This is a genomic window from Corynebacterium otitidis ATCC 51513, assembly GCF_000296405.1.
GTDB lineage: Bacteria > Actinomycetota > Actinomycetes > Mycobacteriales > Mycobacteriaceae > Corynebacterium > Corynebacterium otitidis.
On the sequence record NZ_JH815193.1, the window covers coordinates 505,090 to 547,360 of the forward strand.

Below are 42,271 nucleotides of genomic sequence, written 5' to 3' on the forward strand. Positions count from 1 at the left end.
CCGCAACGCGCCGCCGCCGCGCCGGGGCGTGCCGGCGGGCGTGGCCTCGGGGTTTCCGCGGCGGGCGCGCCGCATAATTATCCTGGGTTCCACCAGGCGGGCGCCCGACAACGGGCGCGCGGTGCCCCGGGCGCCCGCGAGCAGACGCGCGAAAGGATGGGACGAGACACCTATGGCGGATAATCCCGCGAGCCTCTTCATCGACGGGAGCTGGGTCCCGGCGGCCTCCGGGGCGACGCGCACGATCACCTGCCCGGCCGACGGCACGACCGTCGACGTCGTCTCCGAGGGCGGCGAGGAGGACACCCGGGCCGCGATCAAGGCAGCACGCGCCGCCTTCGAGCGCGGCGAGTGGCGCCGCACCCCCGCGGCCCAGCGCGGCGACCTCCTCTTGGAGGTCTCCAAGCAGCTCAAGGAGCGCAAGGACGAGTTCGCCCGCGCCGAGGCCCTCGACACGGGCAAGCGCCTCGTCGAGGCCGAGGGCGACATGGACGACATCGCCAACTGCTTCAGCTACTTCGGCAAGATCGCCGACCAGAACCCCGGCCGCCTCGTCGACGCCGGCGACGACACGGTCATCAGCCGCGTCGTCCACGAGCCGGTCGGCGTGTGCGGGCTCATCACCCCGTGGAACTTCCCGCTTCTGCAGGCCTCGTGGAAGATCGCTCCCGCGCTCGCGGCGGGCAACACGTTCGTCCTCAAGCCCGCGGAGCTCACCCCGCACACCGCGATCCTCATCGTCGACGTGCTTGACAAGCTCGGCCTGCCCAAGGGCGTGGCGAACCTCGTGCTCGGCGCGGGCGCGACCGCCGGGGCGCCGCTGTCCTCCGACCCGGACGTCGACCTGGTGAGCTTCACCGGGGGATTGAAGACCGGCCGGGCGATCGCCACCGCCGCCGCGCCCGGCATCAAGCGCGTCGCCTTGGAGCTCGGGGGCAAGAACCCCAACGTCGTGTTCGCGGACGCGGACCTTGACGCGGCGCTCGACAACGCGCTCAACGCGGGCTTCATGGACTCCGGGCTCGTGTGCTCCGCGGGCACCCGCCTCATCGTCGAGGAGTCCATCGCCGAGGACTTCGTCGACCGCCTCGTCGAGCGCGCCCGCGGCATCGTCATGGGCGGGCCCTTCGACAAGGACGCCGAGACCGGCCCGCTCATCTCCAAGGAGCACCGCGAGAAGGTCACCGACTACGTCAAGCGCGGCATCGAGGCCGGCGCCCGGCTGCGCTGCGGCGGCGACTGGGGCGGCCCGGAGCACCGCGACGGCCACTTCTACTCCCCCACGGTCCTCGACCGCTGCGAGCGGGACAACCCCGCGGTCGTCGAGGAGGGCTTCGGCCCCGTCATCACCGTCGAGACCTTCGCCACCGAAAACGAGGCCGTCGAGATCGCGAACCACACCGACTACGGGCTCGCCGGGGCGGTGTGGACCTCGAACTCGGGCACCGCGAACCGGGTGTCGCGGGCGCTGCGCCACGGCACGGTGTGGATCAACGACTACCACCCCTACGTGCCGCAGGCCGAGTGGGGCGGCTTCGGGAACTCCGGGATCGGCCGGGAGCTCGGCCCCACGGGCCTGGAAGAGTACCAGGAGGCCAAGCACATCTACGAGAACACCGAGCCCGCGGTCACCGGCTGGTTCCCCGACAAGACCCAAAGCTAGCCGGCCCCACCCGCCTGCCCTGGCCGGGGCATGCTCCCCCGGCCAGGCCCAGGAATCCACCTCCACCACCACAGCGAAGAAAGGCGCGACCGAAAAAAGCTATGCCGTATTCCACCGACCCGAAGGCCAACAAGTCCACCCTGCCCGACCCGCCGCGCGAGGATTACGACTACATCATCGTCGGCGGCGGCTCGTCCGGCGCGGCGCTCGCCGCGCGCCTCAGCGAGAACCCTGAGACCACCGTCGCGCTGGTCGAGGCCGGCCCGCACGACAAGGACCTCGACGAGGTCCTCGACCTCGAGCGCTGGCCGGAGCTCCTCGAGTCCGGCCTCGACTGGGACTACCCCGTCGAGCCGCAGGAAAACGGCAACTCGTTCATGCGCCACGCCCGCGCCAAGGTGCTCGGCGGGTGCTCCTCGCACAACTCGTGCATCGCCTTCCACACGCCCGCCGGCGACCTGCGCGAGTGGGTCGAGATGGGCGCTAAGGGCTGGGAGCCCGAGAACGTCCTGCCGCTCCTTAAGCGCCTCGAGACGAACTCCCGGCCCGGCGACAACCACGGCCACGACGGCCCCGTCGAGCTCATGGACGTGCCCGAGGACGACCCCGTCGGCGTCGCGATCCTCGACGCCGCCGAACAGGCCGGCCTGCCGCGCTCAAAGTTCAACGAGGGCGAGGCCGTCGTCAACGGCGCCGGCTTCTTCCAGGTCAACCGCAAGGCCGACGGGACGCGCGCCTCGTCGTCGGTGTCCTACCTCCACCCCATCTCCGACCGGGGGAACCTCGACGTGCTCACCGACCGGCAGGTCTCCCGGGTGCTCTTCGACGGCACCCGCGCAGTCGGCATCGAATACGTGGACAACCCCTTCAACCGCAAGAAACAGCTCCGCGCGAACCGCGAGGTGATCCTCTCCGCGGGCGCGATCGACTCCCCGAAGCTGTTGTTGCTCTCCGGGATCGGGCCGAAGGAACAGCTCGAGGAGGTCGGCATCGACGTCCTCGTCGACGCCCCCAGCGTGGGCGAGAACCTCCAGGACCACCCGGAGGCCGTCATCTCCTGGGAAGCGGCGAAGCCGATGACGCGTCGCTCGACGCAGTGGTGGGAGATCGGCATCTTCGCGCGCCTCGACGGCGATAAGGACGCCGACCTGCCCGACGTGATGATGCACTACGGCTCCGTGCCCTTCGACATGCACACCGTGCGCCAGGGCTACCCCACCGCCGACGACGCGATCTCGCTCACCCCGAACATCCCGCACGCGAAGTCGCGCGGCACGGTCAAGCTGCGCAGCGCCGACTACCGCGACAAGCCCAAGGTCGATCCGCGCTACTTCACCGACGAGGAGGGCTACGACCTCCGTATCGCGGTCGAGGGCATCAAGCTCGCGCGCACGATCATGAACCAGCCCGCCATCGCCGAGTACAAGGGCCGCGAGCTCTTCCCCGGCGAGGACACCACCACCGACGAGGAGATCGGCGAGTACGTCAAGAAGACCCACAACACCGTCTACCACCCGGTCGGCACGGTGAAGATGGGCGCGCCCGACGACGAGTCCGCGCCGCTCGACCCGCAGCTGCGAGTCAAGGGCACCGAGGGCCTGCGCGTGGTGGACGCCTCGATCATGCCGCAGATCGTCGCGGTCAACCCGAACATCACCTGCATGCTCATCGGCGAGAAGGCCGCGGACCTCATCACCCGCGGGTAGCTCACCGCCACCGGCGCAGACTCGCGCTGATCCACGCCCGACGTCCCGCTTTCTATGCCGGGCGCCGGGGCGGTCGCACCCTCTGTCCCGGTGAACCGCCACCAGCCACCCGTACCCCCGGCGGCATCAGGCCTTTGGGTAGTGGCCATGTCACCGCCGGTGGAACGGTGCGCAAGCCGCCAGGTAAAGAAGGGAATTCCCCCGCGCCACCATCGAGGTTCTCATGCTTGTTCGCGGGAACGGTGATCTCCCGACCGGCAGGAATGAGGCCGATCAATCGTGTGGCACGGAGTTCCCTCCTCAACCGGGCACGACGCACCTGCTCTGCGCCGTGCCATATCCCCTAAAACACGACTGTACCGATCACTATCACTATCGTGTCCTACGAAGCGCGGCTTCCCGGGCTATAGTCCACATCCGCCCACGAGAAGAGCCAGCGTGGGAGCATACCGGCGATTCGGCACGATGCGCGAAAAACTCTCCCGGCGAGACCATCGTGTGCGGGAGCTGCCCCTGCGATGAGACGTGATTTAGTCCCCGCAGCTCCGAAGAGGCACGAACGACGCTTCACTAATGACCCCTTCGCTCAGGTTCACGCCACACAACCACCACGACTCACATGCCACGCGCTTCGGTAAGAAAACGGTCGGGAAACCCTCAGTAAGCTGAAACAGTTCTCCATCACGAACATACGAAGCCGGTCCGCCAGATAACCGCGGCACACTTGTAAGGCACCATGATGCGCGGGATAGGGCTGACTCTGCCACGTCGCGCCGTGAGCCATGCGTTGTTGACCGTCCCGCAATGAGGCCACCCCATCGGGCAAACGGAAACGCCCCGTCGGAACAGCTTGCTGTCCCGACGGGGCGTCAACTACACCGACTTACTCGAGGGGCAATAGGTCTAGTGCGAACACCGATTAGGCGTTGCGGCGGCGAAGGGCCAGCACACCCAGACCGATCATCAGAGCCACGCCACCGAGGGCAGCAACACCAGCAACGGAGGCGCCGGTGTTAGCAAGGACACCCTGCTGGTTGCTCGCGGTCCGGGCCGGGGCCGGCGCAGGCTGACCCGACGAGACCTGCTGCACCGGGGCCGAAGCCGAATTCGTGGAAGGCTGCTCGGCCTCCGGGACCTGCTGCTGGTTCGACTCCTCCGTGGGAGCCTCGGTCTCACCCTTCGGGGAGTTGTCCTCACCCTCGGGAGCCTCGGCCTCACCTTCCGGGGCGTACTGACCGCGCAGACTGGGCTCCTCCAGCCCAAGGATCGCGCGATCCAGCTCACCGAGCTCCACCGGCGCGCGGCCCAACAGGTTTTCATCGGAGGACTCGCCCGGCCCGATCCACGCGATGATGTCAATGTCGTGGGCACCCACGACATCGTTGGGCTTGACACCCCAGTTGATATCGCCGACGATCGCGCCTCCGTTCGCCCCAAACGACCCGTCACCCCGAGGCCTCAGGTCGTTGATGTCGGCCACGATAGAGCGATGCTCCTTCGCCCTGATCCCCGAGCTGGGTGCGTCCGCGGGGATAATAGCGAAGGTGACGTTGTCGGAATCAGAAAGCGCCCCCGTGTCCAGACCGCTCCAGGTGAAGCGAATACCCACCTGGCGGTGGTCCACACGCTTCTCGTCAGGGCCGCTGTTGTTGAGGGCCTCCGCGGCGAGCTTGAAATCGCTGTGCGGGGCCTGCGAGTTGTCTGCGACCGCGTTGTTGTTCTCCTGCGCGATAGCCTGCGGCGCCGCGACAGCCAGGCCCGCGAGCGCCACGGCAGAGGCAGCCGCACCCGCGAGCGTCTTCTTGGACAGAGATGCCATGTATCCTCCCAATACGTTTGGCCGCACCTGAACGCCGGCCGAAAAACATGTGTGGACACTGGGCACGCTACGGTGCCCGTTACCGTGGTTCGCGTCCCGGCCAGCCCAGCTAGGCTCGGGACCGGTCGCTGGCCTCGGCATGGCTGTCCTGCCCTGTCTGAACAATGATCCGGGGGGGTGTTGCCACCGAGGTAGCAAGACGCGCTCGACGGCCAATAGGGACATGACTCCCGACGAAGATTCGGTGAAGTCTCAACGTAACGTGGATGTCTGCCTGCCGCGTCATGACCAGCGATCTTTCCCCATATTCCGCTATCGCACCCGAAGAGTGAACCATGACCGCGGCCACCTCATTCAAGGTGATCATCGGCCTCGACGTCGGCAAAACAAGCCACCACGCGTGCGCCCTGTCCGCCGACGGCAGCCGCCGATACTTCGATAAACCCCTACCCCAAGACGAGAGCAAACTCCGAGACCTATTCACCAGCCTCCAAGCCCACGGGCCAGTGCTTCTCGTCGTCGACCAGCCCAACACCATCGGCGCTCTTCCCGTTGCCGTCGCCCGCGACTGCAGTGTTGCCGTCGCGTACCTTCCCGGCTTAGCGATGCGCAAAGCCGCCGCCCTGCACCCAGGCACGGCGAAAACCGACAAGCGCGACGCGTTCATCATCGCCGAGACCGCCCGCACCATCCCAGCCACTTTGAGAAAGGTCGACCACAACGACGAAGCGCTCTCTACCCTCAAAGCGCTCGCCGGGTTCGACGAGGACATCACCCGCGATTGTTCGCGCACCATCAACCGGCTACGCAGCGCCCTGCTCCAGATCCACCCAGCCTTAGAACGTGTCTTCGCGGGCGGGACGATCACCCGTAGTGCCGTTCTTGACCTGCTGGAACACTACGGCGGACCCACCAAGCTGCGGGCGGCAGGCAAGAGTCGTGTCACCGCTTGGATCAACCGGCGCTGCCGAGGCGACCACACCGATCTCGTCGCGGCTATCTTCCACGCATTAGACCAACAGACCGTCGTAGTGCCCGGAACCAGCGCCATCGAACGCACGATCCCGCTGCTCGCCTCCAACATCAAAATGTTCAAAAAACAGCGCGACCTGATCGCCGCCGAGGTCAACGAGGTGGTCGATGCCCTCCCTCTTTATGAAATCTTGACATCCATCCCCGGGGTGGGTGTGGGGATCGCTACCTCGATCCTGATGGCCGTAGGCGACTGCTCTGACTTCCCCGATGCGGCACATCTAGCCTCCTATGCCGGCATCGCGCCCACGACTCGAAGATCGGGAACATCGATCAGAGGAGAGCACCCGTCCCGGGCCGGGAATAAGCGCTTGAAGAACGCGCTGTTTCGATCGGCCTGGATATCCACTAACTGCCACGAAGCCTCACGCGACTACTACCAGCGGAAACGACGCGAGGGTAAACGCCACAACGCGGCGGTGATGTGCCTGGCACGTCGTCGGTGCAACATGATCTACGCGATGCTGACCAGGAAAGAGTTCTTCCGAGACGAACCACGAACACCCATCCTGGCGGCCGCCTAGCACAACAGACCTGGCACGACGCTTGCACACACAGCCATGCAGGCGCCGCGATCAAGTGCGCCCGGATCCGGGGCTACGCCCGGTAGCCCATCCGTAGCCGGGCGTCTGCTACAGCTTGACACCAGACATAGGGACACCCCCCACCGAAGCCGTGCCCGAGAGTTTTCTGGGCTTCATCGCGAGACTGGATGCTCGCCCTGTTATCGCTCCGAGCCACCGGCGCGCGGCAGAAACACGCGAAATCGTCGGTAGGCACAGCGGGCAATACTCGGCTGCAAAGCACGCCTCACAGCCAGCCTGGATGCGGGGACGCAATGCTTGGCTAGTTTCAGTCCTCCACATCGGGACACCCGTGCCGCTTCTTTTGTGCTCGTCAGAGGCTCCGCTCCGCCGCATCATATCTTCGAGGCTCGCGAGCGACTGCCGGCTCGGGTTGTTCGCGACCCGCCGCTGTGGCTACCAGCCCGATGCCCCGTATCCCTCTGGGACTATCCTACAATCCGATCAGGCTCATGCACGGCCGTCGTCGCGCGAACCGCCATCTGCGCAAGAGCCTGACAAACTCCGTCACGTCGAAGCACCGCCCTAGACCTGAGCGGCGGACCCCATCGAAAACGCCACCGACGGGCATGCCCGTCGCCCCGCCGGCTGGAATCGACGTCGGTGGTCTCATGCGCTCATGACCAACCGCATCCCGGCGTGCTCGGCCAACCGGACCCGCGCGAGGCGACGGCCCACACATGAGCGCGCCCGTGGCACTTCGGCCCCGAACGCACACGTCGCCCGCGTGCGACGAGGGAAACGTGGATACGATGCGAGCGCTCGTAGTATCGTCGCTGGCCCGTGGTTCCCGAGCACTGACGGCTCAACCTCGCTACCCGCGCGGGCTGGCTGCTAAAGGCGTGCTAGGCCGGCTCGGCGACACCTCGGCGCAGCGGGGAGGTCTCCATCGCCGCGGGCAGCATCCACCCCTTCCAGAACGCCGCGATCGCGATCGCGGCGCCCACCGTCGGGGCGATGAGCATCCCGGTGTACTCGTAGCCGAGACCGTAGAAGACGACCATGATCGCCGCAGAGATGATCCCCGGTACCGCGTAGAGCGGGCTCTTGCCGAAGATGAACGGGGTGCGCCCGGCCACCGCGTCGCGGGCCATGCCCCCGCCGCAGGCGGTGAGCAGCCCGAGGAAGATGCACGACAGCGGCGGCATCCCGAACTGGAGCGCGCGCCGCGCGCCGATGGTGGCCCACAGCCCGAGGATCACGCAGTCGGAGTGCGACTTGAAGAGCTGAAACTTGTGGCCCTGCGGGTGAAAGAAGTAGACGAACAGCACCCCGACCAGCGAGGCGACGAAGTAGCGCCAGTCGTGGATCGCGACAGCCGTGCCCCGGTCGAGGAGCATGTCGCGCATCATCCCGCCGCCCAGGCCGGAGAGCATCCCGAGGATGATGTAGCCGATGATGTCGAAGCCGCGGCGCCTGGCGATCTCCCCGCCGAGGAGCCCGTTGAGGGCGACCCCGAAGAGGTCGAGGACGAGATAGACGAACTCGATGCCCGACGTGACGTCGTGCAGGTCGATCATGGCCCGACGCACTCCTTATCGCTCACCGCGGACGAGTATTCCCCGTTATCCGGCCTTAGGCTACCAGCCGGCGGGTTTTTCACCGCGCTGAACGATTCGTTTGCGATCACATTCACTCTATTAGCGCTGTGGATCTCCACTCACAGAAGAGCGGAACGCTCAACATATCACTTGGCGGGGCTAATATCCCCGCGCCACCGAGAGGTCTGAGCTTCCCCGGCGCACCGACGCAAACGTCCTGACCAGGAGCAACAACGATATCCACGGTGGTTGGGTGCCGACGACCGAGCCCGAGCCTGGCCTCCCCCTCGGCCGCGGCCGTCGGCCCAAATTCACTTTTTGTTTACTAATCTCGCCTCACGCCACTGAAATCCGGGAGGGATCTACCCGCCGCGCCATTTCTCCTTCAATTTCCCGAAATACGGTCAATAAATGCCCGCCTGTTGGGACGAGAACCACGACCGGCGAGCCGCCGCGCGACGCGCCAGCGCCGGCGGTCGCGGCCGCGCGCCATGCCGGCGCTACTGCCCCGGCTGGGCGCGCCCGCGGCGGCGCGGGTTGCGGTTGGCCGCCCAGCGACGGACCTCGTCGGCGTCCCACACCGGGCTGTCGTAGAACCGCCCCGCGGGGCCCGGCGCCTGCCTGCGGGAGACGTACGCCATCCACGTGTAGCGCTTGATCTCTGCGTGCTCGGCGCACTGGCGCGCGGTCCACAGCTCCGCGCCGGTGTCGTCGTCGATGAGTTTCGGAGTCACCTCGGATACCTCCCCTTCAACGCGAGCGAGGCTGTCCCCCCGGGGCCCGCGCGCCGCGATTCGGGACACGGGCCGTCTATTTTTGACATTGTAACTAACGGCTTCAGGACGGAATGCGGCCCCGGGAGCGCCCTCCGAGGTAAACCCCGCCTCCCACGCCCCGGGTGGCTCAGCAACCGGGTCGCGGGCGGCGGGGTCGCCCGGCCGGCTATCGCCGGCTCCGGCGCACCACCCAGGCGCGCAGCGCCCGGGAGGCGAACACCGCGGCGAGTGCCGCCGCGGCGAGCATCGGCCCGGCGGCACCGCACAGGACCGCGACGGCGAGGAGCACGACGGGGAGATTCTCGCCGAGGATCCGCGCCGTCTCCCGCGCGTTGTCGGGGACTCCCACTGGTCTTCCTCCTTTCCTGCACCGGCTTCGGTGTGCCCGGCGGGCGGGGCGGCCGCGCGGCCGCCCCGCCCGCCGTTCCCACGGGGGCGCAAAGCACGCCCGCGGGAACGACAGATGATGCTACGAACGCCCGCGGACGCGAGGCACGAGGCCGACGGACGCCCGCTCGACGACGGCGCGCCGCGCGCAAGAAATCCCGCGGTCTAGCCGGACTCAGGCAGCCCGGCGCGGGCCGAGCGACCTAGTCCTCGTCGCGCTGCCGCCACAGCCGGTGGAGGTGCCGAACCAGCCGGCCGCGGATCTCCTCGACGCTGTTGCCCCTGCCGGGCAGGAAGGGGTTCTTCGTGCGGCGGTGGCGCAGCGCGTCGCGCCCGCGGTTGACTCGCCGGCGCCCGGCGCCCACCGCGCGGCGCGCGAAGCTGCCCATGTGCGCGGCGCTGTAGTTGACCGGTGCCCACTCCGTGGTGACCGGCATGACCCAGCCCTTCCAGAACGCGAGGATCGCCAAGCCCATGCCGAGTAGCGGGGCGACGATCATGCCGGTCTGGGTGAGCCCCGCGGAGCTGAAGATCACCATCGACACCGAGGAGAGCACCGCGGGGATGGCATAGAGGGGGCTGCCGCCGAAGATGCTGGGGATCTGCCCGGAGACGACGTCGCGCACCATCCCGCCACCCACGGCGGTGACCACGCCGAGCGCCGCGCACGACACCGGAGGCAGGCCGAAGGCGAGCGCCTTGCTCGCCCCGGTGACGGCCCACGCGCCGAGCACCACGGCGTCAAGGTGGGACTTGACGATGTCCCAGGTGCGGCCCTTGAAGTTCGTCACGAGCGCGACGAGCGCCCCGGTGAACGCGAGCACGAGGTACCAGGGGTCGGCGAACGCCGCGGCGGTGCCCTTGTCGAGGAGCATGTCGCGGATCATCCCGCCGCCCAGCGCGGAGAGCAGCGCGAGCACGAGGAAGCCCATGATGTCGAAGCCGCGCTTGCGGGCGATGGTTCCCCCGAGGATGCCGTTAAGGAGCACCCCGAGGAGATCGAGAGCGTCGTAGATTGCCCCGACTGTCGGGCTGGCATCGTTCATGCCGCAATACTAAGACGCGCTTTGGCTCCGTAAGAGACCGCCCGTACCGCGCGGGGCGAACCCAGCGCGCCGCACGCCGGGCCCCGGGGCCGCCAATGTTTAGGCGTAGGCCGAGTCGAAGAACTCCCCCTCGAGAACTACGGCGCGGCGGAAGAACTCGCGGGCCGACTCTTCGTCGCCGGGGCCGACGCGGTCGAGCTCGGAGCGGAGGTAGTCGACGCGGGCGGCGAAGTCCTCGCCGGAGTGGAGCTCGATCCACTCGCGGTGCACGAAGCTTGCCGGGGCGGGCTTGCCCTCGGCGCGGCTCGCCCAGTCGGCGTAGAGCCACTCGGCGACGACGAGCACGGCGAGCACCGCGGGGTAGCTGCCGGACTCGGCGGCCTCCCGCATGAGGGACCTAAACCCGGTGGCGGCCCTGGAGTCGGGGGTCTCCTCGCGCTCGGCGTCCGTCACCCCGAGGGCCGCGAAGGAACGCTGGAAGTAGTCGTCCTCGTCGCCGGCGACCTCCCCGGCGTAGCGGGCGAAGCTTAAGCGCGCCTCGAGCCGGTCGGCGGCGACGATCGCGCCGCCGAGCAGCGTGAGGAACTCGTCTAAGAATCGGTAGTCCTGGATGAGGTAGAGGGCAATGCGCCGGTCGGCGATGGTGCCGTCGATGAGCTCGTCGACGAAGCGGTGACCCACTGCCCGGTCCCAGCCGGCGCGGTTCTCCTCGCGGAGGGTCTCGCTGAAGCTCTGTGACATGTCTCAACCTCCCCTGGTGTTTCCGGCAGCCTAACAAACCCCGGGGCGGCGCGGAAGGGCCCGACCAAGGCAACTTCTCCGTGGGGCTGGCGCGGCGAGAAGCTGTTAGCCCTCGAGGTCCTTGAGGCTCGCGCCCGAGCCATCGCGCCACAGTGTCAGCCCGTTCGTGGAGCTCCCGGTGAGGAACGACGAGGCCGCCGACGGGGAGCCAAACAGCGTGTCACGGGTGAGCACCCCGGCCGCGTCGATGCGCTCGGCAAGCAGCTCCCGGGACCGGGCCACCGACGCCGGCGCCGAGGGCCTCACCTCCCCACGCAACCGGGCCCCGCGGTAGACGACGAAGCCCTCCGGGGTGCGCCGGCCCCGCCCCGCGGCGCCGGCCGCGTCGAGGAAGAGTTCCGGCTCGCCGGACCCCGGCCGCCCGCCGTCGTCCCCACCCGCCGGGGCCGCCGCGGGGCGCCCAGGGTCGGCGGGCTCGGTGAGCGGGTAGCCGAGCGAGCCGATCGCCAGCCGCGTGAACTCCAAAAACTGGTCGAGCTCCGCGCGCTTCTCCTCAGTGACGGTGCCCGGCGCGGGCACGACGTCGTTGTCGACGCGCGCCCGCCCCGCGTCCTTCAGCAGCCCGTGGAGGGCGTTCTCCAGGTAGGTGATCTCGGTCTGGCCGAGGGAATCGTCCGCGGCGACCACGGCAATCGCCCGGGTGAAGTAGTCCTTCGCGGGGTCGGCCTTGTGCTCGAGGATCCGGCCGAGCACTCCCCTGCCGTTGGCGCGCCTGGCCGCCTGCCCGACGTACATGGTGGGCTCGCCGGTCGCGGGGTCCTCGCCGATCAAGAGGTAGACCCCGCTTCGGGTGAGCTCCTCGCGGCGCGTGCTGGCGCTCAGGCTCGTGCGGGGCAGCACGTAGACCGGCCCGATCCAGTTACTCAGCGTGCACTTGATCCGCCCGGTGGGCGTGCCATCCATGAGAAACAGCGTCACGGTCTGCGCGGCCGGCATGGGACTCTCCTCTCGGGCGTGTCTCGTCTTCGCTCGTCGTTGGTGGGAACAGCCCGTGGACTGGGCCTGGCCCCTAATAGGTACGCGGTCAACGCAGGACCCCAGCACCTTCGTGAGCCTAGTGACGCCAAATCCGTTCTTCGTGCCAGCTGCAGACCGGGGCACAGCGATCGCCGGGTGGAATCCAACAAGCGGTCGTCGTCTTCAGGCCCGAGCTCATCGGTAGCTTCCCCGGCGACCAACTCTCCGGCGCGAGGATACCGACCGGACCCCTCGACGAGTCTGGGCGCTCAACCACGCCCACGATCTGTCTGTATCGAGGCGGCGGGTGACCCGACTGCTCTGGTGCGCGCGCGTGCGCAGCGCCGTCGTTCCTCGCACAAGTACGACGGCCGAATCCTACGATGCAAGGTGGCGCCCGAGGAGTAACACGGGATCAGGCTTAGCTGCTGGCTTCGCACACGTGGCTTGCTGAGGCTCGGATCACGGCTGGAGTCTGCTGCGCGCGCGAGAGCGGGCCCGCTGTCGTAACCCTGCTCGTACCTCGTCGTGAATCGTGGTCGACGTCTGTTCTGCCGTTTCGATGGACGTAACGAGGGCGTACCTCACGTGCGCGTCAGCTCCGAGGCGTTGGGCGTCGTTCATGCAGTCGACGTGGATCGGAAACGACTCTCCGTCGCCAAACACCATGGCGCTGTTGCCCTCGATGATCTCGTGCTGGAGGCTTCCCCGTCGCACTGCGTTGTGCTCAGCGCCGATGCGCTTCCCGCCGGCAAGGCCCTTGTCTGGGGTGTCGAAATACACCTTCGTGCCGCGGTAGCGGTTGAGGTGACTCACCGTAGGGGCCATGTAGGCCAGCGTGATGGTCACGCGGTGCCACTCTGCACGCGCCCGAAGCGACGGCGGAAGGGGCAGCTCGTGCGTGTGGCGTTCGTCGGGGGCTATCGTGCCTCCTCCTACGAGGACGGCCCTATTCGCGGCTCCGGCGCCGAGCCGCTCGGTGTCGAGACGTCCGTATCCGAGCAGCGCGGTCAGGGTCCTGCGGGCCTGCCGCGACTCCAGCTGGAGTTCCCGGCGGAAGCTCTCCTCCCAGACTCCCCAGCTGCTCGCGTGGGCGAGCAAGGCTCGCACGAGCAGCGGGCGGTATTGCTTTCCCGGCAACGGCGTGTCCTCGAGATCGTCGGTGCCGGCTTCCAAGACGTCGAAGAGTCTGCTGGCCTCCCGGGTAACCAGCGCCGTCGCATGGCTCGTGCCGCTCCCATAAATCGCGTTGTCGGTTGCTCCCGCTCTCCCGGGGGCGGCGACCTTCACCCCGGGGCCGGCCGCCATCGTCGGAGCGACGTTGACTGTAACGGTCCCTCGCGAATCAGGTATCTCGATGGGTCGGCTGTAGAACGCCCGACCGCCGGTGTGATGCACGTCAGGCTTCACGGAGCGGCCAACCCCAGGCCCGGTCGCGCTGTAGTAGGCGGGCCCGTCCTTGTGGGTAATATCCCAAACGGTGTCCGGCACCTCGTACTCGCCGCCGCCATCGGTGTGGGTCGCCCCCACTGTCAGCGCATTCAAAGCGTCGCCCGGCGGGTAGATACCGCGAGGCCGCGCTCGACCGTGAACAGCCCGCATCGCAGCGGACCGCACAGACTCGGGGTCGCTCGATTCTTTAGCGGGGATAGTGATCGGGCCGTGGTGGTTGCCGGCGCTCACGATGAACAGCAGATTGTAGGTGCGTGCGAGCCAGTCGAGCAGCCGTCCCGCGGGGCTCATCCTGCTCACGAGCGCTCGCGTGGATGCGCCGATGGAGAGGCTGACGATGCGCACGCTCGGGGCCGCTGCGCCGCGGCCGTCATCGCCCTCGACGATGCGCCTGATCGCGCGGTGCAGAAGGTCGGGGAAGAGGCGGTCCGGGAGAGCCTGCTCCTCGCCCTGTCCGAAATCCGGCGGACGCATAATCGGCCGCACGTAGAGGGGCCGATCGATCGGTTCGTCGACGACGGAGAGGTCACCGTGAATGATCAACGAGGCCATAGCCGTGCCGTGGTGACGCGCGGACGCCGGATAATGCTCGCCGACCGCGTCCGGATCGTCGATGATCAGCCACTTCGCCAGGCGGTCGTGGTTTTCGAATGGCAAACCGTCCAGCAGTGCAATCCTGGGAGCGTCGGAGGAAGGCCCCGCTGACGTTGTCTGCTCGAGAGCGACGCCGATGTCTTGTGAGGGCGCCGCGACGCTCATTGGGGCGAACGGGCTGACCAACATGACCTGGTCCGTGGCCAGGAGCTGGACCGATCCGGCGCCATTGGTCAGGAGCGAGTGGACCTGCTGTTCCGGCAATTCCGCGAGCACTGCGTGGTAGTTAATCGCCGCGATCTGGGAACGATCGATGACCCGGCCTCCGCTGTCCGCGATGACCCGCTCGACGTGGGCCTCGGCCGCGGCCCGCTCGTCGGCGTCGGACCGGTACCACAACTCGACCTCAACGATCACGGAGCTCTGCATGCCGCCGAGCTCTTCGACCCACTTTTCCCACTCATCGCGGAGGCCGGTCTCCCGGATGCGATCCTCCGGGCCCCAGCGCCTGATGGCGGTGAGCTGCCCGAAAGCCGCCTTGAGTTTGCCGAGCCCGCGGGCGAATCTCGCCTTCGGATCCCGCCGCCAGGCCTCGAACAGTTTGATGATCTGATCGATCGCCGTGACGTTCGACATGACCAGGTAGAGGGAGTGGTCGACGGGCTTGTCCTTGCTGCCGCCGTCGAGCTCGACCATGTGAAAGTCGTCGTCGGGATCAGATTGCTCCCCGATCAGCTCGGAGAGAAACTCCAGCCCGTCGATGTTGTCGATCGCTTTGCGGAAATCGCTGACGCTTCCGGCGAGGTCGAAAACGACCACCAGGGCCGGATCCACCTCGTCGGGCGAGTCGGCGGTGAGGCGGGCACGCTCCGCGTCGAAGGCCGCGCGAAGCTCTGCGAACTGTGGGGCCAGCCGCTCACCCTGACGTCTGGCTCCCGGCGTGGACACCTGCGGCATGACGCGATTCTTCGATTTCGGCCGAGCGACGATCGCCGGCGGGCCGAACGCGAGGAGCGGCCGCGGCTCGGCGGTCATCCCACAACCTCGGTTCGCCGGTGCTCGAGGCGCTCCTGGGCGATCCTCCGGGAATCACCGTCGGGAAGCTCGAGGATCATCCTGCGCCGCACGTCGAGGGCAAACTCCTCCAGCTCGGAGAAGCTGGCGCCCGCGAGCTTGTCCGCCAGGGTCCGCGGCGAATAGCCGAGATCGCCGCCGAGCCTGGCAGAAAGCCGCTCGAGGAAACGCGTCGCCTGGGCACGGCTCGGCGGCGAAAGCTCGGCACGAATCTGGAACCGCCGCCACGCGGCGCGATCGAGCAGCTCACTGTGGTTCGAGGCCCCCACAAGGAGGACGTGCGGCGGAAGACGATCGATCTGTAGCAGCAGCGTCGAGACCACGCGCTTAATCTCTCCCGTCTCGTGGGCGTCCGACCGCTCCTTGGCAATCGAATCCAGCTCGTCGAAAAACAACACGCACCGGCGGGTGCGGGCGAACTCGAAGACACTGTCGAGGCGAGCCGCGGTCTCACCGAGGAAGCTCGACACGACGCCCTCGTAGCGGACGACGTAGAGGGGCAGCATGAGCTCCGCGGCGATGGCCTCGGCGACACTCGTCTTACCGTTGCCGGGCGGTCCGGACAGAAGAATCCGATTGCGCGGCTCGATCCCATAGCTGCGCAGCAGGTCCGAGCGCTTGTGTTCCTCGACCAGCTCGGCGAGGAGGCGGCGAGGCACGGCAGCTAGCTCGAGGTCCTCCAAGCGCCTTTGGGGGACAATCTGCTGGACCAGGTCGCCGACGGTTTCTGTATGAGCATCACGAGGCGCGTTCTGCCCCGTGGCGGTGATCAGTTCTGATAGGCGATCGGCGACGAGGTGGTGCTGTTTGGCTCGCTCCTCGGCGATCAAGGCTTCGACGAGGACGCGAAAGCGATCCCGGTCGCCACGCCGTTCGGCATCGACGAGGTCGACCAGCAGGTCGGCGCGCGCCATGTCTGCCCCCTTGAACCGTTAGCCGCCACTACCCCGACATCCTAGTGGGGAGGCGGGACTGTCGAGGTGAGCAGCCAGAGCGACCGCCGCATCAGATTTCGGCGGTGTCCATCCATGTTCCCCCCGGCGGTGCGGCTGACGAAGACGCGTCCTTGCCACATGGGCTCCCGCTACCGTTTCCTCAGGACCCGTTTGTTGGCCCACAATCCGAGGTGCGGGTGGATCCTTTCCGAGCGAGTCCGGCGCCGCGGGGAAAGCAGACCGAGCCCGCTGTTGGCGATTAGCAAGTGACGCCGCGCTTGCTTCTCGAGTAGCCGCTGCGCGGCGCTGCCCGTGGCCTATCTGTGTCCTTGCGTGGGCTAATCGTGGGCTGCGGCGGCCGGATTCCGGCCTCGGACCGAGGCCTTCGGACGACCACGCGCCGCGGAAAAACGCAGGCAGACACGAGAAAACCCCAGGCCTGAGGCCTGGGGTTGATGGTCGTTGTGGAGCTAAGGGGAATCGAACCCCTGACCTTCGCATTGCGAACGCGACGCTCTACCAACTGAGCTATAGCCCCATGTCCGACGTAGCGGGAGTGGTTATCCTCCCTGTCGGGCACGAATAGGAAGTGTACACCCCGCCCCGGCGAGCGGAAAAACCGCTGCTCGGAGGCGGGTTGTCGCTAGCTTGCCGCCCGCTCGAGGGTGCCGGTCTGGCGCTCCCGCGGGGCCTCCTCGGGGAAGTCCCGCTTCGCGCCGGCGGGCGCGACCGGCAGCAGGTCAAAATCCGGGCTGGAGTCCTCCCAGTCGACGATGACCGCACCCGGGCGGCGCATCCGCTCCGGGATGCCGAGGCGCTCGTCGTCGCGGTGGCGCACGCCGAGGCGCGCGCGGCGCAGCTGGCGGATGCGGCGGCGGCGCAGCGCCTGCTCCTGGCGCACCTGGCCGCGCAGCGCGACGAGGTACGCGGCGAGTAGCGCGCCCGCGGCGACGGGCAGCGCCCACCACCAGCCGCCGAGCAGCGCCGCGGCGACGACCGCGACGACCACGACGCCGCCGAGCACGAGCAGCGCGCGGGCGCGCCGCTGGTAGCGCGACGAGCTCTCCTGGGCGTCGGTCTCGGGGTCCCAGCCGCCGCGGCCGCTGCGGCGGCGTGCGAACGCGATCTCCTCCTCGGTGAGCTCCTCCGAGGAGTCGTCGTCCTCGGCCGGGCTCTCGGCGTCGTCGGCGGTCTCGCCGCGCCGCGGGGCGTCCTCGGCCGCGGCGGCCGCGGGCTCGGCGTCGTCGTCCTCGCGCTCTGCGGAAGCGTCTGCCTCGTCGGGCTCGTCGGTGGCCTCGGCCTCGGCGCGGCGCGCGGCCGCTCGGCCGCGGGGCCGCCCGGCGGTGGGGTCGACGTCGCCCGGGTCGAGGTACGCGTCGCTCGCGGCGAACGAATCCTCGTCGCCCGCCTCCTCGTCGAGGGCATCGTCGGCCTCGTCGCTCGCGTCCCCGGGGAACCCGGCGGCGTTCTCGCCGCCGGAGGCCGCGTCCGCCTCGTCGTCGACGAGCTCGGCGTCCTCGATGTCCTCGGCCTCGGTTCCGGCCGGGGCCTCGGGCTCCTCGCCGGGGATGACCTCCGCGTCGACGACGTCGCCGGTCGCGGCGAGCGCCCGCTCCCCGCGGGCCGCGTCCGCCTCGGCCCCGGCTTCTGCGGGCTCCTCGTCGCGAACTGTTCGGCCGGCCCGGCGCGCCCGCCCGGCCGCGGCGTCGCGGGGCGCGGGGTCCTCGCCCGCGTCGTAGGCGCCGGCGGCGCGCTCCTCGTCCTCGAGCCCGGCGTAGAGGTCGTCGTCCTCGCGCTGGTTTTCGTAGGCCTCGACCGCGCGCCGGTCGAGGTCGCCGAGCCCCTCGCCGTCGCGGCGGCGGGCGCGCCTGCCGGGGATGTCCTCGCCGCCCTGGTGGAGCAGCCGGGTGTCCTCGAGGCCGCGGCCGGCCTTGCGGATGCCCTTCCAGTTCTTTCCGACGAGCGGGGCCAGCAGGAAGAGCCAGCCCACGACGAGCGCGACGATGAGGAGGCCACCGGTCATGGTTTGTGAGTCATCCTCCTAGGTGGGTGGGACGGCGGACCACGCGGCCGGCGCCTGCCCCGGAAGGCCGGGCTGCGCGGCGGCGTTGAGGGGCCCAATTCTAGCCGCGGGGTCGGCCGCGGTGGCCCGTCCCACGCCGCGGCTATGGACGGCGCAGCCGGCCCGCGCGGCGCAGCCGCTCGACGGCGGGCACGGCGAAGTCCTCCCGGTTGAGCCCGGCGAGGTAGTGGTCGCGCCACACGCCGTCGATGTGGATGTTGCGCCGCAAGAGCCCCTCGACGCGGAAGCCGTTGCCGGTGAGCACGCGCCCGGAGGCGGGGTTTTCGGGGAGGAAGGTGGCGGTGAGCCGGTGGAGGCCGGCGGCGCCGAACGCGAGGTCGACGCCGAGGGCGGTCGCGGCGGTCGCGACGCCGCGCCCGGTGGCCGGGGAGAAGACCCAGTAGCCGAGCCACGCCTCGCACACGGTGCCGCGCTGGATGGAGCCGATGGTGAGCTGGCCTAGGAACCGCCCGTCGACCTCGACGGCGAGCGGGATGAGCTCCCCGGCGAACGCGAGGCGGCGCAGCGAGAGGAAGTAGCTCCACCACGCCGAGGCGGTGTGGCTGGCTGCCCAGCCGCCGGGCACGGTCGGCTCGACGGGGCGGAGCTTCGGCTCGTCAGCGAGGCGCTGGCGGCGCCACTCCCCGCCGTCTCTGGCGCGCACGGGCCTAAGCCGCACGCGCGCGCCGTCGGGCAGGCGCACGGCCTCGGTGGGCATCGGCCAGCCGGGGTGCGGCTCGCGCGCGGAGCGGCGGCCCGGCCCGCGCTGCTGTCCGAAGAGGTCGAATACCACCTGTCGGCCGTGCCCTGCCCTTGTTAGGAGCGCTGCCCGAGGAAGCGCACGGAGACGACCTCGCCGGGGGCGACGTGGGTGGTCTCTGCGGGGAGGTGGACCATGGCGTTGGCCTCCGCGAGGCCGGCGAGCAGGTGGGCGGGCGCGCCGCCGGCGCCGCCGCGGGCCTCGACGAGGTAGTCGCCGGTCTCGGCGTCGCGCATGAGCTGGGCGCGCACGAAGCCCTCCCGGCCGGGCTGGGAGTCGAGGTGGTTGAGGATGCGGGCGTTGACCTCGCGGCGCAGCGCGGCGCGCCGCCCGAGCGAGCGCCTGATGACGGGGCGGACGAACACCTCGAAGATGACGAGCGCGGAGACGGGGTTGCTCGGCAGGAGGAACACGGGCGCGCGGTTCTCGCCGAGCAGCCCGAAGCCCTGCACGGAGCCGGGGTGCATGGCGACGCGCTCGGTGTCGATGTCGCCGAGCCGGCTAAGCACCTGGCGGACCGTGTAGCTGGCGCGGCCGCCGACGGCGCCGGCGATGACGAGGATCTCGCTGCGCATGAGCTGCGACTCGATGATCTCGCGCAGCCGCCTGGGCTCGCCGGCGGCGATGCCCACGCGGTGCGGCTCGGCGCCGGCCTCCTTCGCGGCGGCGGCGAGCGCGTAGGAGTTGACGTCGACGACCTGGCCGAGGCCGGGCTGGCGGGTGATGTCGACGAGCTCCGAGCCGACGGAGATGATCGAGACCCTCGGCCTGGGGTAGACGAGCACCTTGCCGCGGCCCACCGCGGCGAGCAGCCCCACCTGCGCGGGGCCCAAGATGCTGCCGGCGGAGACCGCGACGTCGCCGGGACGGATGTCGTCGCCGGCGCGGCGCACGAAGTCCCCGGAGCGTACCGGGCGGCGCGCGACGACGCGGCGCCGGCCCCGGTCGCTCCACGCGAGCGGCAGCACAGCGTCCGCGAGCGAGGGCAGGGGAGCGCCGGTCTGCACGCCCATCGCCTGCTTCGGCTGGAGGCGCAGCGGCTGCTGGGAGCCGGCCTGGATCTCCCCGACGACGGGGAGGCTGGGCGCGCTCGCGGGGGCGGGGCGGCCCTCCCCGTCGGCGAGCGCGTGGCGGCCAGAGAGCCCGGCCTCGCCGCCGACGTCGACGGCGCGCACCGCATATCCGTCGATCGCGGCCTGCGCGAATCCCGGGAGCGCCCGGTCGGCCTCGACCTCCTCGGCGCACATCATGCCGAGCGCGTCGACGATGGAGATCCGCACCGGCTTCGGCGCGACGGCGGCGTCGGTGACCAGGGCGAGCTGGTCGTCTACGGAACGCATCGGTGTCGTCTAGCTCCCTTCCTCACAGGCGCGGCCCCGGCCTCGGCCCGGGGCGGCTCGTCATCTAGGGCCGCCCGCCGCCCGAGCGACCGGAGCGGTGCTCGTCGAGGAGCGCCTGGATCTCCTCCTCGAGGTGCTCGCCGTAGTCGGGGTCGCCGAGCCCGAAGTCGACGCAGGCCTTGATGAACCCGGCGGGGTTGCCGAGGTCGTGGCGCTTGCCCTCGTGGACGACGACGTGGACGGGGTGGCCCTCGTCGATGAGCAGCTCGACGGCGTCGGTGAGCTGCAGCTCGCCGCCCTTGCCGGGGGTGATGCGCTTCAGCGCGTCGAAGATGTCCCGGTCGAGGAGGTAGCGGCCCGCGGCCGCGAGCTTCGAGGGCGCGTCCTTTAAGGCGGGCTTCTCGACCATGCCGGTGACCTTCTTCACCTCGGCGCCGGCGGCCTTAGAGACGGACTTGTCGCAGTCGTCGACGGCGAACACCCCGTAGCTGGAGACCGCCTCGTCGGGCACGGGGAAAGCGCACAGCACGCTGCCGCCGAGGCGCTCGCGCACGGCGGCCATCTTCTCTAGCACCCCGTAGGGAAGCACGAGGTCGTCGGGCAGCATGACGCCCACACAGTCCTCGTCGTCGTCGAGGACCTGCTCGGCCACGCCGACGGCGTGGCCGAGGCCGAGCGGCTCCTCCTGGACGACGGCGACGGCGTCGATGAGCTCGGGCGCGCGGGTGATCTTCCTGAGCTGCTCCTCCTTGCCGCGGCCCTTGAGGGTCTCCTCGAGGCCCTCGGCGCGCTCGAAATACTGCTCGACGGAGTGCTTCGTCGGGGAGGTGACGATCGCCAGGCGCTCCGCGCCGAGCTGCGCGGCCTCCTGCGCGATGAGCTCGATGCCCGGGGTGTCGACGACGGGCAGGAGCTCCTTGGGCACCATCTTGGTCACCGGAAGGAAACGGGTTCCCAGCCCCGCGGCGGGCACCACGACGGTGCGCACGGCGCGCGAATGCTGCCGTTGTGCTGAATCCATAGCCCGTCATGCTACCCGCCCCGCCGGGGGAAAAGCCCAGCGGCAGGCCGCGCTGGCGTGCCCGAATACCCGTTTCCCGCGCGGATCGCCCAGCCCGGCGGGCCGGCGCGGCGGCCGACGCTCCCCGCCCGGGCTAGGTTGGGGCTCATGGCTACTTCGGCTTCCAACACATCCCCCGCAGAGCGCAAGGACGAGATCCGCCGCGAGCTGCGCGCCCGGCGCGAGGACCTCCCCGCCGAGGAGCGCGGCCGCCTAGACAACGCGATCGTCTCCTTCCTCGCGGCGAGGCTGCGCGCCCTGCCCGGCACCCCACGGCTGATCGCCGCGTACTCGCCGCTGGCCACAGAGCCCGGCGGGCCGGCGCTGCTCGACGTCCTCCAGGGGGAGACCGCGCAGGTGCTGCTGCCCATCACGGGCGCGAACGGGAAGCTCTCGTGGGCGCCGTACCGGGGCGCGGGCCGGATGCGCTCTGGCCGCTTCGACATCGCCGAGCCGGACCCTAAGGAGGCGCGCGGCAACGAGGCGCTCGCCGAGTGCGAGCTCATCGTCGTGCCGACCCTGGGGCTCACGCCGGACGGCTACCGGCTGGGCAAGGGCGGCGGCTTCTATGACCGGGCGCTCGCCGAGCTCGACGCGCTCGACGGGCCGCGCCCGGAGGTCGTGGCTCTCGCCTACGACTGGGAGGTGCGCTCGGACATCCCCACCGAGGACCACGACCTGCCCGTCGACGCGTACGCCACCCAGAGCGGCTTCACGCTCCTCGACGAGGAGTAGCGACCGGCTCTCACCTCTTTTCCCCGGCCCCCGCCGCGCGCTTATGGAACCGCGCCGGCGGGCGGGCGCGTCGAAGCGCTCCATGGGGCTGGACCTTAAGGGCCTTCTCGACTCCGCGCGCCGCCCGGGATACCGGCGCTCCCTTTATCTGCGCCGCGCCGCCGCCGGCGCGCTCGTCGCGGCCGCGGGCCTCGGCGTGCTCGCCGAGCGCGGCGGGGAGGTCCCCGTCCTCGCCCTCGCCGAGCCGGTCGAGGCGGGCTCCCCCATCGGTGCCGCCGCGCTCACCGAGCAGCGCGTCCCGCCCGCCCTCGCGCCGCAGGGCCACCTCTCGGGCCCGGAGGGCATAGAGCGCGCCGCGGGCGCGGTGGCGACCGCGCCGCTCGCCGCGGGAGAGATCCTCACCGAGCACAAGCTCCTCGGCCACGACTCCGCGGCGCGCCTCCTCGGCGAGACCCCGCCCGAGCTCGGCCCCGCGACGCTCGTGCCGCTCGCGGTCGCCGCCCCGGAGATCCTCCCCCTTTTGCGCCACGGCGACGTCGTCAGCGTGATTAGCCACGACGGGGACCGGCCCCGGGTCGTCGCCGGCGGGGCGCGCGTCGTGCTCGCCGGCGAGCCCGGCGAGGAGTCCTCGGACCGGGTGCTCCTCGCCCTGCCCGAGGTGCCCGCCGAGGAGGTCGCGGCCGCCTCTCTCGTCGCGCCGCTCACCCTGGTCGTTACCGGGCCGCGCGCCCGCGTGGCCTGACCGGGGCGGGAGCCCTTCCGGCTACGGTGGACCCGCGCGGCCGCGGCCCGACGCGGCCGGCTTAGGGGCCACCCGCCCCCGACCTTCGCGTCCTACCCGACTGACTGATTTTATTAAGGAGCTGGCCGTGCTCAAGGGATTCCGCGACTTCATCCTCCGCGGGAACGTCATCGAACTCTCCGTCGCCGTGGTCATCGGCGCGGCGTTCACCTCGATCGTCGAGGCGTCCACCGACAACATCGTCAACCCGCTCGTCGCCGCACTCGGCGGGGACGGCAGCGAGGTCGAGGGCTTAAGCGTCCAGCTCATCTCGGGCAACTCGGCGACGATCATCGACTTCGGGAAGGTCATCTCCGCGGCGATCAACTTCCTGCTCGTCGCGACGGTCGTCTACTTCATCCTCATCGCCCCGATGAACAAGCTCGCGGAGCTGAAGAAGAAGCGCCTCGGCGTCGAGGCCGAGGAGGCCGAGGAGCTGCCCGACGACCAGCACCTCCTCGCCGAGATCCGCGATCTCTTGAAGGAGCGCGCCGGCGAGCTCGAGGAGCCGAGCGGCCGCCACAGCGTCCCCGAGACCGCGCCGCAGGCCGGCACCGCCGACGGGCCCGGCGCCGAGGACGGGAAGAACAGCTAGCCCGCGCGCGCAACAACGCCGCCGGCCGCTCCCGGATCGCCCGGGCCGCGGCCGGCGGCGTTCTCGTGTCTCTGGGTGTTAGTAGTGCGGCGGGCGCTCCTCGCGCAGCTCCTCCTCGCGGCTGCGCTCGGGCTCGGCGGGAGCGTCCTCGTCGAGCGCGACGACGCGCTGCGCGTCGGCGTCCGCGCTGCCTGCGAAGCCGTGGTGCGGCGTGTCGGCGAGCCGGTCGATGTTGGCGGCGTCGCTCGGCCGCCGCGCCCGGCGGCGCTTGCGGATGGTCATGGGCTTTGGCTCGCCCCTCCCCTCTCGGCTCGTGGCTCGACTGCTCGGCGCCGCCTTCAACGGCGGCGGGTCGTCATCCCTCGCTAGTGGCGGCGCGACTGGCGCACGGCCGCCTCGACGAGCGGGAGGACGACCTCGAGGCCGGACCGGATCCCGGCCCGCCCCGCGGGCAGGTTGATGACCACCGTCGACCCGGAGATCCCCGCCACCCCGCGGGAGAGCGCCCCGTCGGCGTCGCCCGCCTTCAGCGCGGCGGCGCGCAGCGCCTCGGAGAGGCCGGGGAGCTCCCGGTCGAGGAGCGCGGCGGTGGCCTCCGGGGCGCGGTGGCGCCCGGCGACCCCCACCCCGCCGACGGTGAGGACGAGGTCCACTCCCCCGACGACGGCGTGCTCGAGGGCGGCGGTGATCTCCTCGTCGGCCGCGCCGACGCTCACCAGCCCGGTGACGACGTGGCCGCCCTCGGCGGCGAGCTCCCCGGCGAGCTTCGCCGCGCCCGGCTCCCCGAAGCGGTCGGCGACCTCGACGACGAGCGCGGTGCTGCGCCGGATCGGTGTGGGCTCGTTATCCGCGGCGCGCAGGTAGTCGTCGTCCGGCTCGGGCACGCCGGCGAACCGGGCGCCCACCTCCGCCTCCCCGCCGAGGCGCTCCGCGAGCGGCGCGGGCGCGCCGCTGGTGTTCTCTGCCATGGACTCTATTCTTCCCCGTCGGTGAGCGTCACCTCAACCTCGCGGGTGTCGCCGTTGTCTCCGGTGACCTCCAGGGTGACGGTCTGGCCGAACTCGCTGCTGCGGATCGCGGCGACGAGCGCGTCCGCCGAGTCGATCTTGCGGTCGTCGACCTTGGTGATCGACTCGCCGTCGACGATGCCCGCCTCGTCGGCGGGGCTCCCATCGACGACGCCCGCGACGAGCGCGCCCGGCTCGCTGAGCGAGGGCCGCACCTGGACCCCGAGGGTGGGGTAGGTCGCCTCGCCGGTCTCGTTGAGCTGGGTGGCGACCCGCTTCGCGAAGTTCGCGGGGATCGCGAAGCCCAGCCCGATGGAGCCGCCCTGCCCCTCGGAGCCGCCGCCGCTGAGCGAGGCGATCGCGGAGTTCATGCCCACGAGGTGGCCCTGCATGTCGACGAGCGGGCCGCCCGAGTTGCCGGGGTTGATGGCCGCGTCGGTTTGCAGCCCGTCGATGAGCGAGGACTCCCCGCCCCCGTCGGAGGCGCGCACGGGCCGGTTCTTCGCGGAGATGATGCCCGTCGTCACCGTCGAGGAGAGTCCCAGCGGCGAGCCGATCGCGACGACCGGCTGGCCGACCTTGAGCTGGTCGGAGTCGCCGAACTCCATGACCGGCAGGTCGCTCACCCCGGAGATCTTGATGAGCGCGACGTCGGTCGACGGGTCGGAGGCGACGAACTCGGCGGGGTGGGCTTCGCCGTTGTTGAGCGTGACCTGCAGCCGGCCGCCGTTCTGCGCGGCGGAGACGACGTGGTTGTTGGTGAGCACGAGCCCGTCGGAGGAGATGATCGAGCCCGAGCCCTCGCCGGAGCCCTGGGTGCTGAGGACCTGGATCGACACGACCGAGGGCAGCACCGCCTCGGCGACGGCCTCGACGCCGGTGCTCTCCTCGCCGGTGGTGTCCTCCTGCTGCACCGACGGCGCGTCCAAGGAAGACACCGCGTCGTTCGAGCCGACCTGGCCGACGATGAGGCCCGAGATCGTGCCGGCGGCGACCGCCGCGACGGCGGCGAGCGCGACGGCCGCGCCGAGGCCGACCTTCCGCCCGCCGTTCGTCGTCTTCGTGTCGGAGTCGTCGGCGTGCTCGGGCTCGCCGGAGGGGTCGTCGTAGGAGAAGGAGAAGGTGCGCGCCCCCTCGTCGCCGCCCCTCGAGCGCCCATCGGCCTCGCGCTCGTCGCGGCCGCCCCAGTTCGACGCCCACGACCCGCGGTAGCCCTCGCCGCCGCGGGAGTAGGGGTTGTTGTCGTCCTCCGGCCGGGCGCCGTGGCGCCGACCCTCGGGCCGGTCGGTGTCCCCAGAACCGTTCATGTCTCTCATGCTCTCTAGTTCTACGTTCCGCGCTCTAGCGTTCACTGCCAGCGCGGCTGCCCGTGCGCCAGAGTTTACTGAAAGGTCGCTGTACGCCTCGGGGCGGGCCGCTCGGGCGGGAACGAAAAGGCGCCCGCCCCGCCCACGGGTGTGGGTCGGGAGCGGGCGCCTTGGTCGAGACGCGCGGGCGCTCTCCTGGCGGCCCCTTTTACGGGGCCTAGCGGCCTAGGAGAACTGCTCGACGTCGATGAGGCCCTCCTTCGCGGCGCGCACGAGGCGGCGCGGGATGAGGACCGACTGGCCGTCGACGACGACCTGCTGGAGCTTGGGGTTGTTCGCCTTCCACGCGGAGCGGCGGGTGCGGGTGTTGGCCCGGGACTTCTTGAACTTGGGGACAGCCACGTCGGATCCCTCCCTTTCCTAGTTGCTCTGGATCTTCTTCTTGCGGCGGGCCATGCCGCCGAAGCGCTGCTGGAAGCGCTCGACCCGGCCGGCGGTGTCCATGACGCGCTGCGCGCCGGTCCAGAACGGGTGGGACTCGGCGGTCACGTCGACGACGATGAGCGGGTACTCGTTGCCGTCCTCCCACTCGACGGTGCGATCGCTCGTCGCCGTGGAGCGGGTCAGGATCTTGTGGCCCGTGCTGGCGTCCTGGAAGACCACGGCGTGGTAATCCGGGTGGATATCCTTCTTCATCTCTTCTCTTCCCTCAGGTACTACTGCGGGTCGGTTCCCGCCCTACGAGGCCCCGCACCGTAGTTAACTGTGCGCGCCCCGGGCGGGATCGTGCCCGAGTCGGGTCGATGGACAGGTCGTTAAGGTGGCCGATTCCCTAGGGTCAGGGGCCCGGCCGCCGCCGCCATCCCGGCGGCTCCCCACGGGTGTGGCCCGGCGGGCGCGGCGACCAACCTGGGAGATGGTACACCACCTGCGCGGCGCGGGGATAATCGGCGGGCGCCTTCCCCACGCCCAGGGGATTAGGAGCTAGGCGGGCTGGGCTGTAGGATGCTTCCTTGCTGTTGTCGAAAATACTCGTCTACGCCCCGCAAGCTGGCACCGACAGCGCCCCGAGGATGCCCTTCTCGGCGCGGCGCCCGGCTGCCTGACGCTTCCGTGGGCGGCTAGGAGAAAGTTCATCATGTCGGCTATTTGCCAGGTCACGGGCCGCCGACCCAAGGTCGGGAAGTCCGTGTCGCACTCGCACCGGCGCACCTCGCGCCGGTGGACCCCGAACGTTCAGCGTCGCCGGTTCTACCTCCCCTCCGAGGGGCGCACGATCACCCTTAACGTCTCGACGAAGGGTCTGAAGATCATCGACCGCGACGGCATCGAGTCCGTGGTTGCCCGCATCCGGGCGCGAGGGGAGAAGATTTAACTCATGGCTCGCAACGATATTCGCCCGATCATCAAGCTGAAGTCCACGGCTGGTACCGGGTACACCTACGTCACCCGCAAGAACAAGCGCAACAACCCCGATCGCCTTCGCATCAAGAAGTACGACCCGGTTGTCCGCCAGCACGTCGAGTTCCGCGAGGAGCGATAATCCATGGCCAAGAAGTCCAAGATCGTCAAGAACGAGAAGCGCAAGGAGATCGTCGCGCGCTACGCGGAGCGCCGTAACGAGCTGCGCCGGATCATCAAGAACCCGAACACCCCCGACGAGGAGCGCCTCGAGGCGCAGTTCGAGCTCAACCGGCAGCCGCGCGACGCCTCCCCGGTGCGCGTGCGCAACCGCGACTCGCACGACGGCCGCCCGCGCGGCTACCTCCGCAAGTTCGGTCTCTCGCGCGTCCGCATGCGCGAGATGGCTCACCGCGGTGAGCTTCCCGGTGTCCGCAAGTCGAGCTGGTAAGTCAGGGAGTTTTTTGATGAAGCGCAGCAACAACCGGCGCAACCGGCACGAGCCGAGCCGCCGCAACAAGAAGAACCCGCTCAAGGCCGCGGGCATCGAGAAGGTGGACTACAAGGACACCAACACCCTTCGTCAGTTCATCTCGGATCGCCACAAGATCCGTTCGCGCCGCGTCACGGGCCTGAGCCCGAAGCAGCAGCGCGAGGTCGCCACCGCCGTGAAGAACGCGCGCGAGATGGCGCTCCTGCCGTTCACCAGCCGCTAGTCCAGCTGGGAGCAGAGTCGACCAACAGCGGTCTTTTACCGCTGGAGTAGCTTTGGCCGGTAGAAGGCAGACTTTTATCTAGACCGGGCGAGGCCGCCCCACTCCCCTACTTCTTGAGGGGAGGACGGGCGCCCGCCCGGTCTTTTTCATGCGCAACCCCGCCCGCCGCGGCGACGCGGCCCGGGGCGTCGGGTCCCGCGGAGGTCTCATCCTCCCGCGGGCCCGGCCCCGGGCCGCGTCGTTTCTCTTCCTCCCGGGCGCGCGGCAGTGCCCCGGGCGCGTGGCTCGGGAGCGGCCGGCCAGCCGCCCAGACGTCCTCCTAGTAGCTGGAGAAGCCGTCCTCGCTCAGCTTGTGCTCCTCGTCGCCGGTGATGGCGGGGTTGAAGATGCTCACCAGCTCCATGTCGCCGCCCTCGTCGGCGCGCAGGTAGTGCTTGTCGTGCTTGTCGAGCACGTAGATGGTGCCCGGCTCGAGCGGGTAGAGGTTCCCGTCGGTGTCCTCGACGTTGCCGGTGCCGGAGATGCAGTAACACGCCTCCAGGTGGTTGCGGTACTGCAGCCTGGACTCCGTGCCGGCGCGCACGACGGTGTGCGCGACGGCGAATCCCATGTTGTCCTTCTCGGTGAGCACCCGGTGGCTGGTGCCGTTGCCCCACTCGACGCCCTCGACGTCGCTACGCTTTCTCGTAAACATGTCCCCCAGTATCCCAGCGAAGTGTGCGCGCGACAACAGCTAGGGGAATGTGGTAAGCGCCGTCATCCGACTCCGGCCGGGGTGAGGGAGGCAAGACAACGCCGCCCTCCCCGCGGCGGTCGGCGCGCGGGGCGGGCGGCGGTCAAGGGCCGGCTTTAACCCTTAGTGGGCGAAGTGGCGCTCCCCGGTGAGGTACATCGTCACCCCGGCCTTCTTTGCGGCCTCGACGACCTCCTCGTCGCGGATGGAACCGCCCGGCTGCACGACGGCGCGCACGCCGGCGTTGGCGAGGATCTCTAGGCCGTCGGCAAAGGGAAAGAACGCGTCCGAGGCCGCCGCCGAGCCGCGGGCGCGCTCCTCGCCCTCGGCGAGCGTGTTGGCGCGCTCCACGGCGAGCCGCGCCGAGTCGAGCCGGTTGACCTGACCCATGCCCACCCCGACGGTCGCGCCGCCCCGGGCGAGCAGGATCGCGTTCGACTTCGCGGCACGCACCGAGCGCCACGCGAACTCGAGGTCACGCAGCGTCTCCTCGTCGGCGGCCTCGCCGGCGACGAGCCGCCAGGTGCTCGGGTCGTCGCCGGGCGCGTCGACCCGGTCTGCGAGCTGCACGAGCTCCCCGCCGCTAATCGGGGTGCGCGACTCCCCGCCGGCCGCGCCGGCGGGCTCGGCGACCTCGAGGACGCGGAGGTTCTTCTTCTCCTTCAAGATCTCGAGGGCCTCAGGCTCGAAGCCGGGGGCGACGAGCACCTCGGTGAAGATGCCCTTGAGCGCCTTCGCGAGGCCCGCGGTCACGGTGCGGTTCGCGGCGACTACCCCGCCGTACGCGGAGACCGGGTCGCACGCGTGCGCCGCGGCGTGGGCGGCCTCGACCGTGTCGGCGACGGCGATGCCGCAGGGGTTGGTGTGCTTGACGATTGCGACGCAGGCGCCCTCGTGGTCGCCGGCGGCGCGCCACGCGGCGTCGGCGTCCTGGTAGTTGTTGAAGCTCATCGGCTTGCCCTGGTGCTGCCGGGCGCCGGCCAGGCCGCCCTCCCCGGTCGTGTAGAGCGCCGCGGGCTGGTGGGGGTTCTCCCCGTAGCGCAGCACCCCGGCGCGGCGCAGCGAGGTCGCCCGCCACGGGCCAAACGGGGTGTCCTCGTCGTCGGTCTGCGCGCTCAGCCAGCCGGCGACGGCGGCGTCGTACTCGGCGGTGTGGCGGAACGCCGCGGCGGCGAGCCGGGCACGATCGGCGTCGTCGAGGCCGCCGCGGGCCTCGACCGCGTCGAGGATCCCCGCGTACGAGGAAGGCTCGACGACAACGGCGACGCTGCCGTGGTTCTTCGCGGCGGCGCGCACCATGGCCGGCCCGCCGATGTCGATCTTCTCGACGCAGTCGTCGTAGCCGGCCCCGGAGGCGACGGTCTCCCTAAACGGGTAGAGGTTCACCGCGACGAGGTCGAAGGGCTCGATGCCGAGCTCCTCGAGCTGCGCGGCGTGCTCCTTACGGCGCCGGTCGGCGAGGATGCCCGCGTGGACCCGCGGGTGGAGGGTCTTGACCCGCCCGTCGAGGCACTCCGGGAAGCCGGTGAGCTCCTCGACGCGGGTGACGGGCACCCCGGCGTCTGAGATGACGCCGGCCGTCGACCCGGTGGAGACGATCTCCACGCCGGCCCGGGAGAGGCCGCGGGCGAAGTCCGCGACCCCGGTCTTGTCGTACACGCTGATCAGGGCCCGCCGGACCCGCCGAATCTCGCTCACCTTGCTCGCTTTCCTTCGCCTGTTCGCTGCTTGTCCCGCGCGGGCGCCGCGTCCGTGCTAACTAGTTCTCACCGCGGCCGGGCCGGGGCCAGGCCCGGATGACCTCGACGATGAGGGCGCGCTCGGCCTTCTTGATGCGCTCGTGGAGCGTGGCCTCGTCGTCGCCCGGCTCGACGGGCACGACGCGCTGCGCGATGACCGCCCCGGTGTCCACCCCGGCGTCGACGTGGTGCACGGTCGTGCCGGTGACCGTCGCGCCGTCGGCGAGCGCGTCGCGCACGGCGTGCGCGCCCGGGTAGGACGGCAGGAGCGCGGGGTGGGTGTTGATGAGCCGCCCGCGCAGCCGCTCGACGAGAGCAGGCCCGATGACGCGCATGAAGCCCGCGGAGACCACGAGGTCCGCGCCGGCCTCGTCGATCGCCGCGCCGAGGCGCTCGTTCCACTCGTCGCGGTCCCCGCCGAGCTCGACGACGCGGGCCGGCATGCCGACGCGGCGCGCCCGCTCGATCGCGGGGCAGTCCCGGTCGGCGATGAGCCCGACGACGCGGTAGTCGTCGCCGGCATGATCGAGGATCGATTGCACGAGCGTCCCCGAGCCCGAGGCGAGCGCGAGGACGGCGAGCGGTTGCGAGGCAGTCACGCGAGTGAAGTCTAGCGGTCCTCCCCCGCGCCGTCGCCCGGGTCCCCGGCCTCGGGATCCGCGCCCTCGTCGTCCGCGGCGTCCCCGCGGGACGCGTCCCCGTCGCCGCCGTCAGCGCGGCCCGGGTCATCGGCGGCGGCCTCGGGCCCCGCGGCGTCCCCGCCGTCGGGGGCCGCGTCCGCCCTGGCCGGGTCGCCGCCCTCGACGCCGTCGGGCTGATCCTCTGCAGCCGGCCGCTCGGCGGGCTCCTCGCCCGCGGCCTTTTGGGCGCCGGCCGCCGCCTCGTCGGCGTCGTCGCCGACGGAGTCGTCGCCAGCGGGCTGGGGCTCCGCGTCCACGGCGGCGTCGGCGGCCGGTTCCGTCTGCTCAGCGGCGTAGTCCGCGCCGTCGCCGGGCTCGCCCGCGGGCCCCTCGGCGGCCGCGTCGGCGCCGGCTTCGGTGGTGCCCGTGTTTTCGTTGCTTTCCTTGTTATCTATGGTGCCCGTGTTGTCTTCGCGGGCGCGGACCGTCGGGCGGGCGACCCCGGAGGCGGCGGCGCGGGCGTTGAGGTACTCGCGGGCGACGACGATGCCGCGGCCCACGAGACCCGCGGCGGCGAGCCAGCCCGCCGCGGCGAGCGCGCCCGCGACCAGCGAGCCGCCCGTCCAGCCGTAGGCGCCCATCTCCCCGCCGGCGGCGTAGAGCGCCGCGAACACGACGACCGCCACAGTGAGCGCCGCGACGGCGGTCTCCCGGGGGCGGGGCACGCGCGCGCCGACGACGCGGATCGCGACGATCGCGGGCAGCGCGAGCAGCAGCCAGGCCGCCGGGTGCGCCTCGGGCGGGACGGCGGCAAACAGCGGCAGCGGGGGCAGCGCCACGAGGTGCACGCTGAAGAGCGACACCTCGGCCGGGCCGATCTCTAGGCCCGCGCCGACGAGCACCGCGGCGGTCGCGGCCGCCGCGTTGGGCAGGTAGAGGATGCTCAGCAGGGCTGCGGCGGCGACGCCGCCCGGCCCGGCGAAGGCCTCGGCGATCTCCCCGAGGCGGGGCGCGCCGACCACGAGCGCGCCGAAGAGCACGATCCCGCCAGCCGCAACGAGCCCGATGAGGAAGCGCGCCGCGAGGCCCGCGCCGTCAACCACCCAGCCGGCGACCCCGAGGCGCAGCGCCGCGGCGCGCCACAGCCGGGGCGGCAGCCCGGCGGCGAACGCGCCCGCGTAGAGCACGAGCGTCGTGGCCAGCGCGTGCCCGAGCGGCGGCGCGCTCGTCGGCAGGTCCTCCGGCGAGGCGGCGAGCACCGCCCACGCGATAAGGGTGAGGACGAGCGGCGCGGCGAGGCAGTAGCCCGCCAGCACCCCGAGGTCCTGCAGGGTCGCGCGGTGGCGCACCCGGCGGCGCACCCGGGCAGCGACGAGCCACACGAGCCCCAGCGCGGGGAGCAGCGGCACGATCCCTAAGGTGACGTCCTCGAAGGCGACGGGGCCGCCGTTGACGACGAGCCAGCCGGCCGCGACGATCCCGGGCAGCGCGCGCAGCGTGCCGCCGCCGATGAGCAGCGCGGCGAACGCCACGACGACGAGCACCGCGATCACCAGCGCGAGCGGAACGATCACGGTGGGGAAAAAGCGCGCCAGCCGCTCGCGCGGGGTGACCTCGCGGCGCGGGCGGCCGGCGGGCGTTCCTGCGGGTCGGGACTGGCCCCGCGGGCCCGGGCGGGTGGCGCCGCGGGGGCTGCGCGCCGCCCCGGCCGAGGGGCCGCGGCCCCGCCTCGGCCTCCTGCGCGGCTGATAGTTGGTGTGCTCCTCCATCCCCCTTACTGTGCCACGCGGCCTGGCGCGGGCGGCGAAGGCGCGGCGCTCCCCGGGACCGTCGGGGGATTCCGTCCCCGCCCGACGCCTCTGGGGCCGAACCCCGCGTGCGGTGGGCTTTTGCCCGCGCCGCGCGGGACTCAACCTCCCTCGGCGAAGGGGTTCTCGGGCTTAGGGTTGCTCCGTCAGGCGCGGGTGGGTAGTGTTCCCTCCCGGAAGATAACGAAATGATTACGATCCGCCTCGGACCGTGGTCATCGCCGCGAGAACCGGGTAGGGAAAATCCGCCCCGGGATCGCATCGCGACAGTCCTTCTTCGAGATCGGGTAGGGAGTTCGAGACTTTGGGCAAGCACCGGAAGTCGCACAGCACGCAGACCGCGCGCAGCCGCGTGCTCATGGCCGCCGCGGCCACGGGCGTCGTCTCCACAGCCGGCGTCGGCGGCGCGGCCGCCGCGGACGCGATCCACGGCGACAAGGTCGAGGTTCCGGCGCGCTACGCGTTTAGCGCCTACACCGCCGGCGAGCAGGACGGCGCGAGCCTCCCGCAGGCCGCGCCGCAGGTCCTCGAGGCCCCCGAGGCCGCCCCGGCGCTCGAGAACGTCGACGAGCAGGTCGCCAAGGCGATCGCCAGCCACCAGGAGCGCATCGACCAGGAGAACGAGGAGCGCGAGCGCGCCGAGGCCGAGCGACAGGAGGCCGAGCAGCGCGCCGCCGCCGGCCAGGTCGAGGAGAAGACCGGCCTGATCGCCACCACGCAGGCGGGCGTCGCGAAGCCCGCCCAGGGCACGCTGACCTCCACGTTCGGCGTCCGCTGGGGCTCGATGCACCAGGGCCTCGACATCGCGAACTCCGAGGGCACCCCGATCGTCGCCGCGATGTCGGGCGTCGTCATCGACGCGGGCCCGGCCTCGGGCTTCGGCAACTGGGTCCGCATCCAGCACGACGACGGCACGATCACCGTCTACGGCCACATGTCCTCCATCGACGTGAGCGTCGGCCAGCAGGTCCAGGCCGGCCAGAAGATCGCGGGCATGGGCTCGATGGGCTTCTCCACCGGGACGCACCTCCACTTCGAGGTGCACCCCAACGGCGGCGGCGCGATCGACCCGCTGCCTTGGCTCACCGAGCGCGGCATCTCCCTCTAAGAGACGCCATCGCCGCCCCGCTTCGGGCGGCACTCCCTCCCTTATCCGAGAGGAGCCCCGCCACACGATGTGGCGGGGCTTTTCTCGTGCCCAGGGGCACCCCTCCTCCGCCCGGCCGGGGTGGCCGGGGGCAGAATGGGTGGGTGAACCTTGCCGCCGCCCGCGCCGGCCACGAGCCCGGGCCGGCGGCGCTCACCCGTAGCCCCCGACCGGAAAGGCGGCGCCGCCCGTGACCGATCCCGCAGCCGACCCGACCGCCTCCCTGCCGGCCCCGGCCGAGGCGTCCGCCGCCGAGGTCGCCGCCGCCGCTCCCCCGCCCGGCGAGGAGGTCCTCGTCGTCCTCGACGACGACCCCACCGGCACCCAGCCGGTCGCAGGCCTTCCGGTGCTCGCCGCGTGGGAGCCCGCGGACTTCGCGTGGGCGCTCGGCACCGGGGCGCGCGCGATCTACGTCATGACCAACTCCCGCTCCCTGAGCCCGAGGCGCGCCGAGGAGGTCAACCGGGAGGTCGCCCGCAACGCCTACGCCGCGGCTAAGGAGGCGGGCGGGGTGCGGCTGCGCTTCGCGTCGCGCTCCGACTCGACGCTGCGCGGCCACTTCCCCCTAGAGACCGACGTCCTCGCCGAGGAGGTCGCCGCGGCGACCGGCCGGCCCGTCGACGCGGTGCTGCTCGTGCCCGCCTTCCCGGACGCGGGCCGCGTCACCGTCGGCGGGGTGCACTACGCCCGTAACTCCGAGGGCAGCTACGTGCCCGTCGGGGAGACGGAATTTGCCGGCGACGCGAGCTTCGGGTTTCGCTCCTCGCGGCTCGACGAGTGGGTTGAGGAGAAGACCGGCGGGCGCGTGCCCGCCGCCAAGGTCGTTTCCGTGCCCATCGAGGCGATCCGCCGCGACGTCGACGAGGTCGGAGATCTCATCGCGGCCGCGCCCCGCGGCGCGGTGATCGCCGCGGACGCGGTCACCGAGGAGGACCTGCGGCGACTCGCGCTCGGGGTGATCCGCGCCGAGGCCCGGGGCCGCACCCTCCTCTACCGGGTCGGGCCCACCTTCGTGCGCGCCCGCATCGGCCTTGAGCCGCCCGCGCCGCTGAACGGCGTCGAGCCCCCGGCCGGCGCCACGGCCGGCGGTCTCGTCGTCGTGGGCAGCCACGTCGCGCTCACCACGAGGCAGCTCGAGCGGCTGCGCGCCGAGCGCGACGTCGCCGAGCTCGTGCTCGACGTCGAAGAGCTCCTCGACGAGGGGCGCCGCGACGCCCATCTCGCCGCGGTCATCGACGAGGCGGTGTCCGCGCTTACCGACCGCACAGTGGTGGTGAGCACCTCGCGGACGCTCGTGCGGGGCCGCGACGCCGACGAGTCGCTCGCCATCGCCCGCTCGGTCTCGGGCGCGGTCGTCGAGGCCGTCGCCGGCATCGTCGCCCGCGCGACGCCGCGCTTCGTCGTCGCCAAGGGCGGCATCACCTCCTCCGACGTCGCTACAAAGGGCCTCGGCATCAGGCGCGCGATGGTCGCGGGCCCGCTCGGGGACGGGATCATCTCCCTGTGGCGCGGCGCGGACGAGCGCTCCGAGGGGCTCTCCTACGTCGTGTTCGCCGGCAACGTCGGCGACGACGGCTCGCTCGCCAAGGTCGTCGCCAAGCTCTCCGCCTAGAGGCCGCGGGCCGGGCGGGGCCCGAAAAGCCGGCGCGGGGCTCGCGCCCGCGCCTACCATCGACTCCTCTTCGCTTCTCGTCTCAAGGGAGGACGACACCATGATTCACACCGTCGCCGTGCTGGGCTTGGGCGCGATGGGCCTGCCCATCGCCACGAACTTGGCCCGCAGCTTCACAGTTCGGGGCTACGACCCCGATCCCGGGCGCTCCCGACTCGCCGCCGAGGCGGGCGTCTCCCCCGCCGGCTCCGCGAGGGAGGCCGCCGACGGCGCCGACGCCGTGCTGCTGGCGGTGCGCAACCGCCCGCAGCTCGAGACGGCGCTCGACGGGCCCGACGGGGTCGCCGGGGTCCTCGCCGCCGGCGCGGCGGTGATCCTCACCTCAACCGTCGGCCGGGAGGCGGCCCTCGCGGCCGACCGCTCGCTGACCGAGCGGGGGCTGGTGCTCATCGACGCGCCGGTCTCGGGCGGGCCGGCGCGCGCCGGCGAGGGCGACCTGCTCGTCGCCGTCGGCGCCCGCGACGCGGACTACAAGGCCGTGGAGCCGGTGCTCGAGCAGATGGCCGGTACGCTCGTGCGCGTCGGCGACGAGCCCGGAAAGGGCCAGGCGTTCAAGACCGTCAACCAGCTCCTGTGCGGCGCGCACATCGCCGCCGCGGCGGAGGCCCTCGCGCTCGCGGAGAAGCTCGACCTCGACCTCGAGCAGTCGCTCGAGGCGCTCATGTCGGGCGCCGCGTCGTCGTTCATGCTCGGCGACCGCGGACCGCGCATGCTCGAGGCGCTCGCCGGCGGGGAGCCTGAGGTCCGCTCCCGGCTCGACATCTTCGTTAAGGACATGGGGATCGTCGCCGACACGGCCGGGGCGCTCAACCTGCCCCATCCCGTGGCCGGCGCGGCACGCCAGTCCTATCTGTTGGGCCTCGCCGCCGGCGACGGGGAACGCGACGACTCGACCGTCGTGCGCACTATCAGCCCCAGCGCCCCGGGCCGAGAGGGGTAGCCGGCCGTGTCCGCCGTCGCGCTCCTCGCGATCGCCGCGCTCGCCGTGGCGGCGCTGCTCGCCCTCGTGCTGTGGGTGAGGCTGCCCGCATTCGTCGCGCTGCTCATCGTCGCCGTGGGCACGGCGCTCGCCGCCGGCCTGCCGCTTCGCGACGTGGTGCCCACCATCGTCGACGGGGTGGGCGGAACCCTCGGGCAGGTCGTGCTCGTCGTGGGGCTCGGCGCGATGCTCGGCCGCGCCCTAGAGGTCGCCGGCGGGGCGCGCTCGCTCGCCGAGTCGTTCACCGCGAGGCTCGGGCGCCGCCGCGTGGCCGCGGCCGTGACCGCCGCGGCCTTCGTCTTGGGCATCCCCGTCTTCTTCGACGTGGGCTTCATCATCCTCGCGCCCGTGGTCTTCGGCTTCGCCGCCGCGGCCCGGGTCCGCGCGCTCGACGTGGGGCTGCCCGTCGCGGCGGCGATGATCGTCGTGCACGTCGCGCTTCCCCCGCACCCCGGCCCCGTCGCCGCGGCGGGGATCCTCGGGGTCGACGCCGGCCGCCTCGTGCTCGTCGCCCTGCCGATCTGCGCGCTCGCCGTGGCGGCGGGGTTCTACCTCATGCGCCCGCTGCGCCGCGCGAGCGTCACCCCGGGAGACGGGCCCGTCACCGCCCAGGGGACCGACGATTCCGACGCCGGGGACGGCGACGGCGCGCCCGCGCCGCGCGCCTGGGTCGTCGTCGCGCTCGTGCTGTTGCCGCTCGTGCTCATCATGGGCGGCACCGCGGGCACCATGCTCGCCGAGGACGACAGCTTCGCCCACGACGTGCTGGGCTTCGTCGGGGCCGCGCCCATCGCGCTGCTCGTCGCGGTGCTCGCCGCGCACGTCGTCCTCGGCCGGCAGCAGGGCTGGTCGCTCAAGCGGCGCGGCTCGGTGTTCGACTCGGCGCTGCCCGCGGTCGCGACGATCGTGTTCGTCACCGGCGCGGGCGGCGCGTTTGCCGAGGTGCTCGTCGCCACCGGCATCGGGGAGGCGCTCTCCTCCTCGCTCGCGGAGACCTCCATCCCGCTCATCCTCATGGGCTACCTCATCGCCGCGGCGCTACGCGTCACCCAGGGCTCCGCGTCGGTCGCGATCCTCACCGCCGCGGGCCTCGTCGCCCAGCCTCTCGCCGACGCGGGGCTCTCCCCGGCGCAGGCGGTGCTCGTGCTGCTGGCCCTGTGCTTCGGGGCGGCGGGCTTCTCCCACGTCAACGACTCGGGCTTCTGGATCGTGACGAGCTACCTCGGGCTCGGCGTGAAGGACGGGCTGAAGACGTGGACGGTCGCCTCGACGATCGTCAGCGTCGTGGGCCTCGGCCTCACGCTCGCGGCGTACGCGCTCACCGGCTAGCGGGCACGCCGCCTCCCTGACCGCGCCCGGCCCCACCACCAAAGACAAAGGATCCTCGATGGACTTCGTTCACCTCTCCCACGTGCTGCGCCCCGGCGGGGTCGCCTTCCCCGGCGAGCCGACCCTTGGGCTGCGCCAGGACCGGGCGCGCGGCGACGAGCAGGGCTCCGAGTTCGCGGCCTATACCGCGACCCTGCCCGGCCACGTCGGCACCCACATGGACGGCCCGCGCCACCACCGGTTGAGCGGCCCGAGCTTCGACGAGCTGCCCATGCGCTACTTCGCCTACGAGGGCGAAGAGATCGCGCTCATCGACCTGCCGCACCGCGACGAGCCCGCCTCCGTCGTCACGAGGGGCGACCTCGAGGCCCACCGCGAGGAGATCGCCGCCGCCCGCCTGCTGCTTATCCGCACCGGCTTCGAGGCGCGCCGCGACGCCGACCCCGAGACCTACTGCGAGCGCGGGGTCTCCCTCCACCCGGAGGCCTGCCGGTGGCTCTCCGAGGAGTGCCCGCGCCTCGACTGCGTCGGCATGGACTGGCTCTCTGTGGGGTCCCCCACCAACGACTACGGCACCCCGGCGCACCGGTGGCTGCTCGGCTGCCGCAACGACCACCTCATCACCGCGGTCGAGGACATGTCGCTCGCCCCGCTCGGCCGCCGCCGGATCGAGTTCCTCACCCTCGGGCCGCTGCGGCTGGCGGGGGTGGACTCCGCGCAGGTCGCCGCCATCGCGGCCCTCGGCGGGGAGACGGACGGAGACCGGGAGGCCTAGCCCGACTCTCGCCGCCGCGCCGCGCGCGGCGAACCGGGGACTAGAGCTTCTCTAAGGGGACGTTGCCGATGAGCATGAGGCGCACCGTCCCCGAGGACCCGAAGTCGATCATCACCGTCTCGTGCGCGCCGGCGGTGTTGGCCTCGACGACGGTGCCGAGCCCGTACTTCTCGTGGTTGACGCGGTCGCCGACCTCCAGGTGGAGGTTCGAGGAGCCCAGCGACGAGCCCTTCGGGCTGCGGCGGCGGGCCGGGCGCTTCGGCCGCGCCGGCGGGCCCGAGCCAAATCCCCGGTCGAAGCCGGCGTCGTCGCCCCACGCGCCGGCGGCCTCGGGCTCCTCGCGGACCCAGTCGATGAGGTCCTCGGGGATGTCCTGGAGGAAGCGGCTCGCCGGGTTGGTAACAGGGCTACCCCACGAGGAGCGCACGAGCGCGCGGCTTAAGTAGAGGCGCCGCTTCGCGCGCGTGATGCCGACGTAGGCGAGACGGCGTTCCTCGGCGAGCTGCTTCTGGTCGCCGAGCGCCCGGAGGTGCGGGAACTGGCCGTCCTCCCAGCCGGGCAGGAACACGACGGGGAACTCGAGGCCCTTCGCGGTGTGCAGCGTCATGAGCGTGACGAGCCCCTGGCCCTCGTCGGGCAGCTGGTCGGCGTCCGCGACGAGCGAGACGCGCTCGAGGAAGGCCTGCAGGCTGCCGGGCGGGGCCTCGCCCTCCTCGGGCTCAGGGGCGTCGCCAAGGCCTGCGAGGTTGGCGGCCTCGGAGGAGAACTCGCGCGCCACGGAGACGAGCTCGTTGAGGTTGTCGAGCCTGGAGGCGTCCTGCACGTCGTTGGAGTTCTCCAACTGGGCGCGGTAGCCCGTCTGCTCGAGGATCTCCGTGACGAGCTCCCCGAGCCTCGGGATGCCGGTGTCCTCGTCGACGAGCTCGCGGGACGCGCGGCGCAGCCCGTCGAGGAGCTCCGTGAAGCGCGCGATCGCGTTTCTGCCCCTGGCACCCAGCATGGGCACCTCGTCGTGGGCGGCGGCGTCGAGCGCCTCGGCGAACGAGACGCCGTGGTTCTCCGCGTGGAGGCTCACGAAGCCGACCGCGCGGTCGCCGATGCCGCGCTTCGGGGTGTTGACGATGCGGCGCATGCTCACCACGTCGTCGGGGTTGTCGAGCACCCTGAGGTAGGCGATGACGTCGCGGATCTCCTTACGCTCGTAGAAGCGGGTGCCGCCGACGATGCGGTAGGGCACCCCGGAGCGCATGAGCACGTCCTCGATCGCGCGGGAGGCGTTGTTCGTGCGGTACATGACCGCCATGTCGCCGTACGGGGTCCCCTTCGCGGCGAGGTCCTCGATCTCTGAGGCGATGTAGCGCGCCTCGTCGTGCTCGTTGTCCGCGACATACCCGCGGATCGGCTCGCCCTCCCCCAGCGCGGTCCACAGGTTCTTCTCCCGCCGGTTGTCGTTGCGGGCGATGACCGCGTTCGCGGCGCTAAGGATCGTCTGCGTGGAGCGGTAGTTCTGCTCCAGCAGGATCGTCTCGGCCTGCGGGTAGTCGCGCTCGAACTCCTCGATGTTGCGGATCGTCGCGCCGCGGAACGCGTAGATCGACTGGTCCGAGTCGCCCACGACGCACAGCTCCGAGGACGGCACCGCGGAGTCCTCCCCGCGGCCCCCGACGAGCTCGGCGATGAGCCGGTACTGGGCGTGGTTGGTGTCCTGATACTCGTCGACGAGCACGTGCCGGAAACGGCGCCGGTAGTACTCGGCGACCTCCGGGTGGGAGGAGAAGATGCCGACGACCTCGCCGATAAGGTCGTCGAAGTCGAGCGCGTTCGCCCGGCGCAGGCGGCGCTGGTACTCGTCGAAGACCTCAGCTACCGCCTTGTCGAAGGGGTTGCGGGTCTCGTCGGCGCGGCGGGCGGCCTCCTCGGGGCCGACGAGCTCGTTCTTTAGGTTGGAGACCGCGTTGCTTAAGGTGCGGGGCGTGAACTTCTTCGTGTCCAGCTCGAGGTCCTTGGCGATCATGCCGAAAAGCCGGCGCGAGTCGTCGGCGTCGTAGATCGAGAAGTTCGAGTTCAGCCCCTCGACGAGCTGCGCCTGGGAGCGCAGGATCCGCACGCACACCGAGTGGAACGTCGCGACCCACATGCGGCGCGCCTGCGGCCCGACGAGCTCCGCGACGCGCTCGCGCATCTCGGCGGCGGCCTTGTTCGTGAAGGTGATGGCGAGCACCTGGCCGGGCTGCACCCCGCGGCGCGCCATGACGTACGCGATCCGCCGGGTGAGCACCGCCGTCTTGCCCGAGCCCGCGCCCGCGACGATGAGCAGCGACCCGCCCGAGTGGGTGACCGCGGCGCGCTGCTCGTCGTTGAGGCCCTGAAGCAGCTCCTCGGGGCCCCCGGCGGCGGCCGGGCCGCGCCCGGCGGGCGCCGGTCCGGTCGGGGCGGCGGGCTGGAACGGCGAATCGGCGAAGTCAACCATGATGACCGCGACTCTACTCACCGGCCCGGCCGCCGCCGGCCCGGAGCCGGGAAGCCCGCCCCTTTCGGTGCAGGGCGGGTCAGTCGAGGAGGATGACGTGCCCGGCGCGCTCCTCGTCCTCCGCGGCGGCAAGCCCCTCCCCGAGGGCCTCCTCGAGTCGGGACCAGTCGGGCTCGGCGTCGCCGGCGGTGTCCCAGCGCTCGTCGGCGCCGTCCCACACGACGGCGGTGACGTTCTGGGTCGGCTCGGGCAGCTGCGCGCCAAGCACGACGAACGGCTGGGCGAGCGCCTCCGCGCTGAGGCTGTCAACCGCGGCGGCCGCGCCCGGGCCGACCGCGACGATCGCGTCCGGGCCCGCGTTGATCGCGTCGACGAGCTCGTCGCGCACGCTGGAGCCCGGCTCGTAGGCGACGAGCTCGGCGCCTCCCGCGGCATCGCGGGCGGCGTCGGCGGCCGGGCCGTCCTCGGCGAACACGACGAGCGAGCGCTCGTCCGGGTCGACCGCGGGCCCCTCGGCGGGCGGCTGGGTGCTGCCCGGCTCGTCGGGGTCCCCGTAGGCGGCGTCGTCCGCGCCGCCGCCGCACGCCGCGAGCACCAGGCCCGCCGCCGCGGCCGCCGCGGCCGCGAGCTTCCTCAACTCCATCGCTGTCCTTCCTCTATGCCCCGGATATGCCCCCGGGCGGGCGGGCGCCCCGCGCCGAGCGGACGGGCGCGGGGCGCGTGCCGGGTCGGTCGGGACCGAGCCTATCGCTCGGGACCCGGCTCCTTAGCTGCGCCGGCGGGCGACGACCAGCGCGCCGCCGATCGCCACCAGCGCGAGCCCCGCGCCGAGCGCGGCGAGCAGCTCGTCGCCCGTGCGCGCGAGGGC

39 protein-coding genes and 1 tRNA gene are annotated in these 42,271 nt (G+C 71.4%); 15 read left to right on the forward strand and 25 right to left on the reverse strand.

Features of this window, described 5'->3' with window-relative positions; translation table 11 throughout:
• Positions 1–172 precede the first annotated feature (172 nt).
• Complete coding sequence (locus HMPREF9719_RS05040) at positions 173–1,663, forward strand: aldehyde dehydrogenase family protein (RefSeq protein ID WP_004600898.1); 1,491 nt, start codon at positions 173–175, stop codon at positions 1,661–1,663.
• A 101-nt stretch (positions 1,664–1,764) separates the two neighbouring features.
• Positions 1,765–3,369, forward strand: coding sequence for a GMC family oxidoreductase (locus HMPREF9719_RS05045; protein ID WP_004600899.1), 1,605 nt, complete (start codon positions 1,765–1,767; stop codon positions 3,367–3,369).
• Positions 3,370–4,288: 919 nt separating this feature from the next.
• Here HMPREF9719_RS05045 and HMPREF9719_RS05050 read toward each other — a convergent pair.
• Positions 4,289–5,188, reverse strand: a complete 900-nt coding sequence (locus HMPREF9719_RS05050; RefSeq protein ID WP_004600900.1) for an LPXTG cell wall anchor domain-containing protein — start codon at positions 5,186–5,188, stop codon at positions 4,289–4,291.
• A 335-nt stretch (positions 5,189–5,523) separates the two neighbouring features.
• On the opposite strand from HMPREF9719_RS05050, the gene HMPREF9719_RS05055 reads away from it, so the two are divergent.
• Entirely contained in the window at positions 5,524–6,744 is a 1,221-nt protein-coding gene (locus tag HMPREF9719_RS05055; RefSeq protein ID WP_004600901.1) for an IS110 family RNA-guided transposase, read from the forward strand.
• Positions 6,745–7,649: 905 nt separating this feature from the next.
• On the opposite strand, the gene HMPREF9719_RS05060 is transcribed toward HMPREF9719_RS05055, so the two are convergent.
• The 13 genes from HMPREF9719_RS05060 to HMPREF9719_RS05120 form a co-directional block, all read right to left on the reverse strand.
• Positions 7,650–8,324, reverse strand: coding sequence for a trimeric intracellular cation channel family protein (locus HMPREF9719_RS05060; RefSeq protein ID WP_004600902.1), 675 nt, complete (start codon positions 8,322–8,324; stop codon positions 7,650–7,652).
• Positions 8,325–8,845: 521 nt separating this feature from the next.
• Positions 8,846–9,079: a hypothetical protein gene (locus HMPREF9719_RS05065; protein WP_004600903.1), complete on the reverse strand. Its 234-nt coding sequence runs from the start codon at positions 9,077–9,079 to the stop codon at positions 8,846–8,848.
• A 208-nt stretch (positions 9,080–9,287) separates the two neighbouring features.
• Positions 9,288–9,470 carry a hypothetical protein gene (locus HMPREF9719_RS05070; RefSeq protein WP_004600904.1) on the reverse strand — a complete coding sequence of 61 codons (183 nt, stop codon included), beginning with the start codon at positions 9,468–9,470 and terminating at the stop codon, positions 9,288–9,290.
• Between the two features lie 241 nt (positions 9,471–9,711).
• Positions 9,712–10,554 (reverse strand): trimeric intracellular cation channel family protein, encoded by an 843-nt coding sequence (locus tag HMPREF9719_RS05075; RefSeq protein WP_004600905.1) that lies wholly within the window; start codon positions 10,552–10,554, stop codon positions 9,712–9,714.
• 99 nt (positions 10,555–10,653) lie between these two features.
• Positions 10,654–11,295, reverse strand: a complete 642-nt coding sequence (locus HMPREF9719_RS05080; RefSeq protein ID WP_004600906.1) for a TenA family protein — start codon at positions 11,293–11,295, stop codon at positions 10,654–10,656.
• Between the two features lie 105 nt (positions 11,296–11,400).
• Positions 11,401–12,291, reverse strand: coding sequence for a GIY-YIG nuclease family protein (locus tag HMPREF9719_RS05085; RefSeq protein ID WP_004600907.1), 891 nt, complete (start codon positions 12,289–12,291; stop codon positions 11,401–11,403).
• A gap of 483 nt (positions 12,292–12,774) precedes the next feature.
• The gene (locus tag HMPREF9719_RS05090) at positions 12,775–15,393 is read right to left on the reverse strand and encodes a S8 family peptidase (protein ID WP_004600908.1); all 2,619 of its coding nucleotides are present in this window, start codon (positions 15,391–15,393) and stop codon (positions 12,775–12,777) included.
• Positions 15,390–16,346, reverse strand: coding sequence for an AAA family ATPase (locus HMPREF9719_RS05095; protein ID WP_004600909.1), 957 nt, complete (start codon positions 16,344–16,346; stop codon positions 15,390–15,392). Before HMPREF9719_RS05095 ends, HMPREF9719_RS05090 begins: the two co-directional genes overlap by 4 nt.
• A 486-nt stretch (positions 16,347–16,832) precedes the next feature.
• Positions 16,833–16,905: transfer RNA gene (locus tag HMPREF9719_RS05100), tRNA-Ala, on the reverse strand.
• A gap of 105 nt (positions 16,906–17,010) precedes the next feature.
• On the reverse strand, positions 17,011–18,390 hold the full coding sequence (gene sepX, locus HMPREF9719_RS05105; protein WP_004600910.1) for a divisome protein SepX/GlpR: 1,380 nt from the start codon (positions 18,388–18,390) through the stop codon (positions 17,011–17,013).
• Between the two features lie 142 nt (positions 18,391–18,532).
• Complete coding sequence (locus HMPREF9719_RS05110) at positions 18,533–19,222, reverse strand: GNAT family N-acetyltransferase (protein ID WP_004600911.1); 690 nt, start codon at positions 19,220–19,222, stop codon at positions 18,533–18,535.
• A 23-nt stretch (positions 19,223–19,245) separates the two neighbouring features.
• Positions 19,246–20,529, reverse strand: coding sequence for a molybdotransferase-like divisome protein Glp (gene glp / locus HMPREF9719_RS05115; protein WP_004600912.1), 1,284 nt, complete (start codon positions 20,527–20,529; stop codon positions 19,246–19,248).
• A 64-nt stretch (positions 20,530–20,593) separates the two neighbouring features.
• Positions 20,594–21,550, reverse strand: coding sequence for a UTP--glucose-1-phosphate uridylyltransferase (locus HMPREF9719_RS05120; protein WP_004601844.1), 957 nt, complete (start codon positions 21,548–21,550; stop codon positions 20,594–20,596).
• Between the two features lie 147 nt (positions 21,551–21,697).
• On the opposite strand from HMPREF9719_RS05120, the gene HMPREF9719_RS05125 reads away from it, so the two are divergent.
• From HMPREF9719_RS05125 to mscL, 3 genes are all read left to right on the forward strand, one after another.
• Complete coding sequence (locus tag HMPREF9719_RS05125; protein ID WP_004600914.1) at positions 21,698–22,324, forward strand: 5-formyltetrahydrofolate cyclo-ligase; 627 nt, start codon at positions 21,698–21,700, stop codon at positions 22,322–22,324.
• Between the two features lie 82 nt (positions 22,325–22,406).
• A complete protein-coding gene (locus HMPREF9719_RS05130; RefSeq protein ID WP_004600915.1) occupies positions 22,407–23,066 on the forward strand; it encodes an SAF domain-containing protein in 660 nt (219 codons plus the stop codon).
• A gap of 127 nt (positions 23,067–23,193) precedes the next feature.
• The gene (gene mscL, locus HMPREF9719_RS05135; protein ID WP_004600916.1) at positions 23,194–23,700 is read left to right on the forward strand and encodes a large conductance mechanosensitive channel protein MscL; all 507 of its coding nucleotides are present in this window, start codon (positions 23,194–23,196) and stop codon (positions 23,698–23,700) included.
• A 78-nt stretch (positions 23,701–23,778) separates the two neighbouring features.
• Here mscL and HMPREF9719_RS05140 read toward each other — a convergent pair whose 3' ends face one another.
• The 5 genes from HMPREF9719_RS05140 to HMPREF9719_RS05160 all read right to left on the reverse strand — a co-directional run bounded on the left by HMPREF9719_RS05140 (position 23,779) and on the right by HMPREF9719_RS05160 (position 26,710).
• Complete coding sequence (locus HMPREF9719_RS05140) at positions 23,779–23,982, reverse strand: hypothetical protein (RefSeq protein ID WP_004600917.1); 204 nt, start codon at positions 23,980–23,982, stop codon at positions 23,779–23,781.
• 83 nt (positions 23,983–24,065) lie between these two features.
• The gene (locus tag HMPREF9719_RS05145; protein WP_004600918.1) at positions 24,066–24,668 is read right to left on the reverse strand and encodes a MogA/MoaB family molybdenum cofactor biosynthesis protein; all 603 of its coding nucleotides are present in this window, start codon (positions 24,666–24,668) and stop codon (positions 24,066–24,068) included.
• Between the two features lie 5 nt (positions 24,669–24,673).
• Positions 24,674–26,023: a S1C family serine protease gene (locus HMPREF9719_RS05150; protein ID WP_004601843.1), complete on the reverse strand. Its 1,350-nt coding sequence runs from the start codon at positions 26,021–26,023 to the stop codon at positions 24,674–24,676.
• Between the two features lie 216 nt (positions 26,024–26,239).
• Positions 26,240–26,416, reverse strand: coding sequence for a 50S ribosomal protein L32 (gene rpmF / locus HMPREF9719_RS05155; RefSeq protein WP_004600920.1), 177 nt, complete (start codon positions 26,414–26,416; stop codon positions 26,240–26,242).
• 18 nt (positions 26,417–26,434) lie between these two features.
• On the reverse strand, positions 26,435–26,710 hold the full coding sequence (locus tag HMPREF9719_RS05160) for a type B 50S ribosomal protein L31 (protein ID WP_004600921.1): 276 nt from the start codon (positions 26,708–26,710) through the stop codon (positions 26,435–26,437).
• Positions 26,711–27,152: 442 nt separating this feature from the next.
• Here HMPREF9719_RS05160 and rpmB point away from each other — a divergent pair, with 442 nt between their 5' ends.
• Genes rpmB through rpsR form a run of 4 tightly spaced genes read left to right on the forward strand, consistent with a single transcriptional unit; the run spans position 27,153 to position 28,131 of the window.
• Entirely contained in the window at positions 27,153–27,389 is a 237-nt protein-coding gene (rpmB, locus tag HMPREF9719_RS05165) for a 50S ribosomal protein L28 (RefSeq protein WP_004600922.1), read from the forward strand.
• 3 nt (positions 27,390–27,392) lie between these two features.
• Entirely contained in the window at positions 27,393–27,557 is a 165-nt protein-coding gene (gene rpmG / locus HMPREF9719_RS05170; protein ID WP_004600923.1) for a 50S ribosomal protein L33, read from the forward strand.
• A 3-nt stretch (positions 27,558–27,560) separates the two neighbouring features.
• Complete coding sequence (rpsN, locus tag HMPREF9719_RS05175; RefSeq protein WP_004600924.1) at positions 27,561–27,866, forward strand: 30S ribosomal protein S14; 306 nt, start codon at positions 27,561–27,563, stop codon at positions 27,864–27,866.
• Positions 27,867–27,882: 16 nt separating this feature from the next.
• Positions 27,883–28,131, forward strand: coding sequence for a 30S ribosomal protein S18 (rpsR, locus tag HMPREF9719_RS05180; RefSeq protein ID WP_004600925.1), 249 nt, complete (start codon positions 27,883–27,885; stop codon positions 28,129–28,131).
• A gap of 319 nt (positions 28,132–28,450) precedes the next feature.
• On the opposite strand, the gene HMPREF9719_RS05185 is transcribed toward rpsR, so the two are convergent.
• The 4 genes from HMPREF9719_RS05185 to HMPREF9719_RS05200 form a co-directional block, all read right to left on the reverse strand.
• Positions 28,451–28,825, reverse strand: coding sequence for an ectoine synthase (locus HMPREF9719_RS05185; RefSeq protein WP_004600926.1), 375 nt, complete (start codon positions 28,823–28,825; stop codon positions 28,451–28,453).
• A gap of 162 nt (positions 28,826–28,987) precedes the next feature.
• Positions 28,988–30,562 (reverse strand): bifunctional phosphoribosylaminoimidazolecarboxamide formyltransferase/IMP cyclohydrolase, encoded by a 1,575-nt coding sequence (purH, locus tag HMPREF9719_RS05190; protein WP_004600927.1) that lies wholly within the window; start codon positions 30,560–30,562, stop codon positions 28,988–28,990.
• A 61-nt stretch (positions 30,563–30,623) separates the two neighbouring features.
• Positions 30,624–31,202, reverse strand: coding sequence for a phosphoribosylglycinamide formyltransferase (purN, locus tag HMPREF9719_RS05195; protein WP_004600928.1), 579 nt, complete (start codon positions 31,200–31,202; stop codon positions 30,624–30,626).
• 11 nt (positions 31,203–31,213) lie between these two features.
• Positions 31,214–32,992 (reverse strand): cell division protein PerM, encoded by a 1,779-nt coding sequence (locus tag HMPREF9719_RS05200; protein WP_004600929.1) that lies wholly within the window; start codon positions 32,990–32,992, stop codon positions 31,214–31,216.
• 343 nt (positions 32,993–33,335) lie between these two features.
• Here HMPREF9719_RS05200 and HMPREF9719_RS05205 point away from each other — a divergent pair, with 343 nt between their 5' ends.
• The 5 genes from HMPREF9719_RS05205 to HMPREF9719_RS05225 all read left to right on the forward strand — a co-directional run bounded on the left by HMPREF9719_RS05205 (position 33,336) and on the right by HMPREF9719_RS05225 (position 38,933).
• On the forward strand, positions 33,336–34,139 hold the full coding sequence (locus HMPREF9719_RS05205) for a M23 family metallopeptidase (RefSeq protein ID WP_004600930.1): 804 nt from the start codon (positions 33,336–33,338) through the stop codon (positions 34,137–34,139).
• 229 nt (positions 34,140–34,368) lie between these two features.
• Positions 34,369–35,790: a four-carbon acid sugar kinase family protein gene (locus HMPREF9719_RS05210; RefSeq protein WP_004600931.1), complete on the forward strand. Its 1,422-nt coding sequence runs from the start codon at positions 34,369–34,371 to the stop codon at positions 35,788–35,790.
• A gap of 100 nt (positions 35,791–35,890) precedes the next feature.
• Complete coding sequence (locus HMPREF9719_RS05215; protein ID WP_004600932.1) at positions 35,891–36,790, forward strand: NAD(P)-dependent oxidoreductase; 900 nt, start codon at positions 35,891–35,893, stop codon at positions 36,788–36,790.
• A 6-nt stretch (positions 36,791–36,796) separates the two neighbouring features.
• On the forward strand, positions 36,797–38,158 hold the full coding sequence (locus HMPREF9719_RS05220) for a GntP family transporter (RefSeq protein ID WP_004600933.1): 1,362 nt from the start codon (positions 36,797–36,799) through the stop codon (positions 38,156–38,158).
• Positions 38,159–38,216: 58 nt separating this feature from the next.
• Positions 38,217–38,933, forward strand: coding sequence for a cyclase family protein (locus HMPREF9719_RS05225; protein WP_004600934.1), 717 nt, complete (start codon positions 38,217–38,219; stop codon positions 38,931–38,933).
• Between the two features lie 40 nt (positions 38,934–38,973).
• Here the strand turns inward: HMPREF9719_RS05225 and pcrA are convergent, their stop codons facing one another.
• Both pcrA and HMPREF9719_RS09500 read right to left on the reverse strand, forming a co-directional pair.
• Positions 38,974–41,403 carry a DNA helicase PcrA gene (gene pcrA, locus HMPREF9719_RS05230; RefSeq protein WP_004600935.1) on the reverse strand — a complete coding sequence of 810 codons (2,430 nt, stop codon included), beginning with the start codon at positions 41,401–41,403 and terminating at the stop codon, positions 38,974–38,976.
• Positions 41,404–41,482: 79 nt separating this feature from the next.
• Positions 41,483–42,046, reverse strand: coding sequence for a hypothetical protein (locus tag HMPREF9719_RS09500; protein WP_004600936.1), 564 nt, complete (start codon positions 42,044–42,046; stop codon positions 41,483–41,485).
• Positions 42,047–42,271: the final 225 nt, after the last annotated feature.

What these genes read in the sequence shown, in the direction of transcription:
- HMPREF9719_RS05040 (WP_004600898.1), top strand. Translation starts at nt 173, where the DNA reads ATGGCGGATAATCCCGCGAGCCTCTTCATCGACGGGAGCTGGGTCCCG.
- HMPREF9719_RS05045 (WP_004600899.1), top strand. Translation starts at nt 1,765, where the DNA reads ATGCCGTATTCCACCGACCCGAAGGCCAACAAGTCCACCCTGCCCGAC.
- HMPREF9719_RS05050 (WP_004600900.1), bottom strand. Translation starts at nt 5,188, where the DNA reads ATGGCATCTCTGTCCAAGAAGACGCTCGCGGGTGCGGCTGCCTCTGCC.
- HMPREF9719_RS05055 (WP_004600901.1), top strand. Translation starts at nt 5,524, where the DNA reads ATGACCGCGGCCACCTCATTCAAGGTGATCATCGGCCTCGACGTCGGC.
- HMPREF9719_RS05060 (WP_004600902.1), bottom strand. Translation starts at nt 8,324, where the DNA reads ATGATCGACCTGCACGACGTCACGTCGGGCATCGAGTTCGTCTATCTC.
- HMPREF9719_RS05075 (WP_004600905.1), bottom strand. Translation starts at nt 10,554, where the DNA reads ATGAACGATGCCAGCCCGACAGTCGGGGCAATCTACGACGCTCTCGAT.
- HMPREF9719_RS05080 (WP_004600906.1), bottom strand. Translation starts at nt 11,295, where the DNA reads ATGTCACAGAGCTTCAGCGAGACCCTCCGCGAGGAGAACCGCGCCGGC.
- HMPREF9719_RS05085 (WP_004600907.1), bottom strand. Translation starts at nt 12,291, where the DNA reads ATGCCGGCCGCGCAGACCGTGACGCTGTTTCTCATGGATGGCACGCCC.
- HMPREF9719_RS05090 (WP_004600908.1), bottom strand. Translation starts at nt 15,393, where the DNA reads ATGACCGCCGAGCCGCGGCCGCTCCTCGCGTTCGGCCCGCCGGCGATC.
- HMPREF9719_RS05095 (WP_004600909.1), bottom strand. Translation starts at nt 16,346, where the DNA reads ATGGCGCGCGCCGACCTGCTGGTCGACCTCGTCGATGCCGAACGGCGT.
- sepX (WP_004600910.1), bottom strand. Translation starts at nt 18,390, where the DNA reads ATGACCGGTGGCCTCCTCATCGTCGCGCTCGTCGTGGGCTGGCTCTTC.
- glp (WP_004600912.1), bottom strand. Translation starts at nt 20,529, where the DNA reads ATGCGTTCCGTAGACGACCAGCTCGCCCTGGTCACCGACGCCGCCGTC.
- HMPREF9719_RS05120 (WP_004601844.1), bottom strand. Translation starts at nt 21,550, where the DNA reads ATGGATTCAGCACAACGGCAGCATTCGCGCGCCGTGCGCACCGTCGTG.
- HMPREF9719_RS05125 (WP_004600914.1), top strand. Translation starts at nt 21,698, where the DNA reads ATGGCTACTTCGGCTTCCAACACATCCCCCGCAGAGCGCAAGGACGAG.
- HMPREF9719_RS05130 (WP_004600915.1), top strand. Translation starts at nt 22,407, where the DNA reads ATGGGGCTGGACCTTAAGGGCCTTCTCGACTCCGCGCGCCGCCCGGGA.
- HMPREF9719_RS05140 (WP_004600917.1), bottom strand. Translation starts at nt 23,982, where the DNA reads ATGACCATCCGCAAGCGCCGCCGGGCGCGGCGGCCGAGCGACGCCGCC.
- HMPREF9719_RS05145 (WP_004600918.1), bottom strand. Translation starts at nt 24,668, where the DNA reads ATGGCAGAGAACACCAGCGGCGCGCCCGCGCCGCTCGCGGAGCGCCTC.
- HMPREF9719_RS05150 (WP_004601843.1), bottom strand. Translation starts at nt 26,023, where the DNA reads ATGAGAGACATGAACGGTTCTGGGGACACCGACCGGCCCGAGGGTCGG.
- HMPREF9719_RS05160 (WP_004600921.1), bottom strand. Translation starts at nt 26,710, where the DNA reads ATGAAGAAGGATATCCACCCGGATTACCACGCCGTGGTCTTCCAGGAC.
- rpmB (WP_004600922.1), top strand. Translation starts at nt 27,153, where the DNA reads ATGTCGGCTATTTGCCAGGTCACGGGCCGCCGACCCAAGGTCGGGAAG.
- rpmG (WP_004600923.1), top strand. Translation starts at nt 27,393, where the DNA reads ATGGCTCGCAACGATATTCGCCCGATCATCAAGCTGAAGTCCACGGCT.
- rpsN (WP_004600924.1), top strand. Translation starts at nt 27,561, where the DNA reads ATGGCCAAGAAGTCCAAGATCGTCAAGAACGAGAAGCGCAAGGAGATC.
- rpsR (WP_004600925.1), top strand. Translation starts at nt 27,883, where the DNA reads ATGAAGCGCAGCAACAACCGGCGCAACCGGCACGAGCCGAGCCGCCGC.
- HMPREF9719_RS05185 (WP_004600926.1), bottom strand. Translation starts at nt 28,825, where the DNA reads ATGTTTACGAGAAAGCGTAGCGACGTCGAGGGCGTCGAGTGGGGCAAC.
- HMPREF9719_RS05200 (WP_004600929.1), bottom strand. Translation starts at nt 32,992, where the DNA reads ATGGAGGAGCACACCAACTATCAGCCGCGCAGGAGGCCGAGGCGGGGC.
- HMPREF9719_RS05215 (WP_004600932.1), top strand. Translation starts at nt 35,891, where the DNA reads ATGATTCACACCGTCGCCGTGCTGGGCTTGGGCGCGATGGGCCTGCCC.
- HMPREF9719_RS05225 (WP_004600934.1), top strand. Translation starts at nt 38,217, where the DNA reads ATGGACTTCGTTCACCTCTCCCACGTGCTGCGCCCCGGCGGGGTCGCC.
- pcrA (WP_004600935.1), bottom strand. Translation starts at nt 41,403, where the DNA reads ATGGTTGACTTCGCCGATTCGCCGTTCCAGCCCGCCGCCCCGACCGGA.
- HMPREF9719_RS09500 (WP_004600936.1), bottom strand. Translation starts at nt 42,046, where the DNA reads ATGGAGTTGAGGAAGCTCGCGGCCGCGGCGGCCGCGGCGGCGGGCCTG.